Annotated in this window: 54 protein-coding genes (2 of these 54 only partly in view); 49 read left to right on the top strand and 5 right to left on the bottom strand. The window is 36.5% G+C overall.

Features of this window, described 5'->3' with window-relative positions:
* Nucleotides 1-1,229, top strand: partial view of a TonB-dependent receptor gene (locus tag ACFO3O_RS05065; RefSeq protein ID WP_379977460.1) — the 3' portion only. Its footprint begins 226 nt before the window's first position; 1,229 of the gene's 1,455 nt are visible here — the last part of the coding sequence; the start codon falls outside the window, past its left edge; it ends in the stop codon at nucleotides 1,227-1,229.
* Between the two features lie 50 nt (nucleotides 1,230-1,279).
* Here the strand turns inward: ACFO3O_RS05065 and bcp are convergent, their stop codons facing one another.
* Nucleotides 1,280-1,729 carry a thioredoxin-dependent thiol peroxidase gene (gene bcp / locus ACFO3O_RS05060; RefSeq protein WP_379977459.1) on the bottom strand — a complete coding sequence of 150 codons (450 nt, stop codon included), beginning with the start codon at nucleotides 1,727-1,729 and terminating at the stop codon, nucleotides 1,280-1,282.
* A 110-nt stretch (nucleotides 1,730-1,839) separates the two neighbouring features.
* On the opposite strand from bcp, the gene ACFO3O_RS05055 reads away from it, so the two are divergent.
* From ACFO3O_RS05055 to ACFO3O_RS05045, 3 genes are all read left to right on the top strand, one after another.
* Nucleotides 1,840-2,517: an endonuclease III domain-containing protein gene (locus ACFO3O_RS05055; protein WP_379977458.1), complete on the top strand. Its 678-nt coding sequence runs from the start codon at nucleotides 1,840-1,842 to the stop codon at nucleotides 2,515-2,517.
* Between the two features lie 74 nt (nucleotides 2,518-2,591).
* On the top strand, nucleotides 2,592-3,512 hold the full coding sequence (locus ACFO3O_RS05050; protein ID WP_379977457.1) for a leucine-rich repeat domain-containing protein: 921 nt from the start codon (nucleotides 2,592-2,594) through the stop codon (nucleotides 3,510-3,512).
* Between the two features lie 725 nt (nucleotides 3,513-4,237).
* The gene (locus tag ACFO3O_RS05045; protein WP_379977456.1) at nucleotides 4,238-4,477 is read left to right on the top strand and encodes a hypothetical protein; all 240 of its coding nucleotides are present in this window, start codon (nucleotides 4,238-4,240) and stop codon (nucleotides 4,475-4,477) included.
* Nucleotides 4,478-4,741: 264 nt separating this feature from the next.
* On the opposite strand, the gene ACFO3O_RS05040 is transcribed toward ACFO3O_RS05045, so the two are convergent.
* Nucleotides 4,742-5,326: an RNA polymerase sigma factor gene (locus ACFO3O_RS05040; RefSeq protein WP_379977455.1), complete on the bottom strand. Its 585-nt coding sequence runs from the start codon at nucleotides 5,324-5,326 to the stop codon at nucleotides 4,742-4,744.
* Nucleotides 5,327-5,563: 237 nt separating this feature from the next.
* On the opposite strand from ACFO3O_RS05040, the gene uvrA reads away from it, so the two are divergent.
* From uvrA to ACFO3O_RS04940, 20 genes are all read left to right on the top strand, one after another.
* Nucleotides 5,564-8,356 carry an excinuclease ABC subunit UvrA gene (uvrA, locus tag ACFO3O_RS05035; protein WP_379977454.1) on the top strand — a complete coding sequence of 931 codons (2,793 nt, stop codon included), beginning with the start codon at nucleotides 5,564-5,566 and terminating at the stop codon, nucleotides 8,354-8,356.
* A gap of 7 nt (nucleotides 8,357-8,363) precedes the next feature.
* Nucleotides 8,364-9,104 carry a hypothetical protein gene (locus ACFO3O_RS05030; protein ID WP_379977453.1) on the top strand — a complete coding sequence of 247 codons (741 nt, stop codon included), beginning with the start codon at nucleotides 8,364-8,366 and terminating at the stop codon, nucleotides 9,102-9,104.
* Nucleotides 9,105-9,921: 817 nt separating this feature from the next.
* Entirely contained in the window at nucleotides 9,922-10,683 is a 762-nt protein-coding gene (locus tag ACFO3O_RS05025; protein ID WP_379977452.1) for a CDP-alcohol phosphatidyltransferase family protein, read from the top strand.
* A gap of 115 nt (nucleotides 10,684-10,798) precedes the next feature.
* Nucleotides 10,799-11,659: a TolB-like translocation protein gene (locus ACFO3O_RS05020; RefSeq protein ID WP_379977451.1), complete on the top strand. Its 861-nt coding sequence runs from the start codon at nucleotides 10,799-10,801 to the stop codon at nucleotides 11,657-11,659.
* Between the two features lie 41 nt (nucleotides 11,660-11,700).
* Nucleotides 11,701-12,483 carry a sugar-binding protein gene (locus ACFO3O_RS05015; protein ID WP_379977450.1) on the top strand — a complete coding sequence of 261 codons (783 nt, stop codon included), beginning with the start codon at nucleotides 11,701-11,703 and terminating at the stop codon, nucleotides 12,481-12,483.
* A 35-nt stretch (nucleotides 12,484-12,518) separates the two neighbouring features.
* Nucleotides 12,519-13,886, top strand: coding sequence for a M28 family peptidase (locus tag ACFO3O_RS05010; protein WP_379977449.1), 1,368 nt, complete (start codon nucleotides 12,519-12,521; stop codon nucleotides 13,884-13,886).
* 48 nt (nucleotides 13,887-13,934) lie between these two features.
* Nucleotides 13,935-14,273, top strand: coding sequence for a four helix bundle protein (locus tag ACFO3O_RS05005; protein WP_379977448.1), 339 nt, complete (start codon nucleotides 13,935-13,937; stop codon nucleotides 14,271-14,273).
* 101 nt (nucleotides 14,274-14,374) lie between these two features.
* On the top strand, nucleotides 14,375-16,000 hold the full coding sequence (locus ACFO3O_RS05000; RefSeq protein ID WP_379977447.1) for a M1 family metallopeptidase: 1,626 nt from the start codon (nucleotides 14,375-14,377) through the stop codon (nucleotides 15,998-16,000).
* Nucleotides 16,001-16,033: 33 nt separating this feature from the next.
* Nucleotides 16,034-16,525 (top strand): hypothetical protein, encoded by a 492-nt coding sequence (locus ACFO3O_RS04995; protein ID WP_379977446.1) that lies wholly within the window; start codon nucleotides 16,034-16,036, stop codon nucleotides 16,523-16,525.
* A gap of 148 nt (nucleotides 16,526-16,673) precedes the next feature.
* Entirely contained in the window at nucleotides 16,674-17,261 is a 588-nt protein-coding gene (locus ACFO3O_RS04990; protein ID WP_379977445.1) for a 2OG-Fe(II) oxygenase, read from the top strand.
* A 167-nt stretch (nucleotides 17,262-17,428) separates the two neighbouring features.
* Complete coding sequence (locus ACFO3O_RS04985; protein WP_379977444.1) at nucleotides 17,429-17,845, top strand: lysozyme inhibitor LprI family protein; 417 nt, start codon at nucleotides 17,429-17,431, stop codon at nucleotides 17,843-17,845.
* Nucleotides 17,846-17,882: 37 nt separating this feature from the next.
* A complete protein-coding gene (locus tag ACFO3O_RS04980) occupies nucleotides 17,883-18,584 on the top strand; it encodes a DNA alkylation repair protein (protein WP_379977443.1) in 702 nt (233 codons plus the stop codon).
* 207 nt (nucleotides 18,585-18,791) lie between these two features.
* Nucleotides 18,792-18,971, top strand: a complete 180-nt coding sequence (locus ACFO3O_RS04975; RefSeq protein ID WP_379977442.1) for a hypothetical protein — start codon at nucleotides 18,792-18,794, stop codon at nucleotides 18,969-18,971.
* Nucleotides 18,972-19,383: 412 nt separating this feature from the next.
* The gene (locus tag ACFO3O_RS04970; RefSeq protein WP_379977441.1) at nucleotides 19,384-19,839 is read left to right on the top strand and encodes a MarR family winged helix-turn-helix transcriptional regulator; all 456 of its coding nucleotides are present in this window, start codon (nucleotides 19,384-19,386) and stop codon (nucleotides 19,837-19,839) included.
* Nucleotides 19,839-22,247 (top strand): 3-hydroxyacyl-CoA dehydrogenase/enoyl-CoA hydratase family protein, encoded by a 2,409-nt coding sequence (locus ACFO3O_RS04965; protein WP_379977440.1) that lies wholly within the window; start codon nucleotides 19,839-19,841, stop codon nucleotides 22,245-22,247. The genes ACFO3O_RS04970 and ACFO3O_RS04965 overlap by 1 nt, the downstream gene beginning before the upstream one ends.
* 116 nt (nucleotides 22,248-22,363) lie before the next feature.
* Nucleotides 22,364-22,723: a four helix bundle protein gene (locus tag ACFO3O_RS04960; protein WP_379977438.1), complete on the top strand. Its 360-nt coding sequence runs from the start codon at nucleotides 22,364-22,366 to the stop codon at nucleotides 22,721-22,723.
* A gap of 41 nt (nucleotides 22,724-22,764) precedes the next feature.
* Complete coding sequence (locus tag ACFO3O_RS04955) at nucleotides 22,765-23,955, top strand: acetyl-CoA C-acyltransferase (RefSeq protein ID WP_379977437.1); 1,191 nt, start codon at nucleotides 22,765-22,767, stop codon at nucleotides 23,953-23,955.
* A 437-nt stretch (nucleotides 23,956-24,392) separates the two neighbouring features.
* Complete coding sequence (locus ACFO3O_RS04950; RefSeq protein ID WP_379977436.1) at nucleotides 24,393-26,207, top strand: acyl-CoA dehydrogenase family protein; 1,815 nt, start codon at nucleotides 24,393-24,395, stop codon at nucleotides 26,205-26,207.
* 242 nt (nucleotides 26,208-26,449) lie between these two features.
* On the top strand, nucleotides 26,450-27,286 hold the full coding sequence (locus tag ACFO3O_RS04945) for a LytTR family transcriptional regulator DNA-binding domain-containing protein (RefSeq protein WP_379977435.1): 837 nt from the start codon (nucleotides 26,450-26,452) through the stop codon (nucleotides 27,284-27,286).
* A gap of 92 nt (nucleotides 27,287-27,378) precedes the next feature.
* Complete coding sequence (locus ACFO3O_RS04940; protein WP_379977434.1) at nucleotides 27,379-28,041, top strand: CPBP family intramembrane glutamic endopeptidase; 663 nt, start codon at nucleotides 27,379-27,381, stop codon at nucleotides 28,039-28,041.
* A gap of 411 nt (nucleotides 28,042-28,452) precedes the next feature.
* On the opposite strand, the gene ACFO3O_RS04935 is transcribed toward ACFO3O_RS04940, so the two are convergent.
* The gene (locus ACFO3O_RS04935) at nucleotides 28,453-28,746 is read right to left on the bottom strand and encodes a hypothetical protein (RefSeq protein WP_379977433.1); all 294 of its coding nucleotides are present in this window, start codon (nucleotides 28,744-28,746) and stop codon (nucleotides 28,453-28,455) included.
* Between the two features lie 20 nt (nucleotides 28,747-28,766).
* Entirely contained in the window at nucleotides 28,767-29,636 is an 870-nt protein-coding gene (locus tag ACFO3O_RS04930) for a universal stress protein (protein ID WP_379977432.1), read from the bottom strand.
* A 153-nt stretch (nucleotides 29,637-29,789) separates the two neighbouring features.
* On the opposite strand from ACFO3O_RS04930, the gene ACFO3O_RS04925 reads away from it, so the two are divergent.
* The 25 genes from ACFO3O_RS04925 (at nucleotide 29,790) to ACFO3O_RS04805 (ending at nucleotide 57,579) form a co-directional block, all read left to right on the top strand.
* Entirely contained in the window at nucleotides 29,790-30,005 is a 216-nt protein-coding gene (locus tag ACFO3O_RS04925) for a hypothetical protein (protein WP_379977431.1), read from the top strand.
* 2 nt (nucleotides 30,006-30,007) lie between these two features.
* Nucleotides 30,008-30,373 (top strand): arsenate reductase family protein, encoded by a 366-nt coding sequence (locus ACFO3O_RS04920; protein WP_379977430.1) that lies wholly within the window; start codon nucleotides 30,008-30,010, stop codon nucleotides 30,371-30,373.
* A 439-nt stretch (nucleotides 30,374-30,812) separates the two neighbouring features.
* Nucleotides 30,813-31,445, top strand: coding sequence for a LysE family translocator (locus tag ACFO3O_RS04915; RefSeq protein WP_379977429.1), 633 nt, complete (start codon nucleotides 30,813-30,815; stop codon nucleotides 31,443-31,445).
* Between the two features lie 204 nt (nucleotides 31,446-31,649).
* Complete coding sequence (locus tag ACFO3O_RS04910) at nucleotides 31,650-32,627, top strand: D-cysteine desulfhydrase family protein (RefSeq protein ID WP_379977428.1); 978 nt, start codon at nucleotides 31,650-31,652, stop codon at nucleotides 32,625-32,627.
* A gap of 281 nt (nucleotides 32,628-32,908) precedes the next feature.
* Nucleotides 32,909-33,901, top strand: coding sequence for a redoxin domain-containing protein (locus ACFO3O_RS04905; protein WP_379977427.1), 993 nt, complete (start codon nucleotides 32,909-32,911; stop codon nucleotides 33,899-33,901).
* A gap of 224 nt (nucleotides 33,902-34,125) precedes the next feature.
* Nucleotides 34,126-35,034 carry a class I SAM-dependent methyltransferase gene (locus ACFO3O_RS04900; RefSeq protein ID WP_379977426.1) on the top strand — a complete coding sequence of 303 codons (909 nt, stop codon included), beginning with the start codon at nucleotides 34,126-34,128 and terminating at the stop codon, nucleotides 35,032-35,034.
* Between the two features lie 111 nt (nucleotides 35,035-35,145).
* Nucleotides 35,146-36,588, top strand: a complete 1,443-nt coding sequence (locus ACFO3O_RS04895) for a S41 family peptidase (protein WP_379977425.1) — start codon at nucleotides 35,146-35,148, stop codon at nucleotides 36,586-36,588.
* Nucleotides 36,589-36,666: 78 nt separating this feature from the next.
* On the top strand, nucleotides 36,667-37,185 hold the full coding sequence (locus ACFO3O_RS04890; RefSeq protein WP_379977424.1) for a hypothetical protein: 519 nt from the start codon (nucleotides 36,667-36,669) through the stop codon (nucleotides 37,183-37,185).
* Between the two features lie 629 nt (nucleotides 37,186-37,814).
* Complete coding sequence (locus tag ACFO3O_RS04885) at nucleotides 37,815-41,384, top strand: amino acid adenylation domain-containing protein (protein WP_379977423.1); 3,570 nt, start codon at nucleotides 37,815-37,817, stop codon at nucleotides 41,382-41,384.
* 861 nt (nucleotides 41,385-42,245) lie between these two features.
* Nucleotides 42,246-43,172 (top strand): SMI1/KNR4 family protein, encoded by a 927-nt coding sequence (locus tag ACFO3O_RS04880; protein WP_379977422.1) that lies wholly within the window; start codon nucleotides 42,246-42,248, stop codon nucleotides 43,170-43,172.
* An 11-nt stretch (nucleotides 43,173-43,183) separates the two neighbouring features.
* The gene (locus tag ACFO3O_RS04875; RefSeq protein ID WP_379977421.1) at nucleotides 43,184-44,350 is read left to right on the top strand and encodes an alpha/beta hydrolase; all 1,167 of its coding nucleotides are present in this window, start codon (nucleotides 43,184-43,186) and stop codon (nucleotides 44,348-44,350) included.
* A gap of 387 nt (nucleotides 44,351-44,737) precedes the next feature.
* Complete coding sequence (locus ACFO3O_RS04870; protein WP_379977420.1) at nucleotides 44,738-45,499, top strand: trypsin-like serine peptidase; 762 nt, start codon at nucleotides 44,738-44,740, stop codon at nucleotides 45,497-45,499.
* A gap of 124 nt (nucleotides 45,500-45,623) precedes the next feature.
* Nucleotides 45,624-46,181 (top strand): hypothetical protein, encoded by a 558-nt coding sequence (locus ACFO3O_RS04865; RefSeq protein WP_379977419.1) that lies wholly within the window; start codon nucleotides 45,624-45,626, stop codon nucleotides 46,179-46,181.
* 340 nt (nucleotides 46,182-46,521) lie between these two features.
* On the top strand, nucleotides 46,522-48,264 hold the full coding sequence (locus tag ACFO3O_RS04860; RefSeq protein WP_379977418.1) for a T9SS type A sorting domain-containing protein: 1,743 nt from the start codon (nucleotides 46,522-46,524) through the stop codon (nucleotides 48,262-48,264).
* Between the two features lie 64 nt (nucleotides 48,265-48,328).
* Nucleotides 48,329-48,919, top strand: coding sequence for a hypothetical protein (locus tag ACFO3O_RS04855; protein ID WP_379977417.1), 591 nt, complete (start codon nucleotides 48,329-48,331; stop codon nucleotides 48,917-48,919).
* A 243-nt stretch (nucleotides 48,920-49,162) separates the two neighbouring features.
* Nucleotides 49,163-50,824 (top strand): SulP family inorganic anion transporter, encoded by a 1,662-nt coding sequence (locus ACFO3O_RS04850; RefSeq protein WP_379977416.1) that lies wholly within the window; start codon nucleotides 49,163-49,165, stop codon nucleotides 50,822-50,824.
* Between the two features lie 111 nt (nucleotides 50,825-50,935).
* On the top strand, nucleotides 50,936-51,313 hold the full coding sequence (locus ACFO3O_RS04845) for a DUF3703 domain-containing protein (protein WP_379977415.1): 378 nt from the start codon (nucleotides 50,936-50,938) through the stop codon (nucleotides 51,311-51,313).
* 27 nt (nucleotides 51,314-51,340) lie between these two features.
* Entirely contained in the window at nucleotides 51,341-51,691 is a 351-nt protein-coding gene (locus ACFO3O_RS04840; RefSeq protein WP_379977414.1) for a hypothetical protein, read from the top strand.
* Between the two features lie 492 nt (nucleotides 51,692-52,183).
* The gene (locus tag ACFO3O_RS04835) at nucleotides 52,184-52,894 is read left to right on the top strand and encodes a membrane or secreted protein (protein WP_379977413.1); all 711 of its coding nucleotides are present in this window, start codon (nucleotides 52,184-52,186) and stop codon (nucleotides 52,892-52,894) included.
* A 46-nt stretch (nucleotides 52,895-52,940) separates the two neighbouring features.
* Nucleotides 52,941-53,315, top strand: a complete 375-nt coding sequence (locus tag ACFO3O_RS04830; protein WP_379977412.1) for a nuclear transport factor 2 family protein — start codon at nucleotides 52,941-52,943, stop codon at nucleotides 53,313-53,315.
* A 69-nt stretch (nucleotides 53,316-53,384) separates the two neighbouring features.
* Entirely contained in the window at nucleotides 53,385-53,972 is a 588-nt protein-coding gene (locus ACFO3O_RS04825; protein ID WP_379977411.1) for a Crp/Fnr family transcriptional regulator, read from the top strand.
* Between the two features lie 97 nt (nucleotides 53,973-54,069).
* Entirely contained in the window at nucleotides 54,070-54,729 is a 660-nt protein-coding gene (locus ACFO3O_RS04820) for a peroxiredoxin-like family protein (protein WP_379977410.1), read from the top strand.
* 36 nt (nucleotides 54,730-54,765) lie between these two features.
* A complete protein-coding gene (locus ACFO3O_RS04815; RefSeq protein ID WP_379977409.1) occupies nucleotides 54,766-55,599 on the top strand; it encodes an oxidoreductase in 834 nt (277 codons plus the stop codon).
* A 178-nt stretch (nucleotides 55,600-55,777) separates the two neighbouring features.
* On the top strand, nucleotides 55,778-56,986 hold the full coding sequence (locus ACFO3O_RS04810) for a PQQ-dependent sugar dehydrogenase (RefSeq protein WP_379977408.1): 1,209 nt from the start codon (nucleotides 55,778-55,780) through the stop codon (nucleotides 56,984-56,986).
* Nucleotides 56,987-57,018: 32 nt separating this feature from the next.
* Complete coding sequence (locus ACFO3O_RS04805) at nucleotides 57,019-57,579, top strand: DUF1697 domain-containing protein (protein WP_379977407.1); 561 nt, start codon at nucleotides 57,019-57,021, stop codon at nucleotides 57,577-57,579.
* 69 nt (nucleotides 57,580-57,648) lie between these two features.
* Here ACFO3O_RS04805 and ACFO3O_RS04800 read toward each other — a convergent pair whose 3' ends face one another.
* A protein-coding gene (locus ACFO3O_RS04800; protein ID WP_379977406.1) for a tetratricopeptide repeat protein crosses the window boundary here: on the bottom strand, nucleotides 57,649-57,671 show its 3' end. It continues 1,252 nt past the right edge of the window; 23 of the gene's 1,275 nt are visible here — the last part of the coding sequence; its start codon lies beyond the right edge, outside the window — the gene reads right to left on this strand; its stop codon occupies nucleotides 57,649-57,651.

Here is a 57,671-nt window from a genome sequence, read left to right as displayed (position 1 = left end):
AAGATGATGGACGCTATGTGACTGAAAAACGTCTCAAAAAGATGCTGACCCACGAGATGCAACTTATCGAGGATCGAATCTCACGCTACAAAGAGCCTAATAAAATCTTCTTTTCCTATGCAAACACAGTGGCTACCATTGATTTTGCTAAAAAATTTAAAGGACATGGTTGGGTAGGTATTAAATTTCAAATTACACCCGAAGGGGAGTTTAATGAAATTATTTTGCATGTTCGTTTTCACGAAAATGATGCAAGACTCCAACAACTTACGCTTGGAACATTAGGTGTAAACCTTATTTATGGTGCTTTTTATAAACATGATAATCCAAAACAATTACTCAAATATCTGTACGATCACATTGATAAAGATCAAATAGAAATAGATACGATTAACTTCTCCGGACCTCAATTTGATGGCGTAGACAACCGTTTAATGAGTTTACAGCTGGTTAAAAACGGAATGACAGAGGCGGTTATGTTTGATCCTAATGGAAATAACATCTTACCAGCAGCTATTCTGTACAAAAAGAATGTACTTGCTCTACGTGGTAGTTTTAGACCTGTAACTAAGGTGAACATGGATATGTATGAGAAATCACTCGCCATGTTTTTAGAAGCAAACCGTGTCAACGAAAAGAAAACAGAAGTCATCTTTGAAATCACCCTTTCCAACTTACGGGCTGAGGGCGAAATAGATGAAGAAGATTTTATGGCGAGAGCACGCCTGCTTTGTTCTTTAGGACAAACAGTAATGATCTCAAACTTTAAAGAATACTATAAAGTAGTCGAGTACTTCTCCAACTATACTAAAGAGCGTATGGGACTTGTGATGGGAGTAAACAACCTTATTGATGTCTTTGATGCTGGATATTACCGTCATTTAAGTGGAGGGATTCTGGAAGCGTTTGGAAAACTATTCTTCAAGGATCTAAAAGTATACTTGTACCCAATGAAAGATCCTAAAACAGGAGAATTAACCACAAGTGAAAATCTAAAAGTACACCCACGTATGAAAGAACTCTATAAGTTCTTTAAATACAACGGTAAAGTGGTCGATATTGAAAACTTTGACCCGTCTATCTCAGGTATTTTCTCAAGAGAAGTCTTACGTATGATCCACGATGGTGAAGAAGGCTGGGAAGATTTACTACCCGAAGGAATTGCTGAAATGATCAAATCGCGTGAGCAGTTTGGCTATGAAGGCATTGCGTATGACCAGCAAAAATAAATCATAAAAAAAGCTCCCAATGGGAGCTTTTTTTATGATTTATTTATAAACTATAGCAATTGCGCTGCGTGATCTTTGGTCTTCACCTTGTCAATCACTTCGGTAACAATCCCTTGTTCATCAACTTTAAAGGTTTTACGGTGGATGCCATCATATTCTTTCCCCATAAATTTCTTTAATCCCCAAACGCCAAAAGCATTAATCACACTATGATCTTCATCAGCTAGTAATTGAAAAGGGAATTCGTATTTGGTGGCAAAATTCTTCTGGCGCTTTTCTGAATCGGCACTTACTCCTAAAAGTGTATATCCCTGATCTTGCAATGCTTGATAATTATCTCTTAGATTACAAGCCTCTGCAGTACAACCAGGTGTAGAGGCTTTTGGGTAAAAGAAAACAATTAGTTTCTTTCCTGCAAAGTCAGAAAGAGAAACGGTATTTCCATCTTGATCTGTGGTTGTAAAATCGGGTACTTTATCCCCTACTTTAAGTGTATTCATTATCTTCGTTTTAAATATGGTTTGACTTTTTTGTCGAACTAATCTTAAAAACACTTGACACTACAGGTCTTGTGTTTTGTTTAATTAATTATATCGCTAAGATAAACAAAATGACCAAGCAAGAAAAAGTAGATTTCGTTATAGATACGTTAAAAGAATTATATCCTCAGATTCCTATTCCATTAGATCATAAAGATCCCTACACCTTATTAATTGCAGTGTTACTGAGCGCACAAAGCACCGATGTACGGGTAAATCAAATTACACCTCTATTATTTGAAGTGGCTGACAATCCGTATGATATGGTAAAATTATCTGTAGAAGAGATTCGAGAGATTATCAAGCCTGTTGGACTTTCACCTATGAAGTCAAAAGGCATCCACGGACTCTCACAAATACTTATTGATAAGTACGACGGAGTGGTGCCTAATGATATTGCGTTGCTAGAAGAGTTTCCTGCGGTAGGACATAAAACAGCTAGTGTAGTAGTATCACAAGCCTTTGGAACACCAGCATTTCCAGTAGATACCCATATTCATAGATTGTTATATCGCTGGGGGTTTACCAACGGAAAAAATGTAGTGCAAACTGAAAAAGATGCCAAACGCTTATTCCCTGAGCATGTATGGAATGACCTACATTTACAGATCATTTGGTATGGCCGTCAATACTCTCCTGCCCGTGGTTGGGATCTCGAAAAAGATATCATTACTAAAACCATCGGTCGTAAGACAGTGATTAATGACTATTACAAAGCACTAGAAAAACGAAATAAAAAGAAAAAATAAGAAGTCTCTAAAAAGAGGTTGTAAAAGAAAATCATCTATTTGAATCAGTCGATATCACAAATACATTTTATGAGATGAAAAAAAGAATACTACTTATATATGTACTGACATTCCAATGTATTGTATTTGCTCAAAAAAATAAAAAATATACCTCGTTTGAAGAGGCGTTACAAGTTGCTGACAGTGTTACCTGGCTTGACCTACACTGTTCTGAAATACCAAGTATGACCAAGCAAATCCATAAATTCACGAATTTAGAATCATTATATCTGACAAATTGTGAACTATATAAGCTACCAAAAGGCATAGAGAAAGTTAAAAATTTGAGCCTTTTAAATATTCAAGGAAATCATATCAGTTCGCTACCCGCAAAACTCATTCAATTACAAAAAATCACTGTTGTAAATCTTAGAGAGAATACTTTTAAGGAAATTCCAGAAGTCCTCACAGCGCTTCCCAACTTAAGAGAAATGGATCTATCCTACAATCCAGAACTCAACCTAGACAAATCAATCCGAAGATTATCACATATAAAGAAGTTAGATTTCCTATACTTAAGCGGAAATAACATAACAACCATTCCTTCTGAGATCAGTGCATTACAATCGTTAGAAGAAATTCACCTATCAGAAAATCCATCTATCGACTTTAAGAATATATGTAGTTCCCTGTCTCAAGTGGCTTCTCTAAAAATTCTTGTACTATCTGGCAATGAAATAAGTACCATTCCTTCAGAATTACAACTTCTAAAACAAATCAACGGACTTGTATTAGACAATAACCCCAATATAAATATAGAACAACTAGTAACATATAGCCGTTCTTTGCCTAATCTAAAAGTCATTTTATTGAGAAATGCTCATTTAAGTACACTTCCTAAAAACTTAGCAGGTTTCAACAAATTGGATGTTTTAGAATTGAGTGGTAATACGTTTTCAGTAACTGAACAGGAAAGAATTAAAACGGCATTACCTACTACAAATGTTGTATTCTAACAGCCAAAGGTAAAATAAAAAGAAACATTCAAGGCAAGTATCGAGGGATGAACAACCTTGATCTAAGAGCACTGGACATCAGAACAATTTTTATCCACAACTTAAGTATCTTAGGTATCTCTTGATACTTTTGATTACTTCTACCCTTAAAACATATTTCCTTACAACCTTCTCATTGGCATACTGACGTATTGTATTCACGTAATAACTATTTGCCTAAAATTCCCTTTCCCATAAAATATTTTTCACATCTGTGTATAATTCTATAACATAAATCAAAAATTATGTAACACCATAATAATGTGCAAGTTGCATCTTTGTAACATAATAAAAAGGAAAAGATGTATACTTTCAATGAATATATTCACTCATAAAAAACAAATTTATATATCCAAAGAAATAAAAGTATTGGGAGATAATTGCAATAATTAAGCAAAGACATTCTAATCAAGCTCCTGAAGATTTAGATAGACTTAGAAAACTTGCATCGTTAGAACTGAGTCGGAATACATTTTAAATGTTTAAAAGAGGAAAATCAAAATTATGCTACCCAATATAAATATCATTTTCTAAAAAAACTAAATTGAGTAAAACAAAATGAAACGTTAAAATACTTTAAAATATTGTTAAATACTTTATTATCAATATTTTACAGTCTATTTTTAACGAACATATAGTAATAATAAACCCAAATTATAATTAGTAACCATTAAAATTAAAAAGTCATGTTAAAAACTATTTTAAACGTAAAAGGAGTTCAAGAATTAAGTAGATCACAACAAAAAAACACAAGAGGAGGATTATTGGATCCTAGTGGCAATAATAGTTGTGGAAGCTCGGAAGTATGTCCAGATGGATCTAATGCTGTGTGGTCAAATGAGTGTGAAGGAGGATGTGAATATGGAACTTGTGACTCAGGGTTTCATATTTATAGACCATGTGAAACAACAGGTACAGAGTTTTAAAATTTATTACTCATAAATAGAAAAAGCCCAATCTTGCGATTGGGCTTTTTACAAAGTTTAGTTGATGAGTGCTTCAAACCTCATCGTTTTATAATGCATAACACTTAAAGCCTTCGAATAATTAAGTAGAAACGAAATCGTCTCTGCTTTTGGTTCCAAATTTTCCGCCTGTTTACCCGGCGATGGTTCTGAGTAAATTCTTGACATATACTTGATTTTGGTTAATGGTTATGTCAATAACGCAAAATCTACCCACTTATTATATTAATTTGTTAAAATAATATCGTGCTTATCAATTACCTTACGTAAGTTAATCAATGCGTATCTCATTCTTCCTAAAGCTGTATTGATACTCACTCCTGTTTTTTCAGAAATATCTTTAAAACTCATCTCTTGATATACACGCATGTAAAGCACTTCTTTTTGATCATTTGGAAGTTCTTCTATCAAGCGTCGTACGTCGCACTCTACTTGATCTTTTATTAATTGTTTTTCTGCATTTAAGCAATTGTCACTCAATACAGAAAATATACTGAATTCACCATCGTTATCAAATTTAGGCATACGGTTATTACGTCTAAAATGATCTATAACAAGGTTGTGAGCGATTCGCATCACCCATGGAAGAAATTTTCCTTCTTCGTTGTAGCGACCTCGCTTTAGGGTGTTAATGACTTTAATAAAAGTATCCTGAAAAATATCTTCAGAGACATCTCTATCATATACCTTAGAATAAATAAAACTATAAATACGCTGTTTGTGCCTCGTGATTAAGATTGTTAAAGAGTTCTCGTCTCCTTTGATATAATTACTAACGAGTAGGGCATCGTCTGATAACACTGATTTCATATTACACTTTTGTAGGTTACAATTTAAAAAGGACTAATCCTTTTATTCATCATTTTAAAAAGTAATAATATGCTATAGGCAGAATTTTGTTTTATTGTGTTAACTGTTGTAAATATAATAGTATTATTTCAACATATGCAAAAAAATCTTAGAATTTATTTAAAAAAAATACCTAAACACTAGTATTTTCGGTATGAAACAGAAGTAGTATCTTTGTTTTCAGAAGTAAAAAACACTATGCTAGAAGACATTTCGTTGGTAAATCCGAAAGAGAACATCATTATTAAAGGAGCAAAACTTCACAATCTTAAGAATATTGACGTCGTAATCCCACGTAATAAGTTAGTGGTTATTACAGGACTTTCTGGCTCTGGAAAATCAAGTCTTGCCTTTGACACCTTATATGCAGAAGGGCAACGCCGTTATGTCGAAAGCCTTTCTTCATACGCAAGACAGTTTTTAGGACGCCTAGACAAACCAAAAGTCGATTATATAAAAGGGATTGCACCAGCCATTGCTATCGAGCAAAAAGTAAATTCAACAAATCCAAGATCAACCGTAGGTACTTCGACAGAGATTTATGATTATTTCAAATTACTCTATGCGCGCATCGGTAAAACCATTTCTCCGATTTCTGGTAATCAGGTAAAAAAAGACACTGTAACCGATGTGGTGACCTATGTAAACGCTTTCGCGAAAGCGGAAAAACTCCTCCTCCTCGCTCCTATTTACTTAGAGAAAGGACGAAAATTACAAGACAAACTCAAAGCCCTACAACAACAAGGATACGCAAGAATAAAAGTGAAAGACGACGTCTTGCGGATTGATGCCGTAAAAGATATCAAAAAACTAAAACCAAATGATATTCTTCTAGTCGTTGACCGAATTGTCACCAATCCAGATGATGAAGATTTTAATAATCGGCTTGCAGACGCAGTACAAACGGCTTTTTTTGAAGGAAAAGGAGAATTATATATCGAATCCTTAAATGATCAAAATAGCAAGCATTTTTCAAATACCTTTGCCTTAGACGGAATGACCTTCCTAGAGCCCAATGTGCATTTATTTAGTTTTAATAATCCATACGGTGCCTGTCCTACGTGTGAAGGCTATGGCGATGTTATTGGAATTGATGAAGATCTAGTGATCCCAAATACAGGACTCTCTGTTTTTGAAAACTGTGTATTCCCATGGCGAGGAGAAAGCATGAGTTACTATAGAGATCAATTGGTGAATAACGCCTATAAGTTTGATTTCCCTATCCACAAACCCTATTTTGAGCTTTCAGAAGATCAAAAACAGCTCTTATGGGAGGGCAACGAACATTTTGAGGGAATCAACCAATTTTTTGAATTTTTAGAATCCAAAGCCTACAAAATTCAAAATCGAGTGATGCTCTCTCGGTATCGAGGAAAAACCAAATGTAATACCTGTAAAGGAAAACGCCTTAGACCGGAAGCTACCTACGTAAAAGTAGGAGATAAAAACATTATTGATCTCGTCACACTTCCCTTAAATGAAGTGGCAGATTATTTTAAAAACCTTACGTTAAGCGCCCATGATACCACGATTGCCAAGCGTCTTTTACAAGAAATAAAAAGCCGATTGGAATTCTTATCAAAAGTAGGTTTAGACTATTTAACACTCAACCGTAAATCTAATACCCTTTCGGGGGGAGAATCACAACGTATTAACCTTGCGACTTCCCTAGGAAGTAGTCTTGTAGGTTCTATGTACATTCTTGATGAACCGAGTATAGGACTACATCCAAAAGACACGGAGAAACTGATAGATGTGCTTAAATCACTACGCGATCTCGGGAATACCGTGATAGTTGTTGAGCATGATGAAGATATTATGAAAGCCGCCGATGCGATCATAGACATAGGTCCAGAAGCAGGAACTTTTGGAGGGCATGTAGTCGCCGAAGGAAGCTATGAAGAAATTCTATTAAGTGATTCGCTTACGGCCCAGTACCTAAATGGTACCAAAGAAATTACAGTTCCTCAAAAGCGTAGAACCACCGACTTTTACGTCGATATTATTGGAGCCAGAGAAAATAATCTAAAAAATATTGATGTACGATTTCCTCTTGGAGTATTTACAGCTGTAACAGGTGTATCTGGTAGTGGAAAAAGCACATTGGTGCGAAAAATCCTGTATCCAGCACTATTGAAAGAAATAGGCGGCTACGGTCAAAAAGCAGGACAATTTACAGAGATTAAAGGAAAGTTTAATACCGTAAAAACCGTCGAATTTGTCGATCAAAACCCCATTGGAAGATCCTCTCGATCTAATCCAGTGACGTATATAAAAGCCTATGATGATATTCGTAAACTCTATGAAAATCAGAAGCTCAGTAAAATACGCAACTACAAAACCAAACACTTTTCTTTTAATGTAGATGGAGGTCGATGTGAAACCTGTAAAGGGGAAGGCGAAGTGACCATCGAAATGCAGTTTATGGCAGATGTGCATTTGGAGTGTGAAAACTGTAAAGGAAAACGTTTTAAGAAAGAAGTCTTAGAAGTAACATTCAATGACAAGAACATCGATGATATTCTGACGATGACTATTGATGACGCTGTTGCTTTTTTCTCTGAGCATAACGAAGCCAAAATCACACGTAAACTAAAACCACTTCAGGATGTAGGTTTAGGATATGTGACGCTAGGACAGAGTTCCTCTACCCTATCTGGAGGCGAAGCGCAACGTATTAAACTAGCCTCTTTTCTTGTGAAAGGTATCACCAAAGACAAAGCATTATTTATATTTGATGAGCCTACTACAGGCCTACATTTTCATGATATTAACAAACTTATCGCTTCTTTTGAAGCACTGATTGAAAAAGGACATAGCATTATTGTGGTAGAACATAATATGGACCTTGTAAAATGTGCCGATTATGTAATTGATCTTGGACTTACAGGAGGTAAAAATGGCGGAAACATTATGGCACAAGGAACGCCAGAAGAAGTTGCAAAAGATAAAAAATCATACACAGGGCATTTTTTAAAACAAAAAGTATAGCGCCATCATGGGTTTAAAGAGCTTTATAGAAAAAATAACAAAAGGAGTAAGACCAGAACCTTTTGATACCTCTATATTTAATGATCCTCTGGCAGACATAACCCCGTGGACTCCTCAAGCACGAGGAGGTGCTAGTTTTAAAACTCGTACGCTGAAAAAAGTATCTTCTTCAGAGCTACACTACAAAGGGTCTACTGGTGGCTTGTTGTTTGCACTTGTCTTTACGATCATGCCACTAGTATTTGTTATTGGCTTTTTTGGTAGTGGGTTCTTTGAAGAAAGTGGAGATTTTAAATTCGCTTTCATTTTTTTTCTTATTTTTCCTGTGGTTGGTTTTTATTTACTTTACAGGCATTTCCAACCGATAGTACTAGATAAGAGGAGTGGTTATTTTTATAAAGGTTTTAAAAAACCTGTAAACAGTCTTCAACGTTCTAATAAAAAAAATCAAATCAAATTAAAGACAATTGCTGCTTTGCAAATTATTTCTGAATATGTCAGAACAGACAAGAGTAGCTATACGAGTTACGAACTTAATTTTGTGTTTGAAGATGGAAGCCGTTACAACGTCATTGACCATGCAAAATATGAAGCCGTTCGAGAAGATGCCGCTGTTATATCAGAATTTCTTGGCGTCCCATATTGGGATGCAGTACATCGTGAAACCTATATTCCAAAAAACAAAAAAAGCCTAGTAGACACAGATGCTCCCTATGATTCTACCAAACGACGGTATAGGGATATGTAATTATTGATTAGTGAGACACAGTACACATAAGAAAAGGCAGGTTTTAAAAATCTGCCTTTTCTTATGATTATAATAATAATAGATAAGATTTTACCAAAATTGACAATATCCATTACTACCACAGTACGTGTCTCCTGGACCTATGTATTGCTCTGGACAATAACAATCGGAATTTCTAAAACAGCGTCCAAAGTTGAGTCCACCTTGAATACTTTTTTGTTCAATTTTACTTAAAGTTGTCCCTAAGTTTGTGATGTTTTTTAACATGATTTGAGGTGTTTTAATAGTTAATATTTCAAAAAGGTAATGCTTGTTTTTTAGCTAAAAAACAAATAATACCCTATTTCATACAATTTAGCGAGTTACTTTATACTAATTTTAAATACTCGAAGACAGCTATTTACAAACAAAAGACTAAACTAACGTTTAGCATTCTGGATCTAAAACATCCAATAAAACAGAAAATATACAAAAGGAACTTATAAAATTTGAGAATACAAAAAGTAGGGTATGCGCCTAGATTACAAAACAGTACTAGATATAAGGAGATGCGACATATATAACGTGTGTAATAAAAAAGATTTGGAAGTCATTTTTTGAGCTTTAAAAGCACTAAATTTACAAGAAAAAAGAAAAATTGTACGTGTTGAGTTATTTTGTCATTATTCCGTATTGCCAAGGGAATTTTTGACACAGTTTTCATTGCATACTTTTACGTTAAAGTAAAAACAAAACCTGACCTTTATTTTCATTGACAATACAAAAAAAAGATCAATGATTACTAATAGTTGGGAGTGCGTACACCAATTACAGACCTATGTCAAAACTACCTGAACGCTATGCTTTTTTAGATCTTTCTGATTACGGAAGACCTATCGCAAAAGTCATCGCGTCTTCATTAAAAAATACCCATTTTACTCCTATCCATGTAACAATAGCCTTTATTATTTCTGGAATAATAGGAATTGTTTTTATACTCAATGGACAGTATTGGTGGGCAGGCTTTTTTATCATTTTAAAATCCATTTTGGATGCTGCCGATGGAGAGCTGGCAAGAATGAAAAATACGCCTTCCTATACGGGTCGATATCTAGATTCTGTCTCAGATATTATCCTAAATATGTTCATTTTCGCTGCCATTCATCTCATTACAGATAGCAACATTATATATACCGTAATAGCCTTTTTAGGCCTACAATTACAAGGAACACTTTACAATTATTATTATGTAATACTTCGTAATTCCCTTCAGGGAGACACCACAAGCCGAATCTTTGAGAACGATACGCCTGTCGCTTTAGAAGGAGAAAAACAACGTCATGTGAATATCCTTTTTGCACTCTATAAATTATTGTATAGCACTTTTGACAAAACCATTTATGTGCTTGATAAAAACGCCTCTAAAGGCACTCTATGCCCAAAATGGTTAATGACCGCGATCTCTACGTTTGGTTTAGGATTTCAATTACTCATCATTAGTGTAATGCTCATTGCAGGATTAAAAGAATACATCATTCCATTTTTTATGTGGTATACCCTACTAATTTTTGTTTTTATAGGGATCAGAAGAATGCTCTAGAGCTTCGGAAATCTATATTTGAATGCATTTTGTGAGTACATTTCACACTGTAAATATTCTTGGTACGCTTTCGCGAAAGCGTATGATGCCTTATCTTTAGAGCAAAACCAATCGTATGCGCATTTTAGTTCTCCTACTCTTTAGTCAGTTTTTTGTTGTTGCACAAACCAATACAGAAGTGTATCTCTTTGATATTGTGGTAGAAGGTGACCAACTGGAATTAGCAAATCAACGGAATATCTCAAACAATGATGGCTATGACAATCAACCGTCTTTTTATAATGACAATCAGGTTCTTTTTGCCAGTACCCGCAACCAACAAACGGATATTGTAAGTTATAATGTACGAGATGCCAAAGTAACTTGGATCAATGATACAGGGTTTGGAAGTGAATACTCTCCGACTAAGATTCCGAATCAAAAAGCCATTTCCGCCATCCGATTGGATACTACGGGTTTACAGAGATTATACCAATATGATTTTGAAACAGGAAAAAACAAAGAGTTAATCAAAGACCTCGTCATAGGCTATCACACTTGGTATACCAATGATATACTAGTCTCAGCTGTCCTTGCTGATGGAGGTTTAGATCTAGTCGTATCCAACCTCAAAGACGGTACTAATTACACCCAACAAAAAAAGATAGGGCGGTCGCTTCATAAAATACCAAATTCAGATCTTATCAGTTATATCAGTAAAGAAAATGACATTTGGGAAATAAAATCCATACACCCCATTACAGGAACGACAGCTACTATTATTGAGACCATTCCAGAAGCCGATGATATGTGCTGGCTACTTAATGGTACGATTTTGATGCCCAAAGGCAATACCATTTATGCCTATAATCCAAAAAAAGACACTACTTGGCGTGTCTTTAGAATTTTTAAAGATGCCAATCTAAGCAATATTACTAGAATAGCTACAAATAGCACCTCTAGTCTACTTTCGCTCGTTTCTGACACAGCCTTATAACATTTCTAAAAAACACCGCCTCATAAGATAATCCGTATTCAATGAAAAACACGTTTATACTCCTCCTCTGTATCTGTACAACCTTCAGTTGTAAATTTGATAAAGAATCCAATGAAGACGTTGCTGAAGTATTCTTACCAAAGACAGATCACCAACTTCGACAAGTGCCAAAAGCCATCATCACACCTACTGTAGACGGCATAGCAAATGATCCTGCATGGGAACATATCCCTTGGAATGCATTAGACCAACGATGGCTTGGAGAAACATACACCAAAGAAGACTTTTCAGGACGTTATAAACTCACCTGGACCCCAGAAGCTTTGTACCTACTCGCAGAAATAGAAGATGATGTCTTATACGATCAAAACAAAGACCCGCTTACCCTATGGTGGGATGATGACTGTCTAGAAATTTTTGTCGATGCCGATAATTCTGGTGGAGGGCATCAGTTTACACACAATGCCTTTGCGTATCACGTAGCCCTCGACGGACATGTAGTAGACATTGCACCTGGAGAAGTACCCACCTTGTATGATAACCACATTAAATCTGTTCGCAAAACCACAGGAAATACAACGCTTTGGGAATGTGAAATCTTTGTATATGAAGACACTTACATAGACCATACCGCCAACGAAACAAAAATACTTGCAGCCAACCAAAAATTAGGATTTGCCCTCGCCTATTGTGATAATGATAGTAGTGAGCAGCGCGAAAATTTTATAGGCTCCGTGCCCGTAGAAGGAGACGATAAAAATAGAGGATGGATTGATGCAGGAATCTTTGGCACCATCCAACTCACAGAAAACACCAACGAATAATTTTACCTTACAACTCATCTCAAAAATAAACCCTCATGTCACACAAACTCTATCCCAACGTAAAAAGAACAACTGCATTTGTATGCCTATGCTTTCTTATAGGAGCGGTAAGTCTCTCAGCACAAACAGATACACGCATTTATGATATTATAGATGCCGTTTCTGCTGATAGAATTAAGAACGACGTAAAAACACTCACCAATTTTGGAACACGGCATACCCTGAGTGATACCGTATCTCAAACTCGCGGAATTGGTGCTGCTCGTAGATGGATCAAAGGGCAGTTTGAAGCAACTTCAAAAAACTGTAATGGCTGTTTAGAGGTATTTTACCAAAAAGATTTGGTTGAGAAAGGACGGAATGGTCGGATTGTAAAAGATGTCGAAGTCGTCAATGTAGTCGCCATCCAACGCGGCACCAAGTATCCAAATCGATATATTATCATGAGTGGAGATATTGATAGCCGTGTCACAGACCCTACCGATTATACCTCAGATTCGCCAGGTGCTAATGATAATGCCAGCGGGATGGCAGGAACCATAGAAGCTGCCCGTGTGCTATCAAAATATACCTTTGAGAATAGTATTATTTATGTCGGTCTTTCAGGAGAAGAGCAAGGACTCTTTGGGGGGCAGGGTTTGGCCGCTTTCGCGAAAGCAAATAATTGGGACATCATAGGTATTTTAAACAATGATATGATCGGAAATATCACCGGTGTAGACGGCGTGATCGATAACCGAAGCTTCCGAATCTTTTCAGAACCCGTGCCTCCTACCGAAACGGAGCAACAACGTCGCGCACGTCGTTTTTATGGAGGTGAAGTCGATGGCATCTCACGACAGTTAGCACGATACATTCATAAAAATGTTAAAACCTACATGCCAGAAATGAATCCTATGATGATCTATCGTTTGGATCGTTTTGGTCGTGGCGGACACCATCGCCCTTTTAATGACGCGGGATTTGCAGGCATTCGTATTATGGAAGCGCATGAAAATTATACCCAACAACACCAAGATATCCGTACGGAAAATGGCATCAATTATGGAGATACGTTTGAGCACGTCAACTTTGACTATGCGGCAAAACTCACGGCGGTTAATGCCATTAACTTAGCAAGTATCGCTTGGGCACCCCCTGCACCAGAAACGGTAGGTATTGGTGGTGCGGTACGACCTAACGCAAAATTCACCTGGAGCCCCGTAGAAGGAGCAGTAGCTTATAAAATCTATTGGAGAGATACCACCTCCCCAACTTGGGATAATGCCCGCTTGGTCGGAAACGTCACCGAATACGAACTCGAAGGCATTGTTGTCGACAACTTTTTCTTTGGAATAGCTGCCATTGGAAAAGACGGACACGAAAGTATCGTTGCCTTTCCGAATAGTATTGTTAGGAATTAGTCTTTAAAATCTCAAATTCCAAAAAAAACAAATTCCAAATCTCAAAAAATGTCTAAACCATATAACTTAGAAGAAAGAACATTTTTATTTGCAAAAAATGTAAGAGATCTGGTGTATACATTATCCTATAGCATTCCAAATAAAGAAGATGGAAAACAGGTCACTAGATCATCAGGATCTATTGCTGCAAATTACATTGAGGCAAACGAACATCTAAGTGACAAAGACTTTGATTATAGAATAAAAATTTGTCGTAAAGAAGCAAAAGAGACAGTATTATGGCTTAACCTATTAAATACATCTTTCAATAAAGATTTTGAAAAAAAATGCATTGAATTAGCAAATGAAGCTGGAGAATTAAAAAAAAATATTCTCTGCCATTATTGAAAAAAGAAAAAAAATCAACCTAATCCAACGAATTGAAGATTTTGAGATTATTAGTTTAATTTTTTGTGATTTGTGATTTAAAACTAACTAAAGAAAAACTAATGAAATACCTTTCATTCCTCCTACTATGTACCTCACTAAGTGTCTTCAGTCAGAAATACAGTAGACAAGACACTTTACGGGGTTCTATTACGCCACAAAGAGCTTGGTGGGACCTTAATCATTATGACCTTTCGGTCAATGTGAATCCAGAGGCACAGTTGATCCTCGGAACCAACGTCATGACCTATACTGTACTTGAGGAGGGAGTAGAAGAACTACAAATAGATTTACAGTCTCCTATGGAGCTGAACTTAATTACACAAGATGGTATTCCGTTAGAAGTACGTCATGAAGGAAATGCGCACTTTGTAAAGCTCAAGAAAAAACAAGAAAAAGGAGCGATTAATAAACTGACCATGGGTTTTGAAGGAAAACCTCGAAAAGCTAAAAATGCACCTTGGGACGGAGGATTCTCATGGAAAAAAGATGCAAAAGGACGTCCTTTTATTGCCACGTCCAATCAAGGAATAGGTGCGAGTGTTTGGTGGCCCAATAAAGATCATACCTATGATGAGGTAGATAGTCTCGATATGCATGTCACCGTCCCAAAAGAATTAACTGATGTCTCCAACGGACGCCTTGTAGGAATCGATTCGACGGCAACCACCAAAACCTATCATTGGACAGTCAAAAATCCAATCAACAGTTATGGAGTAAATCTAAACATAGGACACTACACGCATTTTAAAGAAGTATATCAAGGCGAGAAAGGACCACTAGATATGGAGTATTGGGTGATTGAAGAGAATGAAGAAAAAGCAAAAGAACAGTTTAAACAAGCTCCTATGATGATGAAAGCTTTTGAACATTGGTTTGGTCCCTATCCTTTTTATGAAGATAGCTACAAACTTGTAGAAGCACCTTACTTAGGAATGGAACATCAAAGCTCTGTGACGTACGGAAATAAATACGGAAATGGGTATTTAGGGCGTGACTTATCTGGAACAGGATGGGGACTAAAATTTGACTTCATTATTATTCACGAATCTGGACATGAGTGGTTTGCAAATAATATCACCAATAAAGATGTAGCCGATATGTGGATTCATGAAAGCTTTACAAATTATTCTGAAAGTCTGTTTTTAGATTATTATTATGGAAAAGAAGCCGCCGCAGCATATGTAATAGGTACCCGAAAGAACATTCAAAATGATCAACCTATCATAGGCACTTATAACGTTCGCAAAACAGGAAGTGGCAGTGATATGTACTACAAAGGAGGAAACATGTTACACATGCTCCGCACCCTTGTAGAAGATGATGAACTATGGCGAAGTGCTTTAAGAGGTCTAAATACAACCTTCTGTCACCAGACAGTCACCACAAAGCAAGTAGAACACTATTTAAGTAAAAAACTAGGAAAAGATCTAAATGCCTTTTTTGATCAATACCTTCGTACCACAGACATTCCCGTGTTAGAATATCAGAAATTGCGAAATAAAATTACATTTAGATATACCAATGTAGTCAATGGATTTGATATGCCCATACAAATGATCATTAATGATAAGAAAGAATGGATCTATCCTTCTAAACAATGGAGAACCTACAAGGCAGATGATCGCATTAAAGATTTAAAAATCGCAGACGACTTTTATGTAGAATTGCGTAAAATTAATCCGTAGGATATCGTTCCCAACAAAAACGTGTCTCCTTGTATGATTGAAGAAAAAAACACGAGAACTCATCAACTATTATGTGAAAAAATCATTGATTTTCTGGAATCAATTCGGATTCCCGTGGTCAAAGAAACCCTCCCTAAGGACACCTTTCTACCTGGGCTACGCCTTCAAGGAGGAAGTATTTTAATGGACCCAGCACAATTACAATATCCTGGTGATCTATTACATGAAGCTGGACATATAGCTGTTACAGAAGAAGCATTACGCCCTTTGATAGGAACAGAAAATATGGATCCAGAGTGGCCTTCAAGTGGTGATGAAATTGCAACGATTCTTTGGTCTTTTGCCGCTGCACGACACCTAGAGCTTGATCTCCATGTTGTTTTTCACGCAAGTGGATATAAAAATGATTCCGAGTGGATTATCGAACAATTCAATAATCATATTTATACAGGCTTACCCCTTTTGGAATGGATGTCTTTGTGTACCAAAGAAGAATTCCCACTCATGAGAAAATGGCTTCGGTAGGCTACTATAGGCTCTTTTAAAAGTAGCTGTTTTTTTGTAATGTTCGCAATTATACGCTTTCGCGAAAGCGGACACCACAATTTTTATATCTTTATAGATTTAGGTACGTAGTATTTTAATGTATTATTATAACACCCATATATTTTCTATGTCAATCAACTATTCCTTTGGTCTTCCTCTCAAACATAACTTTGCCGAATATGTCTACTATCAAGGCTTATTTCTACCACACGAAATAGATAGAATCCTCCACTTTTGGGATGATAAAAAAACGGTAGAAGCCACCGTTTCTGATCAAAATATTAAAGATGATTCATTGAGAAAGAGTTCTGTGATGTTTATAGATGATACCGATGAAAATAAGTGGGTCTATAATAAACTAGCAGGGCTGGCGATGAATTGTAACAACGAGCGATATTGGTTTGATTTGTTAGGTTTTCACCAAGAGTTGCAACTCACCCGCTACTCAACAGGTGATTTTTTTGATTGGCACATGGACTTTGGCCCTGGTGGAATTTCAGCTAGAAAATTAAGCATGACCATTCAGCTATCTGATCCTGATGAATATGAAGGTGGTGATTTACAATTTATGATTAACAAAGAAGTCGTCAACGCACCAAGAGAAAAAGGAACTATCATTGTGTTTCCTTCTTTTATTATGCATCGCGTCACTCCTATCACCAAAGGCGTACGTCAATCTATTGTCGGTTGGGTTTCTGGCCCTCCGTATAGGTAGTATTCTCGCTATTGGTCGTTTATAATTAGTTAAACATTCTTAGGCTAGTAATCAATTAATTTTATACCTATTAATCGTAAAGAAACACAGCATAGAATAAGGTTATAATATACATAGAAACCTAGATTTCGTCAATATTTAGACTTTTAAACTTTTAAAAAACACATATGAAAATCATTATTCTTAGTCTTGTGCTTTTAATAGGAGCTCAGAGCTTTGGTCAAGACCAAATACATCCTATAGATCGTGAAAATAATAGATGTATAGAAAATGCTACACCTACAACTATCGGATCAATCAATTGTGAGAAAGAAGCACTTGACGCTTGGCAATCCGAAATGGAAATCGTACTGCAACGCTTACGAGAAAATCCTGAACTTTTAGATGTTACGTTGCTTGAAGCATCTCAGACCACTTGGAATACGTTTCATAAAGCAGAAGTTAACATGTATTATTCCTATTACCAAAAAAACTACCAAGGAGGAACCATGGCAAGAGCCGCTGCGCTAAGTTTTGAAAAAAGACACTTAAGAGAACGTGTGTTGTACTTAATAGATCTACACGAAGAACTAAACGAGCACTAAATGAGCACTAAATGAACATATCCCTTATTAAAAACGAATGATACCAGGATCATTAGCCTATCAACAAATGAATTTCACAACCGATCTCATAGCACAACTCACAGCTGCTGCAAATCCTGCACAGGCAAAAGAGATGAACATCTATATGAGAGAGCGATATTCCTTTTTTGGGGTCAAAGCACCACAACGTAAAGCCATTCTTAAAACAACCATAGACACGTATAAATCTCAATTAGACAGACCTACAGTTATCACTATTGTAAAAGAACTATACACACAACCCCAACGCGAACTCCACTATTGTGCAATAGAACTCGTAACTCGGTTCCTTAAAAAGAAATTCCAAAAAGAAGACATTACTTTTATTCAACAGCTCATTATCACACATTCTTGGTGGGATACCGTAGATATGATCGCCAAGCATCACTTGGGTGGGTATTTAAAATCATTCCCAAAAGAAACAACACGCATCATACAAAGCTTTAGTAATGCCGACCACTTATGGCTGAATCGAAGCGCTATTCTTTTTCAATTAGACTACAAAAAAGAAACCAATGCTGATCTTCTATTTCAACTATGTCTAAAACATAAAAATACAGGAGAATTCTTCATCAACAAAGCTATTGGTTGGGCATTGCGAGAATATGCAAAAACAAATCCTCAAGCAGTGATTACTTTTGTCTCTGAACATAGCCTTTCGCCTTTGAGCGAACAAGAAGCACTTAAGAAATTACGTTAAAAAACATAAGATTCTAAAAATTAACAACTTGCAGCTATTTTTATTTAAAATAGTAACGTAAAAATGCATAAAACCAAAAAAAATGTAATTAATTGTAATTCAGTAATTTATATTAACAGTAATTCTCTTGTATTTATGACTATAGTTTTTATATTTAATTATTAATGGACTAACAATTAAATATTTACGAACTAAAAAAAACACATCATGCTGAAAAAAATTAAAAACATCGGAAACATCGTATCCAAAGAACAACAACGAGAGGTTAATGGCGGACTCAGCAAAGGAGACACCTGTAATAATCCATACATCAATGAAGGAGGACCTTGTAATCAAGGATACTATCCACATCCAGTATATGGACATTGTATATGCTGTGCCTATTAATTATTAAAAATAGACGGACTATATAAAGAGGTTATCACAGTAGTTAACCTCTTCATTATTTTATAAGACTACACAAATTAATGATTCATTATACGCTTTTGCAAAAATGCCTAGCTGGTAAGCAAGAACGTACTCAAAACCACTTTTCTAAAAGGGCATACACTTTTTATATAATAGTAAGTATCTATACTTCATACAATTTCTAAGAAAAATACAAAATACACTTTTCTCAAAATTCCCTAGCTATACATGATATAATCGTAATTTACGATAAAAAATGAGCGCAAATTCTTAATAGAATCTCCTTTATAATCTCACAAATCTTCTTCTTTTGTGAAATTTATTTTCATTTTACTATGCATGCATAGTAATTTTATGTATATTTACAACGATTTCGAATCCAATCATCCCTATGAGAGACAAAACTATCGATTTTTGTTTGCGATATACTTGGCAAGCAGTTATAAAAATGTATAATGAACAGGCATCTAAGTACGACGGAACCATGGCACATGCCTTTGCTTTGTTAAGTATAGACCCAGAAGAAGGAACTCCTTCTACAGCCTTGGGACCTCGCATGGGAATGGAAGCTACTTCCCTATCCCGCACACTAAAAGCGATGGAAGAAAAAAATCTCATTCAGCGTAGACCCAATCCTGCCGATGGTAGAAGTGTTTTAATACACCTTACCGACGAGGGGAAATTAAAACGTCAATATGCAAAAGACCACGTACTTCAGTTTAACACTACCGTAAGAGAGCACGTTTCAGAAGAAGAAATACTAGGGTTTTATAAAGTGATAGAGACGATAAATGATTTAGTACAAAACAAGAAAATATTTAATAAAGAAGAAACTATACATAAATAATGGCAAAACGTATCATAAGAAAAGTAGCCGTCATCGGTAGCGGAATTATGGGAAGCGGCATCGCTTGCCACTTCGCAAATATTGGTCTAGATGTGCTCCTTTTGGACATTGTTCCACGCGAACTAAACGAAAAAGAGAAAGCTAAAGGACTTACCTTAGAGCACAAAGTAGTGCGTAACCGCATGGTGAACGACTCACTAACTGCTGCTTTAAAAAGTAAGCCCTCTCCTATTTATCATACCGCTTTCGCGAAACGTATCACTACCGGAAACCTCGAAGACGATATCGCCAAAGTAAAAGACGTCGATTGGATCATCGAAGTGGTTGTAGAGCGTCTAGATATCAAACAACAAGTGTTCGAGAATCTAGAAAAGCATAGAACTCCAGGAACGCTTATTACATCAAATACCTCAGGAATTCCTATTCACTTTATGAGTGAGGGCCGAAGCGAAGACTTCCAGAAACATTTCTGTGGTACACACTTCTTTAACCCTGCACGGTACTTAAAGTTATTTGAAATCATTCCAGGTCCCAAGACCGATCAGAGCGTATTAGACTTCTTAAACAATTACGGAGAGCAATACTTAGGAAAAACCTCCGTAGTCGCCAAAGATACCCCTGCCTTTATCGGAAACCGTATCGGAATCTTCTCTATTATGAGCCTATTCCATGCTGTAAAAGAAATGGGACTCACCGTAGAAGAAGTCGATAAATTAACTGGTCCCGTAATTGGACGCCCTAAATCAGCGACGTTCCGTACGGTAGATGTTGTCGGACTGGATACCTTAGTCCACGTTGCCAACGGAATTGCCCAAAACTGTCCCAAAGACGAGCGCAAAGAACTCTTTGCCCTACCCGATTTCATCAATACTATGATGGAAAACAAATGGCTCGGATCAAAAACAGGACAAGGATTTTATAAAAAAACAAAAAACGCCGAAGGGAAAACAGAAATCCTTTCGCTAGACTTAGATACCTTAGAATATCGCCCTAATAAACGTGCAAAATTTGCCACCCTTGAATTAACAAAAACGATCGACAATGTAGCCGATCGTTTCAAAGTACTCGTTGGCGGAAAAGACAGCGCAGGCGAATTCTATCGCAAGTCCTTTGCACACCTATTTGCCTACGTTCAAAACCGTATTCCAGAAATCACCGATGAGCTCTATAAAATAGACGATGCCATGAAAGCTGGTTTTGGATGGGAACACGGACCTTTCCAAATTTGGGACGCCATTGGTGTAGAAAAAGGAATAGAGTTAATGAAAGCCGAAGGACTGGACGTTGCCTCATGGGTGACAGAGATGATCGCTTCAGGAAGCACCACCTTTTATACTGTAAAAGAAGGCGCAACGCATTTTTATGATATCCCTTCCAAAGCACAAACCAAAGTACCAGGACAAGATGCCTTTATCATCCTAGACAATATCAGAAAACAAACCGAAGTCTATAAAAACTCAGGCGTTTCTGTACAAGATTTAGGTGATGGGATCTTAAATGTAGAATTCCGTAGTAAGATGAACACCATTGGGGGTGATGTACTCGCTGGTCTTAATAAAGCAATTGATCTTGCTGAGAAAGATTTCGCTGGACTTGTTGTAGGAAATCAAGGACCTAACTTCTCTGTAGGTGCCAATATTGGGATGATTTTTATGATGGCCGTTGAGCAAGAATATGATGAACTCAATATGGCGATCAAGTATTTCCAAGATACCATGATGCGTATGCGTTACTCCGCTATTCCAACCGTTTCTGCCGCACACGGTATGACCTTAGGAGGTGGATGTGAGTTATCACTACACGCAGACAAAGTTGTCGCTGCTGCCGAAACCTATATCGGACTTGTAGAGTTTGGCGTTGGTGTAATTCCAGGCGGTGGAGGTTCTAAAGAAATGGCATTGCGTGCTTCAGATACCTTTAGAAAAGGAGATGTAGAGCTGAATGTTCTTCAAGAGCACTTCCTGACCATCGGAATGGCAAAAGTATCCACCTCTGCTTATGAAGCGTATGACACAGGGATTTTACAGAAAGGTAAAGACATTGTGGTCGTCAATAAAGACCGTCAGATTGCGACTGCAAAAGCACACGCTAAAATCATGGCAGATGCAGGCTACACACAACCTGTAAAACGAAATGACGTGTTGGTTTTAGGAAAGCAAGCCTTAGGAATGTTCTTAGTTGGAACAGACAGTATGGAAGCGAGCCATTATATCTCAGAACACGATAAGAAAATAGCCGATAAACTCGCTTATGTGATGGCAGGAGGAGACCTTTCAGAACCCACCCAAGTATCAGAACAATACTTACTGGATCTAGAACGTGAAGCCTTCTTGTCCCTCACCACTGAGCGTAAAACATTGGAGCGTATTGAGCATATGTTGAAGCGAGGGAAACCGTTGAGAAACTAAAGCCCCACCTAGCCTCCCCAAAGGAGAGGAATAAAGAAATTAAAATGGTAAGGTTTTGCTTTCGCGAAAGCTTAAAAAGAATATAGAAAATAGAGCATAGATTATAGAGAACATAGATGGCGAGACATAATTTTAGGAATTTAAAAATTTGGAAAGACGGAGTCGTCTTTGTTTCTCTAAATTATCAATTAACTAAAACCTTTCCAAAAACAGAACTCTATAATTTAACAAGCCAAATGAATAGAAGTGCTATTTCTATTCCATCAAATATAGCTGAAGGAACTGCTAAGTCAACAGATAAGCATTTTAAAACATATTTGGAGACAAGTTTAGGATCAGCATACGAATGGGAAACACAACTAGAAATTGCAAATATTCAAGGATATATTACAGAAACAGATTACAAGGAATTAATAGATAGAATACAGCAAATACAAAGAATGATTGGAGCTTTCATAGATCGGTTAGACAGTTAAGTCTATATTCTATACTCCATATTCTATAATCTTATATAAAGATGAAAACAGCATACATAGTAAAAGCCTACCGCACGGCCGTAGGGAAAGCACCAAAAGGAGTATTTCGCTTTAAGCGAGCAGATGAGTTGGCTGCAGAAACCATTCAATACATGATGAATGAGTTACCCAACTTTGACAAAAAACGCATCGATGATGTGATTGTAGGAAATGCGATGCCAGAAGGCTCACAAGGACTCAATATGGCACGTTTGATCTCTCTAATGGGATTAGACATCATTGACGTGCCAGGAGTAACTGTCAATCGTTTTTGTTCCTCAGGAATTGAAACTATTGGAATGGCCGTTGCCAAAATCCAATCAGGAATGGCAGAATGTATCATCGCAGGAGGCGCCGAGTCGATGAGCTCTGTGCCCATGACAGGCTTTAAACCTGAATTAAATTACGATATCGTAAAATCAGGACATGAAGATTACTACTGGGGCATGGGAAATACCGCCGAAGCCGTAGCTAATGAGTATAAGGTTTCTCGTGAAGACCAAGATGAATTTGCGTACAACTCCCATATGAAAGCCTTAAAAGCACTCGCCGAAGACCGTTTTCAAGATCAGATCGTACCGATTGATGTGGAGCAGACCTATGTAGATGAAAACGGAAAAAAAGCCACCAAATCCTACACTGTTACTAAAGACGAAGGCCCTCGTGCAGGAACAAGCATCGAAGTATTAAACAAATTACGCCCTGTATTTGCAGCTGGCGGAAGCGTTACCGCAGGAAACTCTTCACAAATGAGTGATGGAGCGGCATTTGTACTGGTGATGAGCGAAGAGATGGTGAAAGAATTAAACCTAGAGCCTATCGCACGTATGGTCAACTATGCGGCAGCAGGAGTACCGCCACGTATCATGGGAATTGGTCCTGTAGCCGCTGTGCCAAAAGCCTTAAAACAAGCAGGATTACAACAAAAAGATATTGAGCTGATTGAGTTAAATGAAGCCTTTGCCTCGCAGTCATTGGCGGTTATTCGTGAGTTAGACCTCGATCCGAGTATTGTGAATGTAAACGGAGGAGCGATTGCCCTTGGTCACCCACTAGGATGTACAGGAGGAAAATTATCGGTGCAACTCTTTGACGAAATGCGTAAACGTGATATGAGTGGTAAATACGGGATGGTCACTATGTGTGTAGGAACCGGACAAGGAGCGGCTGGGATTTATGAGTTTTTGAAATAGAGAATATAGATTCTAGAGTATAGAACATAGACTTAAAATAGAGTATTACTCTATTTTATATAAATGAAGTAAGTTTTCGCGAAAGCGTAAAGAAGAATAAAGATAATAGAGCATAGATTATAGACAAATTTGTATTCAAAAAAATAGAGTAATACTTAATTTTATATAAATGAAGTGAATTTTCGCGAAAGCGAAAAAATAATAAAAATGGAGAATATGAAAGCATAACATATAGATTATTCAGACCTACTTAAATAGTGTCTATTCTCTATATTCTATGTGCTATACTCTTATAAAACAAAAGTAAGCTTTCGCGAAAGCGAAAAAAAATAATAAAAATCGGAGACATAACATATAGATAATTCAGATCTAATTCAAAATAGCATCTATATTCTATTATCTATTTTCTATACTCTTTAAAATAAATAGACAACAAAATGAGCACAGAAGCAACAGAAAAAGAAATCCTACGTGGCGGGCAGTTCCTTGTGAAAGAAACCGCATGTGAAGATGTATTTACCCTTGAAGACATCACAGAAGAACAAAAAATGATGCGTGACAGTACCAAAGAGTTTGTAGATCGTGAGATCTGGGCACATTGGGAACGTTTTGAGCAAAAAGATTATGCCTTTACAGAAGCGTGTATGCGCAAAGCTGGCGAACTAGGATTACTAGGTGTTGCCGTACCCGAAGCGTATGACGGACTCGGAATGGGCTTTGTATCGACCATGTTGGTGTGTGATTACATCTCTGGAGCCACAGGATCGTTTAGTACGGCCTTTGGTGCACATACAGGGATTGGTACGATGCCAATTACTTTATATGGGAATGAAGAGCAAAAGAAAAAATATGTCCCAAGATTGGCGACTGGTGAGTGGTTTGGCGCGTATTGTTTGACAGAGCCTGGTGCAGGATCTGATGCGAACTCTGGGAAGACCAAAGCCGTATTGTCTGAAGACGGAAAGAGTTATAAAATCTCTGGACAAAAAATGTGGATTTCCAATGCGGGGTTCTGTAATATGTTCATTGTATTTGCACGTATAGAAGATGATAAAAATATTACTGGTTTTATTGTAGAAAATGATCCGAGCAACGGTATTTCTATGGGAGATGAAGAGAAGAAACTCGGGATTCACTCCTCCTCTACCCGTCAGGTATTTTTTAATGATACGGTGGTACCGGTAGAAAATATGCTTTCTGAGCGTGGAAATGGATTTAAAATTGCTATGAACGCCTTAAATGTTGGTCGTATTAAATTGGCTGCGGCTTGTCTAGATGCACAACGTCGTATCGTTGATGAGTCTATCAAATACGCCAAAGATCGAATCCAGTTTAAAACCCGTATCATTGATTTTGGCGCAATCAAAGCGAAGTTAGCGCTTATGGCCACCAATGTGTATGTAGATGAATCTGCATCATATCGTGCGGCTAAAAATATAGAAGATCGTATCGCTTTACGAGAAGCAGCTGGAAATACCCACCAAGAAGCCGAATTAAAAGGTGTAGAAGAATATGCGATTGAGTGTTCGATCCTAAAAGTAGCTGTATCTGAAGACGTACAGCAAACGACAGATGAAGGAATTCAAATTTTTGGAGGAATGGGCTTTAGTGCCGATACGCCAATGGAATCGGCGTGGCGTGATGCCCGTATCGCACGTATCTATGAAGGTACCAACGAGATTAACCGTATGCTTTCTGTAGGGATGCTCGTAAAGAAAGCCATGAAAGGTCATATTGACTTCTTAGGCCCTGCAACAGCTGTAGGAGAAGAATTGGTTGGTATTCCTTCGTTTGAAACCCCAGATTACTCAGAAACTCTTTCGGAAGAAAAAGCGCTATTGGCTAAATTGAAGAAAGTATTCTTAATGGTATCTGGTGCTGCGGTTCAAAAATACGGACCACAGTTAGAAGAACACCAACAGTTATTAATGAGTGCTGCCGATATTTTAATTGAAATCTATATGGCAGAAAGTGCCATCTTACGTACGGAGAAAAACGCTAAGCGTTTTGGCGTAGACACACAAGCAACACAAATTGCCATGTGTCAGCTGTACTTATTTAATGCGGTAGACATCATCCAAACCAAAGCCAAAGAAGCGATTGTTTCTTTTGCCGAAGGCGATGAGCAGCGTATGATGCTCATGGGGCTGAAGCGTTTTACCAAATATCAAAATCAGCCAAATGTGATTGCGTTACGTAATCAAATTGCTGCCGATCTAGAAGAACACGGACAGTATCGTTTTGATGGATAAAATGTATGTTGTCTTTTTAAAACAACAAGGTTTATTTTTAAAAAGCCACTTCGCGATGAAGTGGCTTTTTTGTTGTTTGAGTTTCTACTCATAAGTCTAGGTTTTAAACTCTATATTCTATTCTCTCTATATTCTTTTTAAGCTCGCTTTCGCGAAAACTAACACAGTAACTTTTAGCAATTAATTACACTGAATATCCTAAAAATTAAGCATATTTGACATGCATTTAAAATTCATTTTTCTTGTTAGTAATAGACAGCACTTTAAAAAAACAATTCCGTCGTTGGGGAAAACAGTTATTAATACTCCTTTTTATTGCCCTAGTAGCAAATCATCTCACAAGTAAAGACCATTTCCCTTTTCATGAGTCTTATCGCTTCCCGTTCTATGGAGTTTTTACTTCTATTTTTTTAGGAATCGTTATCCTTATCGTTACAGAGTTTGTTTATAACTATTTTATACACCACGTCTTTAAAGAAAAAGTGACCCTTACGCTAGGAGTACGCTTTTTATGTGTGAATCTAGGTATTATCACTTTACTTTATATACCTATGTTTTATGTTTTTGGAAATATAGAAGGTAATGATTTTGATTTGTATGCCTTAGTTATAGGTTTATTAATCACGCTGGCCATATGTACAATACTTATTACAATCGTGTATGCATTAGAGATCTATACTTTGTATAAAAATACGTTAGACCAAGGAACGTTAGTAGTTGCTTATGGAAATCGCAAAAAAGTGATCCCCATTAAAGAGATTTCCTATAGTTATAGCGTGCACAAAATAGTATACCTTATAGAAGAAAATGGAACTATAAGCGCTACAGATTTTACACTCCAAATGCTTGAGGAAAAGCTTGAAACTTATGGTTTTTTTAGAGCATCTCGAAATGTGTTAATACAGCATCGAGCAGTCAAAGAAGTAAAAGCGATAGAAAATGGAAAGTTAGTGGTACTAATTACTCCTTATTTTCAAGAGCAAGAGCAATTAAAAATAGTAGTGAGTAGATACAAGAAAAAAGATTTCTTGTTATGGTTTGATAATATCCCTCCTATCGTATCTACCATTGGGTCATAAAAACACGACCATTCGGTCAAGTTGACTACTATTACTGGTATCACGTGAGAAGAAAGTGATTACTTCGTTGTTGTAATTAAAACTAAAAATCAATGAAAACATCTCTTTTAAAAACAAAAATTGTCCCTCTGATTAGTGCTATTATAATCGGTATTATATTTACGGTACCCTTAGGTTTAGGGAATTTTACCAATATTGTTGCAACGCTTCTCCTTATCCTAGCAAGTTTTATTAGTTACGGTAGCGATGGATTTAAATCATTAGGAATCTCAAATTTTAAAGATCAGAAACGTGAGTTTTTTGTGTACGCCCCAATTCTTGCCATTATACTATTTATGTTTTATGCATATGCTTTAGTTCCTGGAACCACAAAACTCACTGGACAACCTATAGACTACTCAGAGTTTAGCTCACTTATAGGTAATCTTCCTGCCTGTGCCGTACTACTGGTTTACATTTGGATCTCTGCCGCTTTTGGTGAAGAAATTATATGGCGTGGCTATTTTATGCGACATTTTGTTCGCTTTTTTGGAGATCGTATACCTGTACTTGTAGTGAATATTATCCTATTTGGTATTGTGTTTGGTTACTTGCATAGTTACCAGGGCATTACTGGACAAATTGTTACTGGAATTATAGGGATGATTCTTGCATTTATCTTTTACAAAAGAAAATACAACTTATGGTTTAATATTGCCATACATGGCTTCTTCGATACGATTGCCGTCATTTATATGTATAATGGATGGATTTAACCAAAGTTATTGGTATTAGCGTCGTTGTTACAGTTATTTCTTTTGCATTTTATGAAATTAGTAGAAAAAAACACTATGTGTATCAATTAGGTATCGCATACAAAAGATGTGTCATAAAAAATAAACCATTCTGAAAAACTTAAGTTTGCTTTCGCGAAAGCGTATACCTACAAATTACCACATAAGTATAGTAATGTATTTTCTACTATACATATCATAAAAGGAATATCTAATCCATATATGCTTGCCACGTTACCAAAAGATATTTTTCTTTTTGATTTTCTTTTAAATCTAAAAAGCCATATTCATAACAAAATGTAAGCTTCCCTAAAAATAGGACTGTTCAAATTCAAATTTAGAGGTGTCCTAAAAAGGGGAAGCCTACAAATAAAGACTAGATGTTTTTAAACATCATAATTCCAATAAGAAATCAGGACAATATACAGGAATAACAAAAAATACAAATACTAAAAATAGTACAGCCCAAAGCACCCACATCAAAAGGGGAAACGTAATTAATTCACCTTTAGATTTTGGGTTTAATGAATGCGCTATCAATCCGTGAATACCAAGACTAAATATTAAAAAATCAATGCTTGCGGCAATGATTAAAAAACTTTTTGAAAAAGAATCTTTTGTTACAAAAAGATAAATCCATAATGCAATCGCGATTGCAATAACTATTCTAAATATTCTTCTGGACATTTTACAATTGTTTTACGTTTTTAAAGATGGAAAGCACCATAATTTTTGGCGTTAAAGCTTAGCAAAGGAATCTTACCATAAGTTTCCATTCTTTTTACTAAATCTCGATGAAATACTTTTGATGTCAAACTTTTACTTTCGCGTTCAAGCATGGCAACTAAGTCTGCATTTGAATTACCTAAGTATATTTTCAAATCATTAAAGACATCATCTGAATAGAAAATGTCAAATTCGAGATTGGTATATTCGATATACTTATGGATTTTTTCTTTTATACCCTTGATTGGCCATTTTTCAACCATTTCTTTCAATGGAGAAATATGTACTATCTTGATTAGCGCATTGAATGGTTTAGCAATTTCTGTAAGCTTATCAATGGCTCCAAAATCTTCTTCTTCAAAATCCGTAGCATATACTATAGTTTCAATTTGTTTATGAGTTGCATCACTAGGAATAGTTAGAACTGGACACGATGATTTTTCAAGTAGATGTTTGGTCGTATTACCCATAATGATTTCTCGTAATGCACTTCCACCTTTCATTCCTGTAATGATTAAGAAGGCATCGACCTCATTTGCTTTTGAAATGATCCCTTTTACTACCGACTTGTCTTCAATGGCTTCTATTTCAATATTTAAATCCTTTAAATCATTGTTTAAGTTTTCATTACAAAAACTGTTAAGTTTTGAGTGATGCTTTTTAAATGCATCACCTTCAATATCTGGAAAAGCATCTTCCCCTTTTAAGCTAAAATCGTCCAACATTGTTGGATAATCAAATACATGAACCACTAATAATCTCGCATTCATTTTCGAACTCATTGCATGAGCATATTTTAGGGCTGCAATTGAGTTTTTTGAATAATCGGTGGCGTATAGAATAGTTTTCATTTTGTATCTGCTTATTCCTTATATGATGCTAAATTAAACGCCATTAAAGTATAAATAAATGATTTACATCAGTTTGTTTTTTTATCCTGATATAAATCATTTGTTTTAAATGATTACAACATTATTTTTAAAGTCTAAGTTTACCCATACCATATGAAAGATTTGCACAACATACTTAATGAAATAACGCAACTCACTACAAACATAGAAACTAACTATCCAGAACTTTATCGATCTTTAGATGAAAATCCGATAACACTGCCTGTTAGTAAATATCCACATATTGATAAAGAGGTTATGCAGGAATATCTAGAAAGTTTAAAGCTATTGCTTGAGCATCATTTAGAAAAACATAAGAATATATTATAGACATGGGAGAGATAGCGACTTCAGACAGGCAAATAACACTATTTTATAGTTCTAAATCTATAAGAGCAAAACAAACTTTGGCCTATGCCAAGGCCGAGGGTTTACCAATACAGGAAATAGATATTTTAAGACAACGCCTTACAGGTACGCAAATAGCGGAACTTGCAGACCGATTACACATAGAAATAAAAGATTTAGTCAATCAAGAACATCCCTCATATACATCAAGTTTTGAGCATCATAATTTTTCTGATGATGATTGGATTAAAATGATACGTCACAATCCGAAAATAATGAAACAGCCTATTGCCTTGAGAGGGGATATTACCATTCTAGTAGAAACTCCAACAGATATTATTAAAATATAGTTAAGACTCTGCATTTAAAATCTTTATATAAGTAGTCATTTGTCCGCTGTAATAGGTTTCATACTTTAGGGGAGTATGCATTATAAACCTCCAAAATGTCATTTCTTCGCCTTTTGCATTACAAACCAAATCATTTATGGTGATGGTATTAAACTCGGAAATTACTAAAAATGATTAAATGATGTCTCCTGATAAATGATAAAGTTTTGCATACAATAAGTTACTATTTTATGAACTTTTAGCAGACGTTGTGCAACAGGCACAATGTTATAAGTTATTACTCATTCTTGCCTACTTCTGAAAATCCTCCCACGCACAAAAGCGTAGTAGATCTAGATGTTTTATTTAGTTTTTATTTGCTAAATTCGTTTTAAAACACGACAAAATCATAAACAAAATTGTTGTGTAAGGGATAAAATAAAAACTGAAAAGTAGAAATATGATACCAATTAATGATTTACTTCTATTTGCGTTAGCCGCACTGATAATGGTACTCTCCCCTGGACCAAATATGATTTATTTAATATCAAGATCATTGTCGCAAGGAAAAAAAGCTGGAATTATATCTCTTGTGGGAGTTATGTGTGGGTTTTTATTCCATATACTTATGGTTTCTTTTGGGCTTACTGCCATATTTTTTGCCGTACCATATGCATTTATTATTGTTAAATGTCTCGGCGTAGGATACTTATTGTACCTAGCTTATAATACGGTTAAATCTAAGAACAAAATATTTGATGCAGATCAAAATCTAAAAGCTGACAAACCTTTAAAACTGTTTAATATTGGACTCTTTACAAATATTTTAAATCCTAAAATGGCCATATTTTATCTTTCCTTTTTTCCTCAGTTTATAAAACCTGAATATGGTTCTATTTTAGGTCAAAGTTTTCAACTCGGAATCGTACAAATTATAATAAGCTTTTCGGTTAATTTCCTAATTGTAATATCTGCCGCCAAAATGGCAAGTTGGTTCTCAAAAAAACCAATTTGGCTTAGAATTCAAAAATGGTTTATGGCTTCTGTATTAACTGGACTTGCTGTGAAAATGGCATTAGCAAAGGCAAAATAAGCCGATTCAGTCTAGTAGTAGCCTTTGTGCAATTCATTTTAATAAATGGTGTATTTATTCCCTTTTATATCACTTAGAAACTCTGGAGAGAATTGAACGAATAAAATCAAACATAAACCAGTGTAAAATATAGATTAGTTCAGACTTACGTACCTCACTCCTATTCATGTATAAAGTGTTTGATCCAATTCATAAAATAACAAAATGATTGATAATAAATTTAATCTAGGCTTTTTTCCAACCCCACTACACAAATTAAGAAAATTATCGAAAATTTATCCTGACTATACCATTTTCATAAAAAGAGATGATCAAACTGGACTAGCCTCTGGTGGAAATAAAACTAGGAAACTTGAATATTTAATTAAACAAGCTCTTGATGAAGGTTGTGACACCATCATTACAGCCGGAGCACAGCAATCAAATCATTGTAGACAAACTGCCGCAGCTTGTGCATTAGCTGGACTAAAATGTCATTTGCTTTTAGGAGGTATAAAACCTGAAGTATATGATGGTAACTTATTACTTTCATCAATCCTAGGAGCAGCTATCCATTTCACTGGTGAGAATAGAAAAGGTGAAGACGTAGAAATATTAAAAAAAAAGCTTGAGAATAAAGGGCGTAAATGTTTTGTAATTCCATACGGAGGCTCAAATTTTACAGGCGCTATGGGGTTTGTCAATGCTGTGAAGGAAGTAAAAGAGCAATTGATAGAACAAAAATTAAAAATCGATTATATCTTCTTTGCATCTAGTTCAGGAGGGACACAAGCAGGATTAATTCTTGGAAAAGAAATCTATCAATTACAATCAGAGTTTATTGCTATAAATATCGATAAAGATGAAACAAAAGGAGTATCTCTTGAAGAAGTTGTAGAAAACATTGTACAAGAGGGATTACAAAAATTGAATATTGACAAAAAAATACAGCTATCAGATATTTACTTAAATAGAGATTATGATAAGGAGGGCTATGGTATTGTTACTAATAATGAAATTAATGTTATCAAAGAATTAGCAAAAAATGAAGGTATTTTATTAGATCCTGTATATACGGGGAGAGCATTTTATGGTATGCTAGACTTCTTAAAAAGAAAAAGAATTCCTACGAATACGAATGTACTATTTTGGCATACAGGTGGGTTGCCCGCCCTATTCAAATATGCGAATGAACTAAAATAAATACTATCAACATCGATAACCGTATTTAGAAACACGCATATCCAAAATGATTTCGTAAAATAGAGACAAATGGTAACTCCTTACCTATAACAAATTACTAATTATGTGTATTTTTAAGGAGCTTTTACAAAAGGCACAGCATGAGAGTTAAAAGCTCGTATCTTATAAATTCAAAGAGTATGACTAAGCGTAACTTTTATGTAAGTTAAAAGTAAAATACCATACATTAAGTAATATATTCTCAATTAATCATTTGAAATAAGAAACAAAAAAAAATATCGATGAAAAAAATACTAGTAGCAATAATCACAGTACTAATTATTTCCTGTAATGAAAAACCAACAACAGGATTCTCACTGAGCGGAACAACTAATGGGTTTGAAGATGGTAGTTTACTTTATCTAGACTATGATAACAAAGTATTAGACTCTGTAGAAATCAAAGATAACGCGTTCGTGTTTACAACAAAACTACCAAAAGCACCCATGAAATTATGGCTTCATAACAAGGATTTTTCAAATTATACAGCTTTTTGGGCAGAAAACAAACCAATGACTCTTGATGCTACAAACACTGATTTCAGAAATGCTATGATTACAGGTTCTGAATCAGAAAAATTAAGCGCCAGTCTTTATAAAAAAATAGACACCTTACCGCGTAGTGAAAGACAAAAATTAGAAATGGAATTTGTCAAAAACAACCCAAGTAGTATTGTAAGTGCTTCAATGCTATCAATTTACGCTACCACTTGGGGGAAAGAAAAAACGACAGAACTTTATGAGCAATTTTCAAAAGAAAATAAAGAATCTGAGTTCGGGCAAGAAATTGCTCGGTATATTGAATTGAATAAACAACCAAAAATAGGAGAACAGTTTGTAGATTTTGAATCTGAAAACCAAATTGGTCAACTAAAAAAATTATCCGACTTGAAAGGAAAAGCTGTCCTTCTTGAATTTTGGGCTTCTTGGTGTGGCCCTTGTCGTCAAGAGAATCCAAATCTTGTAAAAACGTACAAAGAATTTAACCCAAAAGGCTTTGAAATATTTGCCGTGTCTCTTGACCAAAACAAAGAAGACTGGCTAAAAGCAATTCAAAAAGATAGCTTAGATTGGGAACACGTAAGTGATTTAAAAGGCAGTAGAAATGAAGCTTCTCTGATTTATGGAGTGAATGGAATCCCTGACAACTATTTAATTGCAGAAAACGGCAAAATCATTGGTAGGAATTTGCGAGGTGAACAATTAAATGAAAAACTAAAAGAAATACTCGAATAAAGCCAGTTGTCAACTTGGTGTGTAAGTAAGTATACCCGCCTCCATTAGTTACCAAAATGCGCTCAGGCTTTTATGCGATGTATCGTTGCAAAGGCCTCATAATTTTAAAATAAAGAGTATTAAACCCTAGATCCCGCTGAAAAGCGGGATTAGTTCAACTAGCTATTTTGAATACGTCTTTTCAGAGTTTACAAAACAGCGTTTCACTAATAAACAATTATTCAATGAGCTGTCCTCTAGAGACCATTCTAACTACCATTACCGCTAAAAATCCTGCGCATGCCCAAAAATTAAAAGCTAATCTTGCATCACTGCATGAATCCTTTAAAAAGGAAGCCAATGCTTTTTTTAATACCTACAAAGCTTATTTAGAAAAGCAAGCCATAACATTAGAGTATAGTGTTGATTGTTACCTGCATTTACTCGAAGATATGATTCAAGAAAGGTATCAGTTTATCTATACAGGCCACTACTCAAACACCTCTTTTGAAGAGGTTGAAAAAAGAATTTATGGCAACCCTGAGATCATGAAATACCATATGCATGGATTGGTTTTGGCACAATTTCTTTGGTTTGATCAATATGAAAGATTCCTTTTCTTCAAACAGAATTTAAAAAAACACATTAAAAACAGAAATTCATATTTAGAAATTGGAGGCGGTCACGGTTTGTTTATAGGTGAAGCCCTTAAACTTCTTCCAGACATTAAACGATTTGATATGGTAGACATCAGTCAGAGTTCGTTGGATCTGGCCAAAGGCATAATAAACACTCCCCATATCAACTATTATTTAAAGGATATTTTTGATTTTTCAGAAAATGAAACTTATGATTTTATCACCGTAGGCGAAGTAATCGAACACGTTGAAAATCCATTGCAACTGCTTAAAAAAATAAAAGAACTTTTATCGAATGAGGGCGTTTGCTATATGACCACCCCTATAAATGCCCCGATGATTGATCATATTTATTTGTTCTCGAATGAAAATGAAATTAGAGATATAGTCTACGCTGCGGGTTTTGAAATTCTAGAAGAAAAAATAGTCATCTCAGAAAAAATAACGAAAGAACAAGCGATAAAAAATAAAGTCCCTATTATGTATGCCTCTTTTTTAAAGAAGAAAAATAAATGATCTCGTTTTTACTGGTTTTTTGTTTAAAAAGAAGGAATATATTCGAGTACTAATAAATATGCTTTCGCGAAAGCATACAAAGCTTGCTTTACACTCCTAATAATACGTAGTATGAGAAAGAAAATTAGTTGGATATTCATCATTGGTCTGCTGGTAAGTATTGGCTATCTAGCGACACTCTCAGATGCACCGTTGGATGAATCTATAAAATTTGTTGATATTGACAACCATTTGAGCAAGCAAGAGATGTCAAATGATATAGATACTTTACTGCACACCTTTGAAAAAATACACCCAAATCCCTACCGATTTACCCAAAAAAGCCATTTCATATCAAAAATAGAAACGGTAAAAAAGCAGCTCCCAGATAGTTTAAAAACAATGCAATTTTGGCGAATCATCGATCAAATCATCGTCCAGTATAACGATGCGCATTCCTATGCACTAGACAGCTACGTATTAACCGATTATGTCAAAAAAAAGCGACTCTTCTTTCCTATGGCTGCACATATTGAAGCTGATGAAATTCTAGTATCAAATAGCGATCACTTAGAACAAATGTTACCCGTAGGAGCAGTAATAAAACAAATAAATGGCCGAACGGATAAAGAAATCATACAAGATGTACTTACACATGCCACCAAAGAAACCCAATCACTGAAGCGTCATCAAATTTCAGATGATTTTGGGTTTTACTTATGGAAAACATACGACATCAATGCTGAGTTTAACATCCATTACCAAATTGATGATTTGAATACTATAGATTCAATAACTGTAAAAGGAATAAGCTGGGAAAATCGAAAAAAACCGACATCTACTGAAAACAGTTCCCTCTCTTTTGAACTGTTAGAAAACAATACTGGCTATATGAAAATAGCCGACTTTAACGGAGATGAAAAGGAAATAGAGGCCTTTTATAAACAATCTTTTCAGCGATTAAAGGAAAGAAATGCATCCCATCTCATTTTAGACTTTAGAGGACATAAAGGCGGGAGTGATAGTTACGGTGAGCATTTAGCTGCGTATTTTGCAAAAGAACCCTACAGAAAACTATCAAAAGGATATTGGAAAATAACTCCAGAATTTAAAGAAGCATTTGATCGGAAGTTTGTTCCAAAGAGCGTAAGATGGTTTAAACCTATTTATTTGGTTAATGAATATGCGAGTGTTTTTTATGGCGCTGCAGCCAATGAAGTTGTGACAGTCGATTATGAATTTAAAAATCCTTTGCCAGAGGAAGAAAGGTTCCTTGGAGATGTGTATCTAATTACAGACCATAATACCTTTTCGGCGGGATCCATATTTACTGAAATGTTTAAGTATTACAAGATGGGAACTGTCATTGGTCAGCCAACAGGGAATTTATATTCATTTAACGGATTTGCTTTAGCTACTTTTACTTTACCCAATTCAAAATTGACCTTTCAAGTTTCATCTGTTTATAATATAGCCAATAATGAAGAAGAGGGTTTGCAGTCTGTAGCACCTGATTATTTGATTGATGCATCCACTGATCCATTACAATATATTTCTGAAAATTTGATAAAGTGATTGCTCAACTTTTAGGTATTTATAATCTTAGGGAGTTCATACCGTTAATACATTATACTGTTCTTTACTAGCCTAAAAATGACCCTCCGAAAAAACATCCTCATCATCATCACTTTACTTCTTTTCGGATGTAAAGGAAATAATGAGAAACAAGAAACGGACGTAGTGTCGACGGTTATCAGTACCTCTACAGTTGAACTAAAAATAGAACCAGCCTCAAATACAGCATCTTTAACATCGGTGGCGCTTTTCGCGAAAGCAGTTTTAAAAGAAAATATCCGCGTTCATTCATTTGACATAACAAATCTGGAGAAGATTGCCTATTTGGAGGTATTCAACAGCCAAGGACTTGAAAACATAATAGCCTATTCCAATAAGAACTACCCCAAAAATACTGAACCGAATTATTATGAGCATTTTACTCTTTTCGTGGCTTCCTATAAAGGTGAAATTGCTACTCAAAACGCTTATAATCGAATTCTAAAAGAATCTGCATATGGGTTTTCTAACCTAAATAAAGTTGATGGAGAAGTCGCCGAACGCGTTAAAACCTTAGCTATAGTAGCAAAGGCAGGTGGTATGATCTTTAATTTTTAGCTTAGTTGAAACTTGTCGCAAAGCTCCTGTAGGTAAAGATTGGATGGCCTATGAAAACATGTTTTTGGAATACATAAGAGAAAATGGAGAAGACATTGAAATTTTGAATGCCAATTGTGGCATGGATCGGTTTCACATCGAAAAAAGGAAAGAGAAGCAGTAATTCGATATCTGATTATGTTTTAAACAGTACAACAACCTATACTTCGCAACGACCAATCGCTACTGTTATTCCTAAAACAAACACTCGTTCACGTTTTGACATGTCCATAACTTCAAACAATACTTAGCTGGACAATTCATCCCATAACAATTTTCGCGGAGCTGCCCAGCAGGCAGCGGAAGCAAAACAAATTGAATACTCGTTGCAATAGCTACGGGTAAAAATACGATGCCCTACTACCCTACCTTTTTTCTCACAAATCTTACATACTTATAAACAAGACATTACAAAATATTTGTACATTTAAGAACTTCTTCCTAAAAGGAAAATTAATTAAAAAAAAACTTAATTACTGATCTAAGAAGAAGTAATTCACCACAGAATATCCCTACGTTTCTAACAACTATTTATGTCCGTATGCCTCAAGGTGTACGGCAATCTATGTTATTTATAAAACACAAAAAACATGTTAGACGCACAAAAAATACAGAAGAAAGAATCCATTCAAAAAACAAATGATACGGCAGCAACCACTATTTGCGAGCTGATCGCAAAACAAATGCAAGCACACCCCAAACGGATGGCTATTATTGATGGTCACACTGAAATTCACTATGAAGATCTTAGGCAACGCGTTCACGAAGTGGCTGGGGAGTTGAAACATCGTGGGATACAGCCTGGATCATTGGTAGGCGTATGCATGCACCGGTCCTGGGAACTCGTAGCCACGCTGCTTGGCGTGATGCAAGCAGGATGCGCTTATGTTCCTTTAGATCCTGCCTATCCACATGATCGGATTCGTTATATGTTGGAGAATTCACGAGCGGTTGCGGCCATCGTCGATATAGAACATACGGCCCATCTCTGTAAGGACGTTCGCGAAGTGATAAGGATGAATGATATAGGAGCACATACAGATGCGACCGTACACCCCACCGCATCTGATTTGGCGTATGTCATTTATACTTCAGGATCTACAGGGCAACCCAAAGGTGTTGCGATAGCGCATAGAGGCATGGTCGCTATGCGTCAGTCGATGCTTGGACTTTTTAGTGATGAGGAGTTGAAAGGCGTCCTTGCGGCGGCTTCGGTCTGCTTTGATACCTCCGTTATGGAAATTATGGGAACCCTATCGTTGGGCGGTACCATCATCCTTGCCAAAAATGCGCTGGAACTCACCAAACTTCCCGCTGTAGATCAGTTGCGAACCTGCGTCATGGTCGCATCGGCCATGCAAGCCATACTCGCAGTAGATAAACTCCCCAGAAACTTGCAATGCCTTGTTTTTGGAGGTGAAGCCCTCAAACACTCACTCGTCCAACAGGTATTTGCTCAAAATCCAAGCATACGCGTATTCAATGCCTACGGACCTACCGAAGACACGGTCTATTCTACCATTGCCGAATTGTATCCTGACACCGAACTTGTGACCATTGGCAAATCAGTTCCTAACTCCCGTGCATACATCTTAGATCCTAATTTACAACCTGTTTTAAACGGAGAATCAGGCGAGTTACACCTTGCGGGAAACAAGCTCGCACGGGGCTATTTGTATGATGAGGCATTAACAAAAAAGCGTTTTATTGAGAATACACCCAGTGATCAGATTCCAGACCATCGTTTGTACAAAACAGGCGATTTATGCCGTTGGACAGACGAAGGCAACATCGAATTTCTTGGGCGTATCGATCAGCAAGTAAAAATAAGAGGTTTCCGGATTGAATTAGAAGAAATTGAATCTACACTTGAAACTATGGATGGTATTGATGCTGCCGCTGCTGCTGTGATTGAAGGTGGTATGGGTCAGAAAATACTTGTTGTGTATGTGGTGAGTCAAGATACCACTATCACAGCCCAACAAATGAAAGCATATATGGCAGAACGACTGCCAAGCTATATGGTGCCGCAAGTGATTAAATACTTAGCGGCGCTTCCGTTATTACCCAATGATAAACTCGATCGTAAAAAGCTCCAAACGCTAGAAGCGGAGATTCGTCTCGAACAAGAAGCATCCATTACGTCCTTGGGAACCAATCAAACGAATCCTTCCCAAGACCTTATCCAGCGTTTACGTGGCTCCCAAAATGAGCAACAGGCGACCATTTTGGCTATTATTCAAAACGAGCTCGCGGCGCTTCTTCATTTTGGGGATCCCTCAGAAGCAGAAGCCGACCACTCGTTTAACGGACTAGGACTAGATTCGCTCAGCACCTTAGAATTCAGTAGGCGACTCAGTAACATCATCGGACAAGAGGTTCCAGATCAAGCGGTTTTCAAACATGCAACACCGAATGCCTTGGCGAATTACATTACCCGTATGATGGGCAATGGTGCTGATACGTCAACAACTTCTGAACTAAAAAGTGTTGCCACAGATTCGCTTGCAGGCTTTCAAAAACACATGCAGTCTAGCCATCCAACATTTCAAGCCGCAAAAGTTAATGCATGGTCAGTGAATGATAAGAGCAAACTCGTGCAAGAAGTATTGCGTATGGTAAATGACAATCGCAGAAATCCGTACAGTAAAGTATTGCGTTCTGGAAGTGGCACCAGAGGTTTGGTGGGCGATGCCTACAATGACGAAGAGCAAGAATCTATTATTTGGACCACCAATCTATACCTTGGTTTGAACCGTGACCCAACAGTCATGGCAGAAGCCACAGACGCCTTACAACGCTACGGGACAGGGATGGGAACATCTGCTGCAGCTTCTGGTATGACCAATCAGCATCTCGAATTTGAAACCGAATTCGCTGATCTCGTGGGCAAACCGAGTGCTTGTCTATTTCCGACGGGCTACACCGCCAACGTCGGTGCCATTGCAGGGATTTTAGGAAAAAATGATGTGGTAATTATCGATCAGTTGTGTCATGCCTCTATAGTAGATGGCGCCCGACTCTGCGGAGCGTCGATTAGAACCTTTCAACACAACAACGCTGCCGATTTGGAAGCCGTTCTTAAATCAGAAGTATCTCCCTATCATACCGTGATGGTCGTTTTAGAAGGAGTGTATAGTATGGGAGAGGGCGCTGCGCCTGTCGCAGACATCGTTCGCATGGCAAAAAAATACGGTGCCTTGGTATTGGTTGATGAAGCCCATTCGTTTGGATTTTACGGAAAAGGAGGGGCTGGAATTTGTGCCGCGCAAGGGGTTACAGAAGAGGTAGATTTTATTATGACCACCCTGAGTAAAGCGATGGGAAGTTTGGGAGGCGTTGTTGCTGCGAGTCAGCAACACGTGGATTTGATGAAATCTGCTTCGAGAGCCTACATCTTTCAAGCTTCGGTAAGTCCAGCCGATATGGCCGCTGCCCTCACGGCTTTGCGACGTCTTCGGGTAGATGATGCCTTGCGCGAGCGATTATGGACGACCACCCGCTATATGCGTCAGCAATTTGAAGAGGCTGGCTATAACCTTGGTACTGGAGATGGGCCGATTGTCACCCCACATTTTGCCGATAAAGATAAACTCTATGCTATTGTACAACACCTGTATAAAAAAGGCATCCAAACATCGGCAGTCACCTACCCGATTGTCGAAATGGGTCGAGGTCGTTTACGCCTGATCTGCTCTGCAGCCCATACGAAAGAGGATGTCGATAAAACCCTAAAAGCGCTTATCGAAGCCGAACAGGAAGTCGATATTCAACTCGCTAAAAAACAGCACAAAACCACCGATACCAACATCAAAAGTACAGATCTCAAAGATTGGGCACAATTGTTTGCCACTTATCTTCAAAAGTCAGTGGCAAAAAGTACGGTCCTCACACCCAACCTTGCCATTGTCATTCAGGTATTGGAGGAATCTGTCCCTATCATTTTCCTCATAAAAGATCGCACGGTCACTTTAACCACTCACACCGAAGAAGCATTGCCCACTTGTTCGTTACTCCTCACCGATCCCACAGCCGTCACCGCCCTACAGACAGGCGATGTACAAGCAATACTCAGTAGTATTTGTGACGGAAGCTGCACCCTCAAAGGTCAAATCGAAGCCTTTGTATGGTTTGTTGCAAGAATGGTCGAGCGGGGTTGAGACGGAAGTGGACTCTTTCCGCTTTCAAAGAGCGTAGCGATGCAGAAGTTTATGCTAAGCCTTTCAACTAGCTCAAGACAGGCTTTAACGAAGTACGAAAAGGAGTCAGGAATCAAAGGAATCACGAATCAGGATTGAAAAGTTGGGAGTGGTGAGACGTGAGTCTGTGGATTGGGAATCGGAAGCGTTACGTTTTTAATGACTAGTCTTACATCTTACAGCGGAGCGGTCTTTTCTCTTTTTCCGCTTTCGCGAAAGCGTACCCTGTATAAATTCCTACAGGATGGCGAGCTGAATCTATCGAAGTGAGAAAAAGAGCGTACCGGTAACGTAACCATTGCAAAAGTTCAAAAATCTGATTAAAATGACGCCTACAACCCCTCATTGTCGAGGTTTTTTACGACAACTCCTAGTAGGATGTGATTTTAAAAACCTGGATCGTAAAGAATATGAGCTGATACCAGTTATTAATTGAATTTACTAGAAAAGAAAACGATGATTTTTTTCTTTATATGAGAAAGAAAACTAAAGCATAGCCTAAGCTACGGTTTCTTTTTTCTTGTGAAATAGAAAGGAAAAAAGGGTGTTTTATTACAGTAAATTCAATTGATAAATGGTATGATATGGTCAATTTATACAATCCTAACAAAAGCCCCCATTTCTAGTCCACTTTTGTGTCTTTTTCTAAGTATGCATTTTAAGGACATCGTACATAAAATTAATAGGTAGCACACACCTACTCGTAGCCACTATGCATAACAGCCTGTTGATCTTACATTTTACATTTGATTTCTATTTGCTACATTAGATGCGTAAATACTTAACTCATCACAAACAGAAACTTTAGACTCAATTTGAGAAATGAATATTACAGAGAAAATTCAACAAATCGCTACCTGGACTTCAGAAAACTTTAACGAAGAAGTCAACAAAATCAACTACGAAAACGGTGAAAATGATTTTGCACAAATAGCGGAAATGCTGGGAGAGACATTACCAAAAGTCTTTAGTGAAATCTATACGCATTGTAATGGAGAAGTAGGTAATAATCTTGGTATTTTGCTTGGACATGAATTCTTAAGTACCAAAAAAATCATATCAAATCTTGAGTTTGCTTTGGGGCTTCGTAAGCCAGCGAAACGAATAATAATCGATCCAAATGCATCTGAAAAAATACTCAACAAAATCTCAAACTTATACTTAAAATCCATTCCTACTAAAAAGAGGTTGGGTTTCTTTTCTAAAAAATGGAGAAAAGCTACTTTCTCATGTTCACATGAGACCTATAGTCAGGTTTCAGTAGCATATGAAAATGGGGAAACTGAAAAGTACACCGTAAAAGAAAAATATTCTGATAGCATCTTTGATCTTGGATCAGAACTTCATCAATTGGAAAAGAAAGACTATAATTGGGACAATCTAGCGTTTGAACTATTTCCAGATGGAAAATATACCGTAGAAAGAAAAGATTTTATTTGGGAAGAAGAAGTTAACTTTTCTTCTTGTCCAAAGGACGCTATCAAAAAGAAATATTTTCATCATAAATGGATTCCCCTTTTTCATGATTATGGAGGCAATTTTATTGGAATTGATCTTGACCCAGATAGTAATGGGGTAAAAGGACAAATTATTATTTATGGGCGTGATGAGGAAAAAATGATTGTTGTAGCAGAGAGCTTTGACAAATTTCTAGATTTAACCATTCAGGAAATAAATGACAATCCATCCCGTTTTACATCTGAAAATCATATTCACGAAGTGTATATGGAAATAAAAAATTGTGCCTAACAGTAAAAAAAATGAGAAAAATACTTCTTTTCGCATTCTTAGCAACAATCAATGCCTTGTTTGCACAAACCACGACTTCAATAAGCTTCCACTCGGAAATTTTAAATAAAGATCGGAATATTCGAATTCATCTACCTAAATCATTTAAGGCTACAGATACAATTCAATATCCTCTTACATTGGTGTTGGACGGAGAATATTTGTTTTATTCAATAATGGGTGTGGGAGAAGTTTTAACTACTCGCAAGATCATACCAGAATCAATAGTAGTAGGAATTGACCAAAATTATATTGCCAAAGATCCATATAGTGCAAGGTGGCTTGACTGTTCCTATGATAACAAATCGGGGGAATTGAAAGAAAACGGTTTAAAATTTAAAACCTTTATCGAAAAAGAACTCCTCCCATTTCTTATCAAAACCTATAAAGTGGGTCAATTTAAGACGATTGCAGGGCATTCATTTACTGCTAACTACATTAATTTTTTTCTTGATAGCTCACTATTTAATGGATTTATTGCTATCAGTCCTTACATACCAGAATCTTTAGAGGAACACATTAAAAATGCTATTGAGAAAGCAGATAAGAATATGTATTACTATTTGTGTACAGGCGAAAATGATCTATCAGGTCATATCCCTCAAATAAAAAAACAAGATGCTACCATTTTTAGTCAATCAAAAAATCCAAACTTCCATTATGACTTTAAAAACTATGAAGGAGAATCTCATATGTCATTAACGGTAAGGGGCATCTCTGATGCATTATCTCTAATGTACAGTGATTACGCTCCTATTTATACACTTGATATAGATGATATATTACTAAAAGAAAAGGACTTAATCTCTTATTTGAAAAATAGATACAATAATATAAAAACTACATATGGACTATCGATTCCGTTTAGGGAAGATGATATTACTTCTATTTCTTGGATTATTGAGGAACAAGAAAATTGGGATAAACTAAAACAAATAGGAGACATTGAGATTGACCTTTATCCAGAAAGTGTGTATGGGTATTATATGATTGCGCTTTCAGAAGAGAAAAAACAGAACTTACCCCTTGCCTTAGAATATTACAAAAAGGGATACGCAAAATTGGGAGATGATATAGGAAATAAATCTGATTTTTATGCTGATATCGAACGCGTTGAAGAGTTAATGAAGAAACAATAATAATAGTGACAAACTCTGTTAAAGACTGCACATCTGACTAATTCTAATAAAAATGACTCATGTAAAGCCTCTCTATCGAGGCTTTTTTTATGCTATTTAGCATCGAGGTGTACTTTTTAATTTAAATCGACAAGTACGAACTGATAAAAAGTAATGTTGTTACATCTAGAGAAAAGCCCATTTCTTACACCACTTCTCTCCTTTTTATGAACGTACAAGAATTTGAATACTGTTGTATTTGCTTTCGCGAAAGCGGACATAGATATAAAAATATTTCAATAATACATACGAGCCTCCATTTTCTATTCGGTTTGTATTCCTTATTTTAGTCCATAAACTAGCTAACTAATTCTTTGCAATAAGCATCACGACAAATTAAAAAAACGCATGAAAAGATTGTTAATTCTGATCATTTTAAACCTAACATTCACCAATATTTATTCACAAAATTGTGTTTTAGATTCGAATAATCGGGAAGAAATAACACAAGCACTAAATGAAAATAATTTCATTGCTCACATCGAAATTTATCGAAATAGAGGTAGAAAATTTGACGCCACCGTGTCGTTTATATCTCCTAACGTAATTGTAGGTGCAGGGCACTCTTTTAGAGAACGATGGTATTCTAAAATTGATTCCATGAAAATTTTTATTGGACAAAGAAGTAATGAAACGGGGGAAAATGTTTTTATTGCTAAACACACCTTTAAAAGAAAAGATATAAAAACGTGGGTTCATAAAAAATTTCAAAGATGGGGGAATCCTGATTTTGATTTTGCCATCATAGCCCTAAACAAAAATGTAGTGAATCAATATTTTGAGTTAGCTAAGTTTTCAGAAATTAAAGATGATATAGAATTAGTCACTATAAATGGATATCCAGGCGATAAAGGAAATATTGAATTATGGACCAAAAGTTCACTCACTGAAAATGTAAACGAAAAAGAAAATGTATTGTTATACGATATGTTCACTTCCAAAGGAGACAGCGGAGCACCCGTTTGGAGTGAAAAAAATGGAACATATCAACTTATTGGGATTCATGGAACTGGGCATTATAGAAATGGAAGCTGTAATGGTGCTGTGAAGTTAACCGATGCGTATATTGACTTTTTCGAAGGGTTTATAAACGATACTAAAATAGAATGAAATTATGTGAAACTAGTCAGAGCCCTTTTATAATGAGGACTCAAAGTTCTCCATAAAACGAACATACTACTCTTTCCGTGAACACATAATCACACTAAATCTAAACCAACAGACTCTATTCCCAATGATTTTTTCAAGACATTGTACCTTATGCGAAAATGAAATCAAAAGTCTTGAAAAAGGAGTGACCTGTGCATTGACGCAAAAAAAACCTGATTTTAAAAAAAAGTGCCCTGATATTCAGCTGGATCTCAAATTTCAAGAAAAGTTAGAAATCGCTCATCTCAAATTAGAAAGAATACGCAGAACTAAAAATTCAACCTATGTGATTGCTTTCATTACTGCTATGATCGGGATATTAATTATCAGTAACTACTCCTTCGTAGCTGATTTAACCCCCAATTCAACGTTTTATTCGAGAGATCTAATTGGATTCGTTGCCGTTGGAATTATAATCACATCAACTGGGTTTGGTCGTATCATCAATTTCAGAAGAAAACTAAGAAACACCCAATTTGACATAGATATTATAGATGAAGTACTGGAAAAATATGGTATTAGCTATAAAATTATTTGTGAGTATAAAGAAAAAATTCACGGGGATCAATACGTAACGGTTACCATAGAATATGAAAATTGGATTGAAAAAAGTACCATCACCACTTATATCATTGATTCTTAACACTGCCATATAGTAAAAACGGTAGAGTAAGTATACAGAGATGTCTGATAAATCCTTAAAATCACAACTCTTTTATACACCTCAAACATCTTTAAACGAATTCTGAATGTTATTTCTCCTTTCTCTATTATCAAAACGCACTAATTAAAAAATCTTTTTTTTGAAATAAATCACTCTCCATCGTAAATACAATAAGTTTTGTGCTTAATTTAGATGCTTTAAAAAATTAACTACTTCTGAATATAGACTTAATTGTGTATTTCACGCGCTTCCCCTAGCGGCAACTTAGATACGTTATCCTTTCCAAGTAGTGCCATTTATGAACGTTATACACTTTACAATGAAAAAAATTACATTATTAGTAGGTCTACTCATTTGCTCCATCGGATTTTCTCAGAGTTTACCTATAAATTTTGAAGGGGACATTACCACGGCAGACTTTGTGGATTTTGATGGTGGTACAGCTACTGTTCTAGAAAATCCCTTCCCTTCCGCCATGAATAACAGTGCCACAGTGGCGCAGATTATCAGAGATGGAGGTGAAATATTTGCAGGTAGCAAAATTTTATTAGCAGACAATTTAGATTTCTCTGTACTAACTAAAATCACCATGAAAGTTTATACAACTGCTCCCGTGGGAACAACTGTAAAATTTAAATTAGAAGGATCTGGCCCATCCGTAGAGGTCGATGCAACCACGACGGTCTCTAGCGAATGGGAAACCCTTGAATGGATTTTTGTAGGCACTGAAAATAACTTGAACGAAGTTGTTTTTATGTTTGATTTTGGTAATGTAGGAGATGGCTCAGAAACTTCAACGTTTTATTTTGATGATATAGCACAAGTAGAAGGGCCTGTCGCTCCAGTACCTACCAATCTACCTATTGATTTTGAAACCGACATCGTAGATACTGACTTACTTAATTTTTCTGGTGCGACAGCAAGTGTCATTCCAAACCCTCAAATAGACAGTGCAAATCCAAGTGCTACGGTGGGTCAAATAGTACGTAATGGTGGTCAATATTGGGCAGGAAGTAAGATTTTCTTAACCAATGATATTGATTTATCTACCATGTGGCATATTTCTATGAAGGTATATACCACAGCACCTGTAGGCACACGCATGAAATTAGAACTTGAAAGCGCTAGTGGAGTCACTAACCTAGATTACCTAACCACTGTCTCTGGCGAATGGGAAACAGCGAGTTGGAATTTTGACGGTCAAGCGAATACCTACAATAGAATCAACTTTTTATTTGACTTTGGAAATGTAGGTGACGGCTCAAGTGACTCTACGTTTCTTTTTGACGATATACAGCAACTCGTAGGTCCTCCTATCCCAGACCCAATAGCAGCCAGTTTACCTGTTGATTTTGAAGCCAGTGTTGTAACCTCTGACTTTACTAATGTAAGCGGGGCAATCACTACAATTATTGATAATCCGCAAGCAGACGCAGACAATCCAAGTGCAACGGTTGCGCAGTTTGTAAGAAGCGGTGGTGCTCCATGGGCACAGAGTAAACTGATACTCACCGAATTTTTGGATCTCTCCACTCAGAGTGCTATTTCTATGAAAGTCTATACAGACGCTCCAGTAGGCACTTTATTGAAACTGAAAGTAGAAAGCACAGACGAAGGCTTTGCCAACGAACGCGATATCAATACCACCGTATCTGGGGCTTGGCAAACCTACACATGGGATTTCGCGGGAGATCCGCCAGTATATAATGTATTGACATTTATGCTAGGATATGCTACGCCAAACGATGCTTCGCCCTCTGCGACTTTCTTGTTTGATGATATTGTGCAAGTAGATCCAGCCTTAAGCGTGGATGATCAATCCTTAGATGTAAACGATATTATTAGTTACCCAAATCCTGTAAAGGATGTGTTTACAATCAGTACTAAAGACAAAAAAATTACTACCGTGACGATTTTTGATATTCTTGGTCAACAGATAAAAACAGTAACTCCAAATAGCACTCAAGTACTACTTGACGTGGCAGACATGGTAAAGGGACTATATATCGCACAAATAGTAACTCCTTCTGGAACAGCAAGTATTAAACTTATCGTACAATAAAAACTCAAAGGAAAGCCAATCACCCTGAATAGAATCTATTTTCGATTTGGTGTATCTAGATATAATGCTCTATATAAAGTTTGATATACAAGACGCTTCGGCGTATCAAGATTTTCAAAAACTATATGGTCACATGGTTGCCGTAAGGCAACCTGATCATGAGTTTGATGATGATGAAGACCCCGATTTTGACTGGGATAATATGCCCCAAGAGGAAGTAACTAGATCCTTAGAAATACTCGATGCATTTCTGGATGAAGCCCCCCAAGCACGCAGGTACAAAAGCCTTATTCCCGACTATGCTCATTTGTTTATGGGACGATATTTTCAAGGTGCCCATCAAACGCTAGAAACGCTGGCTATAGATGACATACTTTCATTGTTCAATTATTTAGAATTCGATTTTGAAGTGGATATGAACCGGCTTGAAAAGTTAGGCGAAGCATCTGGAATTGTCGAATTTTCTACAGGTAACTACCCTTTTGGAGGTTTAGAGCGTTTTTTTATCACCTTAAAAGCCTTCGGTTTGATTCCAACTGAATGTTTTGATGGGTTTACCATCGCTGCATTGCAATGGAAATCCGCTTTTGAATACACTGCCAGCGAACTCCCAGAAAGAACAAAAGACTACCTGCGTCAGTACGGCAACTCATAAAGGTGTAGGATGTTTCTCCTGTATGTTTTTTCGCGAAAGCGAAAGCAACATAAAAAGGATGCTGCTTAAAAACATCAGTAAAAATAGCATTACAAATTCTTGAAAATAACCCAAAAAAACCTTGAAAAATAAGTTTTGAATCTTAGGGTTGGGTTTTGTAAATTTAGTTTTTTGCAATCAACCTAAAATAGAAAGAATTCACACGTTCTCATCCTATTTGAAAAACAACCAAAACACACGTATATGGCGTCAAAAATACTAGATTTCAGTAATATAAAAGGAGATTTCACAGGAGGCTTAGTTGCCGGTGTGGTTGCCTTACCCTTAGCACTTGCTTTTGGTGTACAATCAGGAATGGGAGCTACAGCAGGGCTTTATGGCGCTATTATGGTTGGAATTTTTGCGGCGATTTTTGGCGGTACTCAAACGCAAGCGAGTGGTCCTACGGGGCCTATGACCGTGGTTGCTGCTGCACTAGTGACTGCTGCCGTTCAAATAACAGGAAGTCTAGAAACGGCTATGGGCATCATCCTTTTGAGTTTTTTATTAGGAGGGGTTTTACAGATTGTCTTTGGTCTCATTAATATTGCGGGTTACGTAAAATATTTCCCCTACTCTGTGGTGTCTGGCTTTATGAGTGGTGTGGGTCTGATCATTATCATTCTGCAATTATTTCCGTTTGCAGGGCTTTCATCGGCGAAATCAACGACTGCAGTCATTCAAGATCTACCAAGGCTTTTCACCGACTTTAATATTTACTCCCTCGCCTTGGGTGCGTTAACAGTACTTATTTATTATGTATTTCCATACATCACCAAAGCCATTCCAAGTGCTTTAGTGGCACTCATTGTTGCGGCACTCACAGGTTATTTATTAGGCTGGGATGTGCCTATCATTGGCGAAATTCCTTCTGGGATTCCTAGTTTACAGATTGAAACCATGTTTACCAATATCCCACCAGAATCCTATACGCTGATATTAGAATATGCGGCGGTATTGGCAGTTTTAGGAAGTATTGATTCGTTGTTAACCTCCGTCATTGCAGATAATATGACAAAAACACGTCATAATAGTAATCGAGAATTAATTGGACAAGGTATTGGAAACATGCTCGCGGCTATTTTTGGCGGCATTCCAGGGGCTGGTGCCACCAAAGGGACGGTTGTTAATATCAATGCAGGAGGTAAAACACGTATTTCGGGTGCAATTCACGGCTTATTTTTATTAGCCGTCTTGTTAGGACTGGGATCACTTGCGGCCTATATCCCGTTGTCGGTATTGGCGGGATTACTCATTCCTATCGGCTTTAAAATCATTGATGTAAAAGGCTTAAAACATTTATTAAGAGTTCCAAGAGCCGATGCTGTCGTATTGGTATTAGTTTTATTAATCACCACCTTTGGGAGTTTGATTCAAGCAGTTGGAATCGGTGTGGCACTTGCGTGTATCTTATTCATGAAAAAAGCAAGTGATCTCGGAGAAAAAGGAATTACGATGGATACCGTAGCAAACCTAAAAGATGAAAAACCATGGCAGGATGAGTTACCGTTTTATGATGAGTACAAGGATAAAATACTCATTAAGCACTTAAAAGGACCCTTATTTTTTGGATTTACCACCCATCTGAAAAATCAAATGACAGAGATAGATGACAGTATCAAAGCGTTAATTATCAGAATGGATGAAGTCCCGTTGATTGATCAATCAGGATTGTACACACTAGAAGATATCGTTTTTAACCTTGAGGAAAGAGGCGTGCAAGTGCTCATGGTCAATATACAAGAACAACCTATGGACACGCTACGATCTATTGATATTATCCCTGACTTAATCGCTGAAGAGCATATTTTTGAGAATATAAAAGGTGCTTTTGCATATCTAAAAGAGACTATTGCAACGTCTTAAAATGGGAATTGGAATTTAATTTTTATACGCTTGTCTTCTTCCGAAGCTGGTTCACTAAAAGTCTATAGATTCCAAAATCATGCGTGTACAATCATCAAAAACGCAACCAACATGAGATATAACACCACTGTTCCAAAAGCACTGCTACCCTACTATCAAGAGGCATTAGCAAACTATAGCATCGCTTATAAGAAAGGGCATTTAGAAACTGCTTGGCAGTACTTGGAGCGTGCACACATTATTGGTCAGCGATATCCCTATGCGCATACATTGGTACATTGGAAAATGTTGCAATTTGGATGCAAGATTAAAAGTAGAAAAGAAATCCTAGGGCAAATCCCGCGTCTTGTTTTCGGAGGTGTAAAATCATTTGTAGGCAAAATTCCTGTTGGTAATCCGGGAGGAGCCAATGTTCCACCTTTACGATCCTTTCCAATAGAGAAAGAGCTACAAGATATCTTTGTCAAAGCGGGTGTGGCTTTAGATTGAGAATATTAGATTTGAGTTAATAAATAAATGAAGTTTTATAGAAATTTAACAGATGGAAAAAAGAGTGCTTTAATTGGAGGAATTTTGATTTTAGTATTCGGAATTGCTTTTTCTATTTATCGACAAAGTAGACTTGAAAAGCTTAATTCGGATTTTATTTTGACAGAAGGAACAATAACTGAAATAAGACTTAATGTTTCTAAAGGAAGAACACAAACAGAAGATATTTTCCTATTTGAATTTAAACACAATGGAAAAAATATAATAAAGTCACGAACAGCCTATAAACCTGAATTATTAAAAGTTGGACAGAAATTTAAAGTAAAAGTTCACCCTAAAGATTCTGATTTATTGGAAATTGATTTGAACGGAATATAAACTGAATAAAAAAACGAACGCGCAACACATCATTGAATATGGAACCTACTATTTTGACTTCAATTCTAGGAATGACAGTCTTTAGTGCGATAATGTATTTTGGATATACATACGCAAATGGAAATTGGAACGTATCAACATCTAAAAAAGAACATTACCTTAATTGGGTAGGTAAATATGGGAAAACTACGAAAAAATCAATACTTATAATTTCGATTATATACGGAGTTTCCATGTTGATACAACTGTTGGTGCTGATATAAAAAGAATAAATACTTCATATTCATGATCAAAAAAATACTATTTCTTAAAAAAACAACGGTGATAATCTACAATCTATAAGAAACACAATGACATCCACCGAACTAGAAGATTACAGAGCCATCTTATCGATGGATGGGCAAATGGATAAGGAAGAAAATATAAATTAAAATAGCTGTATTCTGCTTTCGCGAAAGCGGTGCTATCAGTAAAACCAATACAACTAAGATCATGAAAAAAATAAGTATATTTCTGATGTGCATCCTATGCTCACTGGGGATTAAAGCGCAAGATATTGTAGGCGCTTGGGAACGCTATCACCTATCTGAAAATGGAGACAAACTGAAAAGTGTTGTTATTTTTTCTGAAGGCTATCAAGTAATTACTACGTATGATGCAAGCACAGGGAAATTTATAAGCACCAATGGTGGAACTTGGAAGCTAACAAATACGACCATGACCGAAAAAGTTGAATTTGACAGTGTTACCCCTGAACGCGTGGGTAGTGAAGTGAGTTTTGAAGTCGCTATCAGCGAAACTATGATGGAAATTGTAGGGAGTGACATGAAATTTAAAAGAATAGATGATGGCGCACCTGGAAAATTACAAGGCGCTTGGCTAATGTCTGGTAGAAAACGAGATGGTAACATACAATCAAGAGATACGAGTCGGCCCCGAAAAACCATGAAAATTTTATCAGGAACCCGTTTTCAATGGATTGCATATAATACCGAAACCAAACAATTTATGGGAACTGGTGGCGGAACCTACACCACCATCGATGGAAAATATACCGAAAGCATCAAATTCTTCTCAAGAGATGATTCTAGAGTAGGTGCGGATTTGACTTTTGATTATGAATTAATTAATGGTGCCTGGCATCACTCAGGCTTATCGAGTAAAGGACAGCCTATCTATGAAATATGGAGTGTTCGGAAATAAGTCCTGATGCTACATAAAAACAGTTGAATATATTTTTGAATTACGTATGGATGACGCAGTACATAATGATATCCCTAAAGAGAGAATTAAAGAAATATGCCTTTCTTATTTACGTAGATATGAAGAAAAAGACCTAAATGGTATTGAAAAACTATTTTCGGATGCTATCGTGTTGCGTGATTGGAAAATTAGAGTGACGGGAAAGCAAAATGCCTTACTAGAAACGCGTAAAAATTTTGCAGCTGTTAATTCCCTAAAAATAGAAGTCTTGTCTACTTACCAAAATGAAAACACCGTAGCGGCGGAGTTAAAAATAACCATTGACGCCACCGAAGAACTTTATGTTGTGGATGTCATTACTATTGATACTGCATCTAAAATAGCCTCTATAAGAGCCTATCTAGGAAGAGGTGATGTGTAATTTTTTAATGCTGAATAAATTTCTAAGTTTTCTCTTATACCTATCATCTCAAAACATAAAATTAAAAAATTGGAACCCTACAAAAGTATACTACAAAATATTGAACGTTACGTAACCCTTTCTGATGATGAAAAGAAAAAGCTCATCGCTATCATTAGAACTACCAAGATTAAAAAGCGTCAATTTATTGATCAGCCTGGGTATGTGTGTCAGTATAGAAATTATGTAGTACAAGGAACCTTCCGTTCGTATTTTATAGACAGCGAAGGGAAAGAACACACCGTACAAATTGCTATTGAAGATTGGTTTGTAAGTGATTTTTACAGCTACATTACCCGAACTCCTGCAACCCTTTTTGTAGAGGCCATAGAAGATTCAACGATATTTCAAATGACGTATGATGACATTGAAGGACTATGCAAGGAAATTCATGGACTAAGCGAATACTTCAGAATATCGACAGAAAGGGCGTTTGCTTTTTCGCGAAAGCGAGCTTTATCCAATTTAAGCATGACTGCAGAAGAGCGATATAAGGAAGTATTAGATCGCTACCCAACGATTGTTAGACGTGTACCACAAAAGGTAATAGCCTCATATCTAGGCATGACTCCTGAATTTATGTCTAAAATAAGAAAGAACCTTTCTTCAAAATCTTAATCTAGTTCAAGACAATTTCATAAACCAGTTCATTTTTTAAGAAGGCCTTCAGCAACAACTTTGTAATGTCGATTTTGACTTCACAAAAACAATAAAAATGAATCTAAAAACAAATTCTTACCAAAATGGTTTAAAAGAACTACGCACAAATTTAAGCGCTATGCTACCTGAAGACGCCTTAACTGTTTTTGATCAGGATGCAAAAAGCCTGCAAGCAAATCATCCATCTATTCTAAAATTAGAGGTGGGTGATATAGCACCTGATTTTTCACTTTCAAATGCAAATGGGCAAACTAGCAAGCTTTCTGAGCTACTTCAAAAAGGGAAAGTGATCCTCGCTTTTTATAGAGGAACTTGGTGTCCATATTGTAATTTACAATTAGCACATTATCAGAGTGCACTAGAAGAAATTCAGGCATTGGGGGCGCAGTTAGTCGCTATTTCACCTCAAACTCCAGATGAGTCACTTACAATTAAAGAGAAAAACGAACTCAAATTTGAGGTATTAAGTGACAACGGAAATATCGTTGCTCGCAAATACACAAACGTATTTAAAAATAGTGATGTTCCAATAGAGACAATGACTGCATTAGGTTTTGATTTTGACAGCCATTATTCTGATGACTCAAGAGAATTACCTATTCCTGCGGTTTTTATTATTGAGAAAAATGGTCGTATCATTTTCGCGAAAGCGGAAGGTGGCGATTATAGAAATCGAGTAGACGCATCTGAACTAATAGAAACACTTAAAAAATAATTACATGAAACATACACTCATTTATAAATACATATTATGAAAAATAAAATTTGGTTCATCACAGGGATTTCTAGCGGACTAGGCAAAGCACTTGCCCAATCTGTCATAGAAAAAGGAGATTTTGTTATTGGTACATTCAGGAAAAAAGCACAAGTTGAAGCATTCAATAAAGAACATATAGATAAGGCACATTCCATTTTATTAGATATTACTGATGAAAAAAGTATCGAAAATGGTATTCAGAAGGTAATTTCAACATTTGGTCGCATTGATGTATTGGTCAATAATGCAGGTATGGGCTTTGTAGGCGCCATTGAAGAAACATCCACTCAAGAAGTGAGGACTGTTTTTGAAGCAAACTTTTTTGGAACTTTAAAACTTACGCAGATCGTACTTCCTTTTATGAGGAATGAAAAAAAGGGGCATATTGTTCAAATCTCTTCCCATGGCGGTATAAAGGCTTTTGCAGGATTTGGTATCTATAATGCGAGTAAGTTTGCACTAGAAGGGTTTAGTGAAGCCCTAGCGCAAGAAGTTGTACCATTAGGAATTAAAGTGTCTATTATTGAACCAGGTCCTTTTCGAACAAAATTTGCAGGAGATAATTTAGGACTTGCTAAAAAAATAATTGATGACTATTCGGAAACAGCAGGAACTTTTAGAACTAAATTAAAAGGAGTTGATGGAAAACAAGAAGGCGACCCAGTAAAAGCATCAAAAGCAATTATTGATTTGGTGTATACTGAAAATCCAACGCTACGTCTTCCGCTAGGAAAAATAGCCTTAATGACTATTCGAATGAAATTAGACAGTGTAAAAGCAGATGTAGAGAAAAATAGAAAAACGGCTGAAGAGGCTATATTTGATTAAAATACGATCCAAAATATAGTATCTGGCCTCGTGGATTAGCGTATGTGCACCAAGACAATCAATTCTTATTATTATTTGATTGCCTTGGTGCATATCTTTTTTATGTGATTATTCTAAAATATATACTGTATTTTTAAACCATAAAATGTATTCTTCAGAAATCCACTAGCCAAAAAAATTGAAACATAAAAAACAACGTATTTATACAATCTCTATAAAAGGAATTATTGCTTCCCTCCTAGTAGGATGTCTTATCAGTTGTACTAATACCGAAATACATGTTCCACACTCACCATATCCCATGAGCGAGGACTCGTTTTCTTTAGACACCATTGCAAGGGGTTTTACCATTCCCTACGGAATTGCAATTGTTGAAGACAATGAATACTTTATCACCGATAGGATTGGAAAAATGTTTCATCTTAAAAATGGTCAGCAGATAGAAATAACGGGGATGCCCGCTATTGTTACATTTGGTACGCCTGAAATACCTGCCGTGATGCATGGTGGATTGATGGACATCAGTATACACCCTAGCTACAGTACAAATGGATGGATCTATATATCCTACCTAGCATCAGATGGGTTTGCAAAAGTGTCTCGATTTAAAATACAAGACCAAACAGCCACTGCTTTTGAAACTATTTTTACAACAAGAGCTCAAAATTATGCAGGAAATGGGATGCGAATTGTATGGGAAGATGACACACATTTCTTTCTCAATGTGGGAAGTAGTAATTTTTCTACAAAAGCCAATCCGTTTTTAAATGCACAAGATCTACAAGATGATTCTGGCAAGATTCATAGAATTATGGATGATGGGAGTATTCCTGAAGACAATCCTATTTTTAAGGGCTTGACCACTCCCACAACCATTTGGAGTTACGGACATAGAGATGTACAAGGTCTGTATTTTGATCCAACCACACAAACCCTTTTTGGAGCTGAGCATGGACCTAAGGGAGGTGACGAATTTAATATCATAGAGAAAGGAAAAAACTATGGTTGGCCCCTTTTTACACATGGAATTAACTATGATGGCGCATTGGTATCTACTATTTCAGAGGAAGAAGCAGCTACCTTCACTGTATTTCCTGAACATTATTGGACGGTACCTACAGAGGATGGAGGGCGTGCCATTGGTCCTTCTTGCTTACTAAAAGTAGATGGAAGTACCATTTCAGATTGGAATGATTATTTTGTGTTTGGTTCACTAGCATATAGACGATTAATGAAGTACGATCGTAAAACTGATGAAACCTTTGGACTCAGTATTGAAGGAAGAATACGAACCCTAAAACAACTCCCCAGTGGTGATCTCATTGCCTTAATCGAACGAAATGACCTTAAGAAGTCAAACGGTATGATTATTCGAATAAAAAAGTAATCGCATTTCATAATTAATCAGGATTTTATCTAATGACCAAACAAAGTACCAGAGAAACCTATGTTGCTTTTTTAAGAGGTATTAACGTAGGGGGACATCATAAACTACCCATGGCTGACCTTAAAGTGCTTTTTGAGTCTTTGGGATACACACATATCAAAACGCTATTAAACTCAGGAAATGTGATTTTTGATGCGCCATTACAAGACATAAAAGAGCTCGAACATACCATCGAAAAAACGGTAGAGACCAATGTTGGTTTTCCTGTTCCTACCTGTGTCAGAGAGGCATCTTTTATAGTACGCTTTCGCGAAAGCGATCCCTTTAAGAATAAAAACATCACAAAAGATACAAGATGTTATATCTCATTTTTGAAAGACGATGTTATCGCTGACATACGACTTCCTTGGACAAGTGATGATAACTCTTATCAAATTATTGAAAAAAGGGGGGAAACCATTCTAAGCGTATTGGACCTATCACTTTCTCAAACCACAAAAGCAATGCGCATCTTAGAAGTTACCTACGGAAAAAACATCACCACTCGAAATTGGAAGACTATAGAACGCATCATAAAAAAGCTTTTGAATTAGACCTTATATCATAAAAAAACCGCTTCAATACTAAAGCGGTTTTCTTATTAGCTGAATTAAAAGTGGTTTTTAATTCCCTCCTTCTAATGTTT

The sequence above is a fragment of the Dokdonia ponticola genome, from assembly GCF_042653865.1.
In the GTDB taxonomy this organism is placed as follows: Bacteria; Bacteroidota; Bacteroidia; order Flavobacteriales; family Flavobacteriaceae; genus Dokdonia; species Dokdonia ponticola.
This window is presented reverse-complemented; position numbering and strand designations above follow the sequence as displayed.

Excerpts from the sequence above, each read along its gene's own strand:
- bcp (WP_379977459.1), bottom strand. The coding sequence starts at position 1,729 with ATGAATACACTTAAAGTAGGGGATAAAGTACCCGATTTTACAACCACA.
- ACFO3O_RS05055 (WP_379977458.1), top strand. The coding sequence starts at position 1,840 with ATGACCAAGCAAGAAAAAGTAGATTTCGTTATAGATACGTTAAAAGAA.
- ACFO3O_RS05050 (WP_379977457.1), top strand. The coding sequence starts at position 2,592 with ATGAAAAAAAGAATACTACTTATATATGTACTGACATTCCAATGTATT.
- ACFO3O_RS05045 (WP_379977456.1), top strand. The coding sequence starts at position 4,238 with ATGTTAAAAACTATTTTAAACGTAAAAGGAGTTCAAGAATTAAGTAGA.
- ACFO3O_RS05040 (WP_379977455.1), bottom strand. The coding sequence starts at position 5,326 with ATGAAATCAGTGTTATCAGACGATGCCCTACTCGTTAGTAATTATATC.
- uvrA (WP_379977454.1), top strand. The coding sequence starts at position 5,564 with ATGCTAGAAGACATTTCGTTGGTAAATCCGAAAGAGAACATCATTATT.
- ACFO3O_RS05030 (WP_379977453.1), top strand. The coding sequence starts at position 8,364 with ATGGGTTTAAAGAGCTTTATAGAAAAAATAACAAAAGGAGTAAGACCA.
- ACFO3O_RS05025 (WP_379977452.1), top strand. The coding sequence starts at position 9,922 with ATGTCAAAACTACCTGAACGCTATGCTTTTTTAGATCTTTCTGATTAC.
- ACFO3O_RS05020 (WP_379977451.1), top strand. The coding sequence starts at position 10,799 with ATGCGCATTTTAGTTCTCCTACTCTTTAGTCAGTTTTTTGTTGTTGCA.
- ACFO3O_RS05015 (WP_379977450.1), top strand. The coding sequence starts at position 11,701 with ATGAAAAACACGTTTATACTCCTCCTCTGTATCTGTACAACCTTCAGT.
- ACFO3O_RS05010 (WP_379977449.1), top strand. The coding sequence starts at position 12,519 with ATGTCACACAAACTCTATCCCAACGTAAAAAGAACAACTGCATTTGTA.
- ACFO3O_RS05005 (WP_379977448.1), top strand. The coding sequence starts at position 13,935 with ATGTCTAAACCATATAACTTAGAAGAAAGAACATTTTTATTTGCAAAA.
- ACFO3O_RS05000 (WP_379977447.1), top strand. The coding sequence starts at position 14,375 with ATGAAATACCTTTCATTCCTCCTACTATGTACCTCACTAAGTGTCTTC.
- ACFO3O_RS04995 (WP_379977446.1), top strand. The coding sequence starts at position 16,034 with ATGATTGAAGAAAAAAACACGAGAACTCATCAACTATTATGTGAAAAA.
- ACFO3O_RS04990 (WP_379977445.1), top strand. The coding sequence starts at position 16,674 with ATGTCAATCAACTATTCCTTTGGTCTTCCTCTCAAACATAACTTTGCC.
- ACFO3O_RS04985 (WP_379977444.1), top strand. The coding sequence starts at position 17,429 with ATGAAAATCATTATTCTTAGTCTTGTGCTTTTAATAGGAGCTCAGAGC.
- ACFO3O_RS04980 (WP_379977443.1), top strand. The coding sequence starts at position 17,883 with ATGATACCAGGATCATTAGCCTATCAACAAATGAATTTCACAACCGAT.
- ACFO3O_RS04975 (WP_379977442.1), top strand. The coding sequence starts at position 18,792 with ATGCTGAAAAAAATTAAAAACATCGGAAACATCGTATCCAAAGAACAA.
- ACFO3O_RS04970 (WP_379977441.1), top strand. The coding sequence starts at position 19,384 with ATGAGAGACAAAACTATCGATTTTTGTTTGCGATATACTTGGCAAGCA.
- ACFO3O_RS04965 (WP_379977440.1), top strand. The coding sequence starts at position 19,839 with ATGGCAAAACGTATCATAAGAAAAGTAGCCGTCATCGGTAGCGGAATT.
- ACFO3O_RS04960 (WP_379977438.1), top strand. The coding sequence starts at position 22,364 with ATGGCGAGACATAATTTTAGGAATTTAAAAATTTGGAAAGACGGAGTC.
- ACFO3O_RS04955 (WP_379977437.1), top strand. The coding sequence starts at position 22,765 with ATGAAAACAGCATACATAGTAAAAGCCTACCGCACGGCCGTAGGGAAA.
- ACFO3O_RS04950 (WP_379977436.1), top strand. The coding sequence starts at position 24,393 with ATGAGCACAGAAGCAACAGAAAAAGAAATCCTACGTGGCGGGCAGTTC.
- ACFO3O_RS04940 (WP_379977434.1), top strand. The coding sequence starts at position 27,379 with ATGAAAACATCTCTTTTAAAAACAAAAATTGTCCCTCTGATTAGTGCT.
- ACFO3O_RS04935 (WP_379977433.1), bottom strand. The coding sequence starts at position 28,746 with ATGTCCAGAAGAATATTTAGAATAGTTATTGCAATCGCGATTGCATTA.
- ACFO3O_RS04930 (WP_379977432.1), bottom strand. The coding sequence starts at position 29,636 with ATGAAAACTATTCTATACGCCACCGATTATTCAAAAAACTCAATTGCA.
- ACFO3O_RS04925 (WP_379977431.1), top strand. The coding sequence starts at position 29,790 with ATGAAAGATTTGCACAACATACTTAATGAAATAACGCAACTCACTACA.
- ACFO3O_RS04920 (WP_379977430.1), top strand. The coding sequence starts at position 30,008 with ATGGGAGAGATAGCGACTTCAGACAGGCAAATAACACTATTTTATAGT.
- ACFO3O_RS04915 (WP_379977429.1), top strand. The coding sequence starts at position 30,813 with ATGATACCAATTAATGATTTACTTCTATTTGCGTTAGCCGCACTGATA.
- ACFO3O_RS04910 (WP_379977428.1), top strand. The coding sequence starts at position 31,650 with ATGATTGATAATAAATTTAATCTAGGCTTTTTTCCAACCCCACTACAC.
- ACFO3O_RS04905 (WP_379977427.1), top strand. The coding sequence starts at position 32,909 with ATGAAAAAAATACTAGTAGCAATAATCACAGTACTAATTATTTCCTGT.
- ACFO3O_RS04900 (WP_379977426.1), top strand. The coding sequence starts at position 34,126 with ATGAGCTGTCCTCTAGAGACCATTCTAACTACCATTACCGCTAAAAAT.
- ACFO3O_RS04895 (WP_379977425.1), top strand. The coding sequence starts at position 35,146 with ATGAGAAAGAAAATTAGTTGGATATTCATCATTGGTCTGCTGGTAAGT.
- ACFO3O_RS04890 (WP_379977424.1), top strand. The coding sequence starts at position 36,667 with ATGACCCTCCGAAAAAACATCCTCATCATCATCACTTTACTTCTTTTC.
- ACFO3O_RS04885 (WP_379977423.1), top strand. The coding sequence starts at position 37,815 with ATGTTAGACGCACAAAAAATACAGAAGAAAGAATCCATTCAAAAAACA.
- ACFO3O_RS04880 (WP_379977422.1), top strand. The coding sequence starts at position 42,246 with ATGAATATTACAGAGAAAATTCAACAAATCGCTACCTGGACTTCAGAA.
- ACFO3O_RS04875 (WP_379977421.1), top strand. The coding sequence starts at position 43,184 with ATGAGAAAAATACTTCTTTTCGCATTCTTAGCAACAATCAATGCCTTG.
- ACFO3O_RS04870 (WP_379977420.1), top strand. The coding sequence starts at position 44,738 with ATGAAAAGATTGTTAATTCTGATCATTTTAAACCTAACATTCACCAAT.
- ACFO3O_RS04865 (WP_379977419.1), top strand. The coding sequence starts at position 45,624 with ATGATTTTTTCAAGACATTGTACCTTATGCGAAAATGAAATCAAAAGT.
- ACFO3O_RS04860 (WP_379977418.1), top strand. The coding sequence starts at position 46,522 with ATGAAAAAAATTACATTATTAGTAGGTCTACTCATTTGCTCCATCGGA.
- ACFO3O_RS04855 (WP_379977417.1), top strand. The coding sequence starts at position 48,329 with ATGCTCTATATAAAGTTTGATATACAAGACGCTTCGGCGTATCAAGAT.
- ACFO3O_RS04850 (WP_379977416.1), top strand. The coding sequence starts at position 49,163 with ATGGCGTCAAAAATACTAGATTTCAGTAATATAAAAGGAGATTTCACA.
- ACFO3O_RS04845 (WP_379977415.1), top strand. The coding sequence starts at position 50,936 with ATGAGATATAACACCACTGTTCCAAAAGCACTGCTACCCTACTATCAA.
- ACFO3O_RS04840 (WP_379977414.1), top strand. The coding sequence starts at position 51,341 with ATGAAGTTTTATAGAAATTTAACAGATGGAAAAAAGAGTGCTTTAATT.
- ACFO3O_RS04835 (WP_379977413.1), top strand. The coding sequence starts at position 52,184 with ATGAAAAAAATAAGTATATTTCTGATGTGCATCCTATGCTCACTGGGG.
- ACFO3O_RS04830 (WP_379977412.1), top strand. The coding sequence starts at position 52,941 with ATGGATGACGCAGTACATAATGATATCCCTAAAGAGAGAATTAAAGAA.
- ACFO3O_RS04820 (WP_379977410.1), top strand. The coding sequence starts at position 54,070 with ATGAATCTAAAAACAAATTCTTACCAAAATGGTTTAAAAGAACTACGC.
- ACFO3O_RS04815 (WP_379977409.1), top strand. The coding sequence starts at position 54,766 with ATGAAAAATAAAATTTGGTTCATCACAGGGATTTCTAGCGGACTAGGC.
- ACFO3O_RS04805 (WP_379977407.1), top strand. The coding sequence starts at position 57,019 with ATGACCAAACAAAGTACCAGAGAAACCTATGTTGCTTTTTTAAGAGGT.